Origin of the sequence: Microbacterium sp. zg-B96, from assembly GCF_030246865.1 — a bacterium.
GTDB lineage: Bacteria > Actinomycetota > Actinomycetes > Actinomycetales > Microbacteriaceae > Microbacterium.
Map to the genome: position 1 here is coordinate 3,120,539 of NZ_CP126738.1, position 56,061 is coordinate 3,176,599.

General features: G+C 72.2%; 55 protein-coding genes and 1 riboswitch (1 of these 56 running past the window's edge). Of the genes, 19 read left to right on the forward strand and 36 right to left on the reverse strand.

Annotated features, from left to right (window positions below; translation table 11 throughout):
* Positions 1–18: 18 nt before the first annotated feature.
* From QNO11_RS14790 to QNO11_RS14800, 3 genes are read right to left on the reverse strand one after another with little or no spacing between them, the layout of a single operon-like run.
* Entirely contained in the window at positions 19–846 is an 828-nt protein-coding gene (locus QNO11_RS14790; RefSeq protein WP_257507508.1) for an SDR family oxidoreductase, read from the reverse strand.
* Positions 843–1,661, reverse strand: a complete 819-nt coding sequence (locus tag QNO11_RS14795; RefSeq protein ID WP_257507507.1) for an enoyl-CoA hydratase/isomerase family protein — start codon at positions 1,659–1,661, stop codon at positions 843–845. Before QNO11_RS14795 ends, QNO11_RS14790 begins: the two co-directional genes overlap by 4 nt.
* 8 nt (positions 1,662–1,669) lie before the next feature.
* Entirely contained in the window at positions 1,670–2,431 is a 762-nt protein-coding gene (locus tag QNO11_RS14800; protein ID WP_257507728.1) for an SDR family NAD(P)-dependent oxidoreductase, read from the reverse strand.
* Positions 2,432–2,567: 136 nt separating this feature from the next.
* On the opposite strand from QNO11_RS14800, the gene QNO11_RS14805 reads away from it, so the two are divergent.
* Positions 2,568–3,044, forward strand: a complete 477-nt coding sequence (locus tag QNO11_RS14805; RefSeq protein WP_257507506.1) for a phosphotransferase — start codon at positions 2,568–2,570, stop codon at positions 3,042–3,044.
* A gap of 119 nt (positions 3,045–3,163) precedes the next feature.
* Here the strand turns inward: QNO11_RS14805 and QNO11_RS14810 are convergent, their stop codons facing one another.
* From QNO11_RS14810 to QNO11_RS14820, 3 genes are all read right to left on the reverse strand, one after another.
* Positions 3,164–3,940 carry an energy-coupling factor transporter transmembrane component T family protein gene (locus tag QNO11_RS14810; protein WP_257507505.1) on the reverse strand — a complete coding sequence of 259 codons (777 nt, stop codon included), beginning with the start codon at positions 3,938–3,940 and terminating at the stop codon, positions 3,164–3,166.
* A complete protein-coding gene (locus QNO11_RS14815) occupies positions 3,937–5,496 on the reverse strand; it encodes an ABC transporter ATP-binding protein (RefSeq protein WP_257507504.1) in 1,560 nt (519 codons plus the stop codon). Before QNO11_RS14815 ends, QNO11_RS14810 begins: the two co-directional genes overlap by 4 nt.
* A 2-nt stretch (positions 5,497–5,498) precedes the next feature.
* A complete protein-coding gene (locus tag QNO11_RS14820; RefSeq protein ID WP_257507503.1) occupies positions 5,499–6,146 on the reverse strand; it encodes an ECF transporter S component in 648 nt (215 codons plus the stop codon).
* Positions 6,140–6,249: riboswitch (TPP riboswitch) on the reverse strand. It overlaps the preceding gene by 7 nt.
* Before the next feature lie 38 nt (positions 6,250–6,287).
* On the opposite strand from QNO11_RS14820, the gene QNO11_RS14825 reads away from it, so the two are divergent.
* The gene (locus QNO11_RS14825; protein WP_257507502.1) at positions 6,288–7,934 is read left to right on the forward strand and encodes a D-alanyl-D-alanine carboxypeptidase family protein; all 1,647 of its coding nucleotides are present in this window, start codon (positions 6,288–6,290) and stop codon (positions 7,932–7,934) included.
* 15 nt (positions 7,935–7,949) lie between these two features.
* Here QNO11_RS14825 and QNO11_RS14830 read toward each other — a convergent pair whose 3' ends face one another.
* The 3 genes from QNO11_RS14830 to QNO11_RS14840 all read right to left on the reverse strand — a co-directional run bounded on the left by QNO11_RS14830 (position 7,950) and on the right by QNO11_RS14840 (position 11,732).
* Positions 7,950–9,542, reverse strand: coding sequence for an SLC13 family permease (locus QNO11_RS14830; protein WP_257507501.1), 1,593 nt, complete (start codon positions 9,540–9,542; stop codon positions 7,950–7,952).
* Positions 9,543–9,690: 148 nt separating this feature from the next.
* Positions 9,691–10,617, reverse strand: a complete 927-nt coding sequence (locus QNO11_RS14835) for a J domain-containing protein (RefSeq protein WP_257507500.1) — start codon at positions 10,615–10,617, stop codon at positions 9,691–9,693.
* Positions 10,618–10,667: 50 nt separating this feature from the next.
* Complete coding sequence (locus tag QNO11_RS14840) at positions 10,668–11,732, reverse strand: enoyl-CoA hydratase/isomerase family protein (RefSeq protein ID WP_257507499.1); 1,065 nt, start codon at positions 11,730–11,732, stop codon at positions 10,668–10,670.
* A gap of 70 nt (positions 11,733–11,802) precedes the next feature.
* Between QNO11_RS14840 and QNO11_RS14845 the strand changes: the two genes are divergently transcribed.
* Positions 11,803–12,735: an ABC transporter ATP-binding protein gene (locus QNO11_RS14845; protein WP_257507498.1), complete on the forward strand. Its 933-nt coding sequence runs from the start codon at positions 11,803–11,805 to the stop codon at positions 12,733–12,735.
* Positions 12,732–13,562 (forward strand): ABC transporter permease, encoded by an 831-nt coding sequence (locus QNO11_RS14850; protein WP_257507497.1) that lies wholly within the window; start codon positions 12,732–12,734, stop codon positions 13,560–13,562. The genes QNO11_RS14845 and QNO11_RS14850 overlap by 4 nt, the downstream gene beginning before the upstream one ends.
* Positions 13,563–13,587: 25 nt before the next feature.
* Here QNO11_RS14850 and QNO11_RS14855 read toward each other — a convergent pair whose 3' ends face one another.
* The gene (locus tag QNO11_RS14855) at positions 13,588–14,136 is read right to left on the reverse strand and encodes a hypothetical protein (RefSeq protein WP_257507496.1); all 549 of its coding nucleotides are present in this window, start codon (positions 14,134–14,136) and stop codon (positions 13,588–13,590) included.
* A gap of 96 nt (positions 14,137–14,232) precedes the next feature.
* Here QNO11_RS14855 and cofG point away from each other — a divergent pair, with 96 nt between their 5' ends.
* From cofG to cofC, 4 genes are all read left to right on the forward strand, one after another.
* On the forward strand, positions 14,233–16,725 hold the full coding sequence (cofG, locus tag QNO11_RS14860) for a 7,8-didemethyl-8-hydroxy-5-deazariboflavin synthase CofG (RefSeq protein ID WP_257507495.1): 2,493 nt from the start codon (positions 14,233–14,235) through the stop codon (positions 16,723–16,725).
* Complete coding sequence (locus QNO11_RS14865) at positions 16,722–18,209, forward strand: flavin-containing monooxygenase (RefSeq protein ID WP_257507494.1); 1,488 nt, start codon at positions 16,722–16,724, stop codon at positions 18,207–18,209. The genes cofG and QNO11_RS14865 overlap by 4 nt, the downstream gene beginning before the upstream one ends.
* Complete coding sequence (gene fgd / locus QNO11_RS14870) at positions 18,206–19,219, forward strand: glucose-6-phosphate dehydrogenase (coenzyme-F420) (RefSeq protein WP_257507493.1); 1,014 nt, start codon at positions 18,206–18,208, stop codon at positions 19,217–19,219. The genes QNO11_RS14865 and fgd overlap by 4 nt, the downstream gene beginning before the upstream one ends.
* Positions 19,220–19,353: 134 nt before the next feature.
* A complete protein-coding gene (cofC, locus tag QNO11_RS14875) occupies positions 19,354–20,439 on the forward strand; it encodes a 2-phospho-L-lactate guanylyltransferase (RefSeq protein WP_257507492.1) in 1,086 nt (361 codons plus the stop codon).
* Between the two features lie 90 nt (positions 20,440–20,529).
* On the opposite strand, the gene cofD is transcribed toward cofC, so the two are convergent.
* The 11 genes from cofD to hemE all read right to left on the reverse strand — a co-directional run bounded on the left by cofD (position 20,530) and on the right by hemE (position 30,193).
* Complete coding sequence (gene cofD / locus QNO11_RS14880; protein WP_257507491.1) at positions 20,530–21,501, reverse strand: 2-phospho-L-lactate transferase; 972 nt, start codon at positions 21,499–21,501, stop codon at positions 20,530–20,532.
* A 41-nt stretch (positions 21,502–21,542) separates the two neighbouring features.
* On the reverse strand, positions 21,543–22,865 hold the full coding sequence (hemL, locus tag QNO11_RS14885; protein ID WP_257507490.1) for a glutamate-1-semialdehyde 2,1-aminomutase: 1,323 nt from the start codon (positions 22,863–22,865) through the stop codon (positions 21,543–21,545).
* Between the two features lie 86 nt (positions 22,866–22,951).
* Positions 22,952–23,935, reverse strand: coding sequence for a porphobilinogen synthase (gene hemB / locus QNO11_RS14890; RefSeq protein WP_257507489.1), 984 nt, complete (start codon positions 23,933–23,935; stop codon positions 22,952–22,954).
* Positions 23,932–24,735, reverse strand: coding sequence for a uroporphyrinogen-III synthase (locus tag QNO11_RS14895; RefSeq protein WP_257507488.1), 804 nt, complete (start codon positions 24,733–24,735; stop codon positions 23,932–23,934). The genes hemB and QNO11_RS14895 overlap by 4 nt, the downstream gene beginning before the upstream one ends.
* Positions 24,732–25,730: a hydroxymethylbilane synthase gene (gene hemC / locus QNO11_RS14900; RefSeq protein ID WP_257507487.1), complete on the reverse strand. Its 999-nt coding sequence runs from the start codon at positions 25,728–25,730 to the stop codon at positions 24,732–24,734. Before hemC ends, QNO11_RS14895 begins: the two co-directional genes overlap by 4 nt.
* 10 nt (positions 25,731–25,740) lie before the next feature.
* A complete protein-coding gene (hemQ, locus tag QNO11_RS14905) occupies positions 25,741–26,400 on the reverse strand; it encodes a hydrogen peroxide-dependent heme synthase (protein ID WP_257507486.1) in 660 nt (219 codons plus the stop codon).
* A gap of 80 nt (positions 26,401–26,480) precedes the next feature.
* Positions 26,481–26,759 carry a hypothetical protein gene (locus QNO11_RS14910; protein WP_257507485.1) on the reverse strand — a complete coding sequence of 93 codons (279 nt, stop codon included), beginning with the start codon at positions 26,757–26,759 and terminating at the stop codon, positions 26,481–26,483.
* Positions 26,749–27,159 carry a phage holin family protein gene (locus QNO11_RS14915; protein ID WP_257507484.1) on the reverse strand — a complete coding sequence of 137 codons (411 nt, stop codon included), beginning with the start codon at positions 27,157–27,159 and terminating at the stop codon, positions 26,749–26,751. The genes QNO11_RS14910 and QNO11_RS14915 overlap by 11 nt, the downstream gene beginning before the upstream one ends.
* Position 27,160: 1 nt before the next feature.
* Complete coding sequence (locus tag QNO11_RS14920; protein ID WP_257507483.1) at positions 27,161–27,547, reverse strand: hypothetical protein; 387 nt, start codon at positions 27,545–27,547, stop codon at positions 27,161–27,163.
* A gap of 97 nt (positions 27,548–27,644) precedes the next feature.
* Entirely contained in the window at positions 27,645–29,168 is a 1,524-nt protein-coding gene (locus QNO11_RS14925) for a protoporphyrinogen/coproporphyrinogen oxidase (protein WP_257507482.1), read from the reverse strand.
* Positions 29,165–30,193, reverse strand: coding sequence for a uroporphyrinogen decarboxylase (gene hemE, locus QNO11_RS14930; RefSeq protein WP_257507481.1), 1,029 nt, complete (start codon positions 30,191–30,193; stop codon positions 29,165–29,167). Before hemE ends, QNO11_RS14925 begins: the two co-directional genes overlap by 4 nt.
* A gap of 61 nt (positions 30,194–30,254) precedes the next feature.
* On the opposite strand from hemE, the gene QNO11_RS14935 reads away from it, so the two are divergent.
* The 4 genes from QNO11_RS14935 (at position 30,255) to QNO11_RS14950 (ending at position 34,342) form a co-directional block, all read left to right on the forward strand.
* Positions 30,255–31,556 carry a glutamyl-tRNA reductase gene (locus QNO11_RS14935; protein WP_257507480.1) on the forward strand — a complete coding sequence of 434 codons (1,302 nt, stop codon included), beginning with the start codon at positions 30,255–30,257 and terminating at the stop codon, positions 31,554–31,556.
* A 115-nt stretch (positions 31,557–31,671) separates the two neighbouring features.
* The gene (locus QNO11_RS14940) at positions 31,672–32,238 is read left to right on the forward strand and encodes an HhH-GPD-type base excision DNA repair protein (RefSeq protein WP_257507479.1); all 567 of its coding nucleotides are present in this window, start codon (positions 31,672–31,674) and stop codon (positions 32,236–32,238) included.
* 67 nt (positions 32,239–32,305) lie between these two features.
* Entirely contained in the window at positions 32,306–32,809 is a 504-nt protein-coding gene (locus tag QNO11_RS14945) for an NfeD family protein (protein ID WP_257507478.1), read from the forward strand.
* 36 nt (positions 32,810–32,845) lie between these two features.
* Positions 32,846–34,342, forward strand: a complete 1,497-nt coding sequence (locus QNO11_RS14950) for an SPFH domain-containing protein (RefSeq protein ID WP_257507477.1) — start codon at positions 32,846–32,848, stop codon at positions 34,340–34,342.
* 302 nt (positions 34,343–34,644) lie between these two features.
* Here the strand turns inward: QNO11_RS14950 and QNO11_RS14955 are convergent, their stop codons facing one another.
* The 7 genes from QNO11_RS14955 to QNO11_RS14985 form a co-directional block, all read right to left on the reverse strand.
* Complete coding sequence (locus QNO11_RS14955) at positions 34,645–36,033, reverse strand: glycine--tRNA ligase (protein ID WP_257507476.1); 1,389 nt, start codon at positions 36,031–36,033, stop codon at positions 34,645–34,647.
* Positions 36,034–36,147: 114 nt separating this feature from the next.
* Entirely contained in the window at positions 36,148–36,525 is a 378-nt protein-coding gene (locus tag QNO11_RS14960) for a DUF4870 domain-containing protein (RefSeq protein WP_257507727.1), read from the reverse strand.
* 10 nt (positions 36,526–36,535) lie between these two features.
* A complete protein-coding gene (locus QNO11_RS14965) occupies positions 36,536–37,879 on the reverse strand; it encodes an alpha-hydroxy-acid oxidizing protein (RefSeq protein WP_257507475.1) in 1,344 nt (447 codons plus the stop codon).
* A gap of 44 nt (positions 37,880–37,923) precedes the next feature.
* On the reverse strand, positions 37,924–38,658 hold the full coding sequence (locus QNO11_RS14970; protein ID WP_285169448.1) for a hypothetical protein: 735 nt from the start codon (positions 38,656–38,658) through the stop codon (positions 37,924–37,926).
* Positions 38,659–38,847: 189 nt separating this feature from the next.
* Positions 38,848–39,981, reverse strand: a complete 1,134-nt coding sequence (gene menC / locus QNO11_RS14975; protein WP_257507473.1) for an o-succinylbenzoate synthase — start codon at positions 39,979–39,981, stop codon at positions 38,848–38,850.
* Between the two features lie 23 nt (positions 39,982–40,004).
* Positions 40,005–40,178, reverse strand: a complete 174-nt coding sequence (locus QNO11_RS14980) for a hypothetical protein (RefSeq protein WP_257507472.1) — start codon at positions 40,176–40,178, stop codon at positions 40,005–40,007.
* Positions 40,175–40,894, reverse strand: a complete 720-nt coding sequence (locus QNO11_RS14985) for a GNAT family N-acetyltransferase (protein WP_257507471.1) — start codon at positions 40,892–40,894, stop codon at positions 40,175–40,177. Before QNO11_RS14985 ends, QNO11_RS14980 begins: the two co-directional genes overlap by 4 nt.
* A 96-nt stretch (positions 40,895–40,990) precedes the next feature.
* Here QNO11_RS14985 and QNO11_RS14990 point away from each other — a divergent pair, with 96 nt between their 5' ends.
* Together QNO11_RS14990 and QNO11_RS14995 are read left to right on the forward strand one after the other, a co-directional pair.
* Positions 40,991–42,385, forward strand: coding sequence for an MFS transporter (locus tag QNO11_RS14990; RefSeq protein WP_257507726.1), 1,395 nt, complete (start codon positions 40,991–40,993; stop codon positions 42,383–42,385).
* Between the two features lie 16 nt (positions 42,386–42,401).
* The gene (locus tag QNO11_RS14995) at positions 42,402–43,919 is read left to right on the forward strand and encodes a peptide MFS transporter (RefSeq protein ID WP_257507470.1); all 1,518 of its coding nucleotides are present in this window, start codon (positions 42,402–42,404) and stop codon (positions 43,917–43,919) included.
* Positions 43,920–43,922: 3 nt separating this feature from the next.
* Here QNO11_RS14995 and QNO11_RS15000 read toward each other — a convergent pair whose 3' ends face one another.
* The 8 genes from QNO11_RS15000 to pcaH are packed head-to-tail and all read right to left on the reverse strand — an operon-like array spanning position 43,923 to position 50,418.
* Entirely contained in the window at positions 43,923–45,092 is a 1,170-nt protein-coding gene (locus QNO11_RS15000) for a thiolase family protein (RefSeq protein WP_257507469.1), read from the reverse strand.
* Entirely contained in the window at positions 45,089–45,742 is a 654-nt protein-coding gene (locus tag QNO11_RS15005; protein ID WP_257507468.1) for a 3-oxoacid CoA-transferase subunit B, read from the reverse strand. Before QNO11_RS15005 ends, QNO11_RS15000 begins: the two co-directional genes overlap by 4 nt.
* Entirely contained in the window at positions 45,739–46,500 is a 762-nt protein-coding gene (locus QNO11_RS15010; protein ID WP_257507467.1) for a 3-oxoacid CoA-transferase subunit A, read from the reverse strand. The genes QNO11_RS15005 and QNO11_RS15010 overlap by 4 nt, the downstream gene beginning before the upstream one ends.
* On the reverse strand, positions 46,497–46,901 hold the full coding sequence (gene pcaC, locus QNO11_RS15015; protein ID WP_257507466.1) for a 4-carboxymuconolactone decarboxylase: 405 nt from the start codon (positions 46,899–46,901) through the stop codon (positions 46,497–46,499). The genes QNO11_RS15010 and pcaC overlap by 4 nt, the downstream gene beginning before the upstream one ends.
* Complete coding sequence (locus tag QNO11_RS15020; protein ID WP_257507465.1) at positions 46,898–47,680, reverse strand: alpha/beta fold hydrolase; 783 nt, start codon at positions 47,678–47,680, stop codon at positions 46,898–46,900. Before QNO11_RS15020 ends, pcaC begins: the two co-directional genes overlap by 4 nt.
* A complete protein-coding gene (locus QNO11_RS15025; protein WP_257507464.1) occupies positions 47,677–49,056 on the reverse strand; it encodes a lyase family protein in 1,380 nt (459 codons plus the stop codon). Before QNO11_RS15025 ends, QNO11_RS15020 begins: the two co-directional genes overlap by 4 nt.
* Positions 49,046–49,606 (reverse strand): protocatechuate 3,4-dioxygenase subunit alpha, encoded by a 561-nt coding sequence (pcaG, locus tag QNO11_RS15030; RefSeq protein WP_257507463.1) that lies wholly within the window; start codon positions 49,604–49,606, stop codon positions 49,046–49,048. Before pcaG ends, QNO11_RS15025 begins: the two co-directional genes overlap by 11 nt.
* The gene (pcaH, locus tag QNO11_RS15035) at positions 49,603–50,418 is read right to left on the reverse strand and encodes a protocatechuate 3,4-dioxygenase subunit beta (RefSeq protein ID WP_257507462.1); all 816 of its coding nucleotides are present in this window, start codon (positions 50,416–50,418) and stop codon (positions 49,603–49,605) included. Before pcaH ends, pcaG begins: the two co-directional genes overlap by 4 nt.
* A 116-nt stretch (positions 50,419–50,534) precedes the next feature.
* Here pcaH and QNO11_RS15040 point away from each other — a divergent pair, with 116 nt between their 5' ends.
* The 5 genes from QNO11_RS15040 to QNO11_RS15060 form a co-directional block, all read left to right on the forward strand.
* Entirely contained in the window at positions 50,535–51,287 is a 753-nt protein-coding gene (locus tag QNO11_RS15040) for an IclR family transcriptional regulator (protein WP_257507461.1), read from the forward strand.
* Between the two features lie 88 nt (positions 51,288–51,375).
* Positions 51,376–52,557, forward strand: a complete 1,182-nt coding sequence (locus tag QNO11_RS15045) for a 4-hydroxybenzoate 3-monooxygenase (protein ID WP_257507460.1) — start codon at positions 51,376–51,378, stop codon at positions 52,555–52,557.
* Positions 52,558–52,762: 205 nt separating this feature from the next.
* On the forward strand, positions 52,763–53,956 hold the full coding sequence (locus QNO11_RS15050; RefSeq protein WP_257507459.1) for a cobalamin-independent methionine synthase II family protein: 1,194 nt from the start codon (positions 52,763–52,765) through the stop codon (positions 53,954–53,956).
* A 113-nt stretch (positions 53,957–54,069) separates the two neighbouring features.
* A complete protein-coding gene (purU, locus tag QNO11_RS15055) occupies positions 54,070–54,948 on the forward strand; it encodes a formyltetrahydrofolate deformylase (protein WP_257507458.1) in 879 nt (292 codons plus the stop codon).
* 57 nt (positions 54,949–55,005) lie between these two features.
* Positions 55,006–56,061, forward strand: partial view of an MFS transporter gene (locus tag QNO11_RS15060; protein ID WP_257507457.1) — the 5' portion only. 186 nt of this gene lie beyond the right edge of the window; only the first 1,056 of its 1,242 coding nucleotides appear in the window; it begins with the start codon at positions 55,006–55,008; the stop codon falls past the right edge of the window.

The window sequence follows — 56,061 nt, forward strand, 5'->3', positions numbered from 1 at the left end:
CCGGGGACGGGGCCCGGGTCAGAGGAAGATGTCGGGGAACAGCTCGCTGTCGGGGGTGCCGGGCACGGCGGCGTACTTCGCGAAGTCGGTCACCCCGGCATCCGCCAGCACGTCTTCGACGATGAGGCTCTGCCCGGTCCGCTCCCCGGCGGGACGGATGAGCACCTCGTAGGCGGCATCCGCGTAGATCTCCGGCGTGCGGCTGACCCTCATCATCCGGTCCCCGCCGAGGGCGTACTGCACCGCCGCGGTCGCGATCGTCGTCGCCGGCCACAGCGTGTTGGCGGCAATCCCGGCGTCTGCGAACTCCGCCGCCAGCCCCAGCGTCACCATCGTCATGCCGTACTTGGCCAGCGTGTAGCCGGTGTGCGCGCCCAGCCACTTCGGGTCGAGGTTCAGCGGCGGCGACAGCGACAGGATGTGCGGGTTGCCGGCATCCTTCAGCACGGGCAGCGCCGTGCGGCTGAGCATGAACGTGCCGCGGACGTTGACGTCCTGCATCAGGTCGTACTTCTTCGCCGCGAGCTCCAGCGACCCCGACAGATCGATCACGCTGGCGTTGTTGACGACGATGTCGATGCCGCCGAACTCGCCGACGGTCTTCAGCACCGCCTCGGTGATGTCGTCGTCGTTGCGGACGTCCCCGACCATCGGCAAAGCCTGGCCGCCGGCCGCGCGGATCTGCTCGGCGGCGCTGTGCACGGTGCCTTCGAGCTTCGGGTGCGGCGTGTCGGTCTTGGCCAGCAGCGCGATGTTCGCGCCGTCGCGCGCGGCGCGCAGCGCGATCGCGAGCCCGATACCCCGGCTCCCGCCGGACATCAGGATGGTCTTTCCGGCGAGGCTCATACGGTCTCCTTGGCGGTCGAGGGAGTGTTTTTGCGGGATGCCGCGGCGAACGCGGCCACACGGGCCTTCGCCTCGGGGGTGTCGAGGGCCGCCCCGATCGAACGCGCCTCCTCGTCGAGCTGCTCGGCGAAGGTGCGCTGTGGCCGGGAGCGGATGAGGCGCTTGGCCTGCCCGTAGGCACCGTGGGCGCCCGCGAGCCAGAACCGCGCGACCTCCTCGGCGCGTGCCCGCACCGCGGTGGCGGTCGATTCGGCATCCTCGCCTGCGACCACCTCGGCCACCAGCCCCCACTCGCGAGCCTCGTCCGCCGTCAGCATCCGATCCTGCAGCACGAGCTGCAGCGCCCGGCGCTCGCCCACCGCCTGCGCGAGCTGGGCCGACACCGACAGATCCGGAGTCAGCCCGATGTTGGCGTAGAGGCTGCCGATGCGTGAGTCCGCGCCGACGATCGCGTAGTCGCTGGTGAGAAGGATGCCCAGGCCCCCGCCGGCGGTGGTGCCGTGGGCCGCGGCGACGACCGGCACGGCCGACTCCGTCAGCGCGCGGATGCCGGTGTTGATCACCTCGGCGAGGTCGCGGATGTCCTGACCCGACCCCATCGTCTGGGCCATCGCGCGGACATCGCCGCCGGCGCAGAACGCCCGGCCGGCGGCATCCAGCAGGATCGCCCCGACATCGTCGCGCGAGGTGGCCTCGACCGTGACGCGCTCCCACTCCCGAGCGAGCGCGGCGTCGAAGGCGTTGAGACTTGCGGGTCGGTTGAGCGTGATGCGGGCGAGCCCGTCGTGGACGCTGAACAGGATGGCGTCGCTCATGATTCTCCTTATTTCGCTGCCATGCGGATGGCGCCGTCGAGGCGGATGGTCTCGCCGTTGAGGTAGCCGTTGTCGACGATGTGCTGCACGAGCGCGGCGTATTCGTCGGCGCGGCCGAGCCGTGCCGGGTACGGCACCTGCTGGCCGAGGGAGTCCTGCGCGGCCTGCGGCAGTGTGGCGAGCATGGGCGTCTCCATGATCCCGGGCGCGATCGTGACGACGCGGATGCCGTGGCGCGCGAGTTCCCGCGCGATCGGCAGCGTCATCGCGTGCACGCCGCCCTTGCTGGCCGAGTAGGCGGGCTGGCCGATCTGCCCGTCGAACGCGGCGACGCTGGCGGTGCTGACGATGACGCCGCGGTCGCCGTCGGCGGTGGGCTCGGTGCGCACGATCGCCGCGGATGCCTGCGCGATCACGTTGTACGTGCCGATGAGATTGACCCGCACGATGCGCTCGAAGTGCGCCAGCGGGGTGGGCATGCCGTCGCGGTCGAGCACCTTCGCCGGCGGTGCGATGCCCGCGCAGTTGACCACGACGCGCAAGGGTCCGACGCTGGCGGCGGTCGCCACGGCGGCGGCGACCTCACTCGGGTCGGTGACGTCGGCGGGAGCGAACGTGCCGCCGAACTCCGCGGCGCGCTCGGCGCCCGCAGAGCCGGGCAGGTCGATGATCACCACGTGCGCTCCGGCGGTTGCCAGCCGCTGCGCGGTGGCGAGGCCGAGACCGCTCGCGCCCCCCGTGACGAGCGCGGATGCGCCGACGATGTCCATCTGGTTCTCCTTCGAACTGGTGCCGCCGAACTGGTGCTGCGTCTCACGCTGGGTGCGACTGCGTGCCATGGTAGGGCCTCGCGGTTACAGGCTACCGGGCGCGCGGTGCAGCGCGGTCGACTGCCAGGATGATGCGGTGTCCTTCCCTGTTGAGCCGATCACCGTGCCGACCCGGGTACGCGCCCTCGCCGGCCTCGCCGCCCTCACGCCGGTCTGGCTCAACAACGCGGGCGGGGTGACGTTCCGCACCGACGACGGGCGGTTCATCAAGCACGGACCGCTCAACGGCGAGACCTCGCTGGCCGCCGAAGCGGCACGGCTGCGCTGGGCGGGCGCCCTCACGCCGGTGCCGCGCGTACTCGACGCGGGTGAGGATGGCGCGGATGAATGGCTCGTGACAGCAGCCGTTCCGGGGCGGTCCGCCGTCGATCCGCGCTGGGTGGCGGAGCCGGCGACCGCGGTGCGTGCGATCGGCGAGGGGCTGCGGGCGATGCACGACACGCTGCCCGTGGCATCCTGCCCCTACGACTCTCGGTGCCCTCGTATCTCGGGCCGTCGGGGTGGCTCGGGATCGACCTGGCCGACCTCGACGACACCGAGCTCGGGGAGCTGATCGACGCCTCGTTCCGGGTGACCGCGCCCGCGCGGCTCGTGCGCGAGCTCGACGCGCGATAGCCCGCGACACCCACGGCGGCTCCTGCGCTTCGCGGTGCGGGCGCGGGCGGGTAGGGGTCAGGCGCCGAGGATCGGGTTGAAAGCGCCGACCGCGATCGACACCGCGAGCGCGATGGCCGAGATCGCCGCTCCCGTCAGCAGCAGGATGCCGTCGCCCGCGGTCAGGCGCGACTCGCGCGCCCACGTTCGCGCGACGGGAGCTCCGAACGCACGCGCTTCCATCGCGGTCGCCAGCGCCGACCCGCGCCGGATCGCCAGCACGAACAGGGCGAAGGCCGTCCCCAGCGCTCGGCGCACGCGCCCCGCGTCGGCCACGCCCCGCGCGCGGCGGGCGAGCGACAGTGCCCGCCAGTCGTCGGCGAGCAGGCCCAGCATCCGCATTCCGGCGAGCGCTCCGAGCACGAACCGGGCCGGCAGCTGCACGATCTGCGCGAGACCGTCGGCGAGGTCGGTCGGGTCCACTGTCACGAACAGCACCACTGCGGGCAGGCCGATCGCGAGCACGCGCAGGAACGTCGCCGCCGCCAGCAGCAGCGACCCCTCGCTGACGCGCACGAACAGCCACTCCAGGTACACCTCGCCGCTCGCGGCGCCGTAGAGCGCGATCGTGACAGCCGATGCCGGGGCCGCGATCCACAGCGGCAGCGTCCGCAGCCAGAACTGCTTCGCGCTCAGGCCCGCCGCCATGAGCAGCGGGATCTCCAGCAGCAGCGCCACGAGCGCCGACACCGGGTCGATCGTCGCGACCAGCGGCAGCGCGATCAGCAGTGCCGCGCCGAGTTTGGCCACGGCGTTGCGACGTGCGACCGGGCCCTTCCCGGCATCCGGGCTCACCGGCGCACCTCGAACCGGCGGGCGTGCAGCGCCGCGAGAACGGCCTCGTCGTGCGTGATCGCGACGATGGCGAGCGGGCCGCGTTCGTCGACGCCGTCGCGCAGGCCCGCGATGATCGCGACGAGCTCCGCCCAGGTCGCGGCATCCTGCCCGAACGTCGGCTCGTCCAGCACGATCACCCGCGGCCGGGTGGCGAGGGTCGCGGCGACCGTCAGGCGACGCTTCTCCCCGCCGGAGAGCGTGTAGGGGTTGGCGTCGGCCAGCCGCGCGAGCCGCAGCCGCTCGAGCAGCTCGTCCACGCGCGCCGCGATGTCCGTCTCGGGCAGCCCCAGCGCGCGCGGACCGACGGCCAGCTCCTCCCGCACGGTCCGGGCGAGAAGCTGGTGCTCGGGATCCTGGAACACCGTGCCGATGCGGGTCAGCAGACTCCGCGACGACCACGCGATCGGGTCGGTGCCGGCATCCGTTCGACGCCGGCGCGGGATTGCCCCCTCGGCAAGGGACGCGGATGCCACGACGCGCCCCGCCGCCGGCGGCAGGAGCCCGGCGAGCGTGAGCCCGAGCGTGGACTTGCCGGCGCCGTTCGGCCCGACGACGCCGAGCACCTCGCCGGCCCGCACGTCGACGTCGACGGGACCGGCGACCGGGGTGCCGGGGGTGCGGGCGACGACGAGGCCACGGGCGGACAGCAGCGCCTCGCCCGGCGCGACCGCCGGCGGCGGCGGCACGCGAGGCGGGATGCCGGGCACCCACACCCCGGCGGAAGCAAGCTGCCGCGCGAGGTCGCCGGGGGCGGTGTGGGTTCGCGGCTCGGCCGCGCGCGCGGCGCGCGTCCCCCTGCCCACCCCGAGCACCGCGCGGGGCGTCCCATCCGCGAGCACGCCGCCCCCTGGTGCCAGCGCGATCACGCGGTCCACCAGCGGCAGCCACACGTCCACCCGGTGCTCGATGACGATGAGAGTCGCCCCTGTGGCATCCAGCCCCCGGCCGACGGCGCCCTGCACCTCGATCACACCGTCGGGGTCGAGGTTGGCGGTCGGTTCGTCCAGCAGCACGACACCGGGGCGCATCGCGAGCACGCCGGCCAGGGCGAGCCGCTGCTTCTGCCCGCCCGACAGCGCCGACGTCGCACGGTCCAGCGGCAGCTCAAGCCCGACGGCGGCGAGCGCCGCCGTCACCCGCGGCCAGATCTCGTCGCGGGGTACGCCGAGGTTCTCGCACCCGAACGCGACGTCATCGCCGACGCGGGCGAGGATCGTCTGGCTGTCGGGATCCTGCAGCACGAGGCCGGCATGCCCGCGCGACGCCGCCGCCGGCTCGCCGCCGACGAGCAGTGCACCCTCCTGCTCCCCCTCGTCGGCGCCGCCCAGCACGCCGGCGATGCCCTGCAGCAGCGTCGACTTGCCCGAGCCCGACGCGCCCAGCAGCAGCACGCGCTGCCCCGGTTCGATGCGCAGCGAGACCTCGCGGGTAGCCCAGGCCTGTCGCGTCGCGTAGCGCCATCCCCACCCGCGGGCCTCGACGGCGGCGGGCGGGACGGCAGTGGATGCCGGCACCGCTACACGCGCCGTGAGACCTCGCGGCCCGCCGCGAACCTGTTCAGCGCCCCGGTCGCGGCGAGCCCCCGCGCGATGAACCATCCGCCGAGGCCCGCGATGAGCGCGCCGGAGAGGGTCGTGGAGACGATGTAGACGGTCGTGAACAGGGTGTCCGCCCCGGCATACCAGAGGATGCGGTCGTTGATACCGGCCGCCAGGCCCGCCCCGGCCCCGGCGAGGATCGCCACCGGCATCCGCCAGACGCCGTAGAGGAAGATCAGGAACACCAGTTCCGCGCCGACGCCCTGCACCAGTCCCGAGACGATCGTCAGCGGACCCCACTGATTGCCCACGAGTGCGGACAGCACCGCCGCGACCGTCTCGGTGTACAGCGCCGCGCCGGGCTTTCGGATGATGAGCCCGCCCAGCACCCCGGCGATGAGCCACGGACCGGCAAACACACCCTGGATGCCGGGCAGCAACGGTTTCAGCAGCGCGCTGGGACCTTCGTAGCCGACGTTCCACAGCAGGAACACGGCGGCGCAGGCGACGGCGATGACACTGGCGACGACGATGTCGACGACCCGCCAGCGCCAGCGCTCGGACAGCGGGACGCGCCGATCGGACGAGCCCTGCGAGGCTTCGTGGGCAGACGCGGATGCGTGCATTTCGTTCTCCTCCCTGCGCCGGCATGATCCGGATCAGGTTCGACGGTCGAAGCGTGGATCGCTTCCTCTCAGCCCGGCTCACCGGACTCCCGTGGTTGTCGCGTCGAGTATACCCACGGGCGGAGGGAGTACCTTTTCCTGGTGACCACCGAGGACGCGCCCCCGCTGACGCGCCGTTCGCGCCGTTCGCGCGCGCAGGCGCCCGCCGATGCGAGGACGGCTGCCGCAGCCGGAACGGATGCCGCGTCGGCCGATTCCGCGCCTGCCGATTCCGCGCCAGCCGATTCCGCGCCAGACACCGCGGCCGGCGACTCATCGACCCCTGGCGCCGCACCCGAAGCCCCGGCAGCGGAGCCTCCGGCATCCGACGCTGAGGCATCCGTCGCCGACGCACCTGCCGACCCGGCAGCCGTCCTCCTGCAACCGACAGCCCCGACCGCGCCGTCGCGGCACGTCGCACTGGGGTGGGTAGACGAGGACTCCCTCGCCACCGCCCCCACGGCGCTGAGCCTTAATGCCGCCGCCGCGCCCTACACGGTCGTGCACCCGGATCTGCTCGCGCGGCGCCCGCACCGGTCGCCGTTTCGCGCAGGCGTACTGGTGCCGCTGCTCAGCGTGCTCGCGGTGATCGCACTGTACGTCGCGACCACCCTGCTGTGGCCGTTGCACGCCCTGCCACCGCAGGTGACCCCAAGCACCGTGGTTCCCGTCGCCGCCCCCGCTGCCGCACCCGCGTGGCCCGCCGCCGGCGCCGCGGCCGTCAGCGTAGACGGCATCGACGCGAGCGCGGCCTCCAGCGTCGACCCGATCTCGATGGCCAGCCTCACGAAGGTCGTGACGGTGCTGATGGTGCTCGACGAGATGCCGCTGGCGCCGGGCGAGCAGGGTCCGGAGTTTCAGTTCACGGGGGCCGACCAGTCCGAGTATTGGGCCTACCGCGAGCGCGGCGAGTCGGCGCTGCCGGTTCCCGCCGGCGGCACGCTGACCCAGTACCAGCTGCTGCAGGGCATCCTCATCGCGTCAGCGAACAACTACGCCGACCGCCTCGCGTCGGTGCTGTGGCCGAGCGACGATGTGTTCGCCAACGCGGCGGCATCCTGGCTGTCCCAGCACGGCCTGTCGGGCATCACCGTGGTCGATCCGAGCGGCATCGACGATGACAACACCGCCGATCCGGCGGCGCTGCTCGCCCTCGCCGACAGGGCGCTGGCCGACCCCGTCGTCGCCGAGATCGTGCGGATGCCGACGGCGGAACTGCCCGGCGCGGGCCTCATCGAGAACACCAACGCGCTACTGGCGGATCCCGGTGTGGTCGGGGTCAAGACCGGGTCGCTGTGGGAGCACTACAACCTGATCGCGGCGAAGGACCTGCTCGTCGGGGACACGACCGTGCGGGTGTACGCCTCGGTGCTCGGGCAGCCCACCAGCCAGACGCGCACTGCCGCCGCCCGGGCGCTGTTGGCACAGCTGGAGGCGGAGCTGCAGCTGCGCCCGTCGGTCACAGCCGGCACGGTGGCGGGGGTCGTCACGACCGCCTGGGGCGAGCGGGTCGACATGCTGACGTCGGACGACGCATCGGTCGTGCTGTGGAACGGCGGCGCCGCGACGGTCACGTCGGACCTCACGGTGGGCGAGGACCGCGCGGCGGACACGACCGTCGGCACGCTGACGGTGACCGGACCGCTGGACGCGGAGACCGTCGAGGTGCACCTGGCCGCCGAGATCGAGGACCCGACGCCGTGGTGGCGCCTCACGCACCCGCTGGAACTGTTCGGCCTGGCTGGCTGAGCGCCAACATCCGCGCTAGAACGGCCAGATGAGCGGCACGTACAGCACCGCCACGGCGAGGAACACCAGCGCCAGCGGCAGGCCCAGCCGCCAATAGTCGCCGAAGCGGTAGCCGCCGGGCTGCATCACCATGAGGTTCACCGGGGTGGCGATCGGGGTGAGGAAGGCGGCCGCGCCCGCAACGGTCAGCGCCATCATGAACGGCTGGATGCTGAGATCCAGCGTCGCCGCGATCGACACCGCGATCGGCGCGACGATGAGCACCGTCGCGACGTTGGAGATGAACTGGCCGAGGAGGATCGTCACGACGCACAGCACCAGCAGCGCCAGGTGCGGCGAGGTCTCCCCGGTGAAGCCGAGCACCAGATCGGCGACGACGTCGGCGGCTCCGGTCGAGACGAATGCCGACGACAGCGGCACCATCCCGGCGATGAGGATGACGGTCGTCCAGGAGATCGCTCGGTAGACCTGCGGCATGGTGACGACCCGGGTGAGGATCAGCGCGCCCGTCGCGAGCAGCCCCGCCACCGCGGGCGGCACGATGCCGGTGGCCAGCAGTACGACCATCAGCCCCAGGACCACCAGCGCCCGACGGGCGCCGCGGCCCAGCGGCACGGTGCGCCGCAGCGCGTGCGGCGGCGTCACCGCGATGACGTCGGGTGAGTGGGTGTAGCGCTCCAGCGCCGCCCACGGACCCTGCACCAGCAGGGCGTCACCGGCCTGCAGCGTCAACTGCCCGACGCCGCCGGAGCCGCGCGAGGCGTTCTGCCCCTCGGCTCGGCCGTGACGGGCGGCGAGGATGACGAGGTCCTCTTCGCGCGTGGTCATCCCGGGCCAGACCCTCCGCCCGATGAGGCTCGACCGCGGGGCCACGAGCACCTCCGCCACGCCCTCCCGCACGCTGAACAGCGACTGGGTCGACAGGTCGACGTCGTAGCTCTCCCGCCAGCTGCGGGCGGCCTCGCTGGGGTCGGGCGCGGCGCCGAGACGGTCGGGGCTGCGCTCGGGCACCAGCCGGGGACCGAGGGTCGCCACCACCAGGAGCGTCAGCGCCACGAGCGGCACCCCCACGAGGGCGAACTCGAAGAACCCGAACTCCCGGCCCCCCGCGGTCAGTGCGAATTGCGACACGACCGGGTTCACCGGCGTCCCGGTGAGGGTCAGCAACGACCCGGCGCTGGCGGCGAAGGCCAGCGGGATGAGCATCTTCGACGGCACGATGCCCGCCCGCACCGCGACGACCACGACCACCGGCAGCAGCGCCGCAACGGCGCCGTTGATGCTGATGAACCCGGTGAGCACCGCCGCCATGCTCCCCACGATCACCAGCAGCCGGCGAGGATTGGACCCCGCCCGCGTGATCACCTGCTGGCCGACCCAGGCCGTGACGCCCGTGGCATCCAACGCCTCGCTCACCACGAACAGGGAAGCGATGAACAGCACGGTCGGGTCGCCGAACCCGGAGAGGGCCTCGGGAAGGGTCTGGATGCCGGTCACCCACAACCCCAGCGGCACCCCGATCGCCACGATCGCGATCGGGATCTTGCCGCTGATGAAGGCGACCACTGCGAGCCCCAGAATGACGAAAGTCGCGATCACGGGGTCCACCCATCAACGGTACCCCGGCCCTCGGCGCCCCGCCCGGGCGCCCCCGAACCGCTGAGACCGCATCTGACGGCCGAGACAGTGGTTGTTTCCCACGGTCTCGGCCACCAGTTGCGGTCTCACGGTCTGGAAAGGGGGCGGATGCCGCGGGTCAGACGAAGCGGACGGTGCGCTGCAGGCGGGCGCGCACGTCGAACAGCTCGTTGCCGCCGATGTCGCGCGCGCCGGTCATGCCGCGGCGCAGCACCGTCGCCAGCGTGCTGCGGGAGACCACCGCGACGGGGAGCCCGCGCACCTTGCCCAGTTCCTCGACCGGCTGGAACAGGTCGTCGTCGGGGAGCACCACGACCGCGCCGCTGAAGCGCACCCCGGCGGCGCGGGCGATCGTGCGCGCCCGCGCGACGAGGTCCGCGATCGGGGCACCTTCCACGCCGTCGCCGATCAGCTCGCCGCGGCGCACCCGCACCGGCCCGCCGAAGTCCTCCGACAGCACGGCATACAGCCCGCTCGGGCCGAGCACGATGTGGTCGAGCTTCGCGTCGGGCCGGTCGCCGCGCGCCGGCGCCGAGACGTCGTGCCACACGGTGTAGCCCATGCCGAGGTCGGCGACCACCCGGGCGGTGGCCTCTTCGGCGAGCGCGTCGGCCAGCAGCCGGCGCACCTCGTGCGGGGCGGTGCGCACCAGCGCCGGGTCATAGGGGTCCGGCAGGTCCACGCCGCGCCCCGCCCACTCCCGGATGAGGCTCAGGTAGCGCTCGCGGCGCCACCCGCCGGGGTGCCCGAACGAGCGGGCCCGGGGCCGGGTGTCGGGGCGGGCCGCTGGCGCCTTCCACCCTGAGTAGTCCGGCGCCGGGGTGTCGGCGAAGCCGTGCCCGCGGTCGTACGCGGCCCGCGCCTCGGGGGTGCCCACGAGCTCCCACGCCCGCTGCACCTGCACGAACACGGCGGCATCCCCGCCGGTGTCGGGGTGCGTCTGGCGCAACCGCAGCCGGTAGGCCTTGCGCAGTGCGTCCTCGTCGGCGGACGGGTCGACCGCGAGCACGTCGTACGCCGACGCGGACAGCGGACTGTCGAACACGAGTCTCTCCCCGGAACTGGAACCTTCAGGCTAGTCGCGCGTGCCTGGCACTAGCCCCACAGCGGCACGTCGGGGACGAACGCCAGGGCCGTTGCGGCGACGCCCGGGTCGAGGTCGGCGATGACCGGGGGATGCCACCGCGGTGAGCGGTCCTTGTCCACCAGCTGCGCACGGATCCCCTCCACCAGGTCCGGCTGGGTGTGAGCGAACCACATCACCAGGCCGTACTCCTGCGCCAGCGCGGCGCGCAGGTCGGGCAGCTCCCGCGCCCGGCGGACGGCGGCGAGGGTCACCGCGAGCGCCGTCGGCGAGAGCGTTTCGAGTTCGTCTGCGGTGTCGGATGCCGCCGGCTCCGGCCGCGCGCGCAGCCGCACCACGATGTCGGCGACGGACGCGGCGGCGAAGGCGTCGTCGACCCACTCCCGCGCGGCCTCGAGCCGGCTGGGCCCGGCCGTCTCGTCGAACAGCAGGGTCAGCTCGGTAGGGGTGTGCGGATCGGCGCGGGTCTGCAGCGCGTGGTGCAGCTGCGCGAGGTGCTCCGACGGCACCAGGTGGTCGGCGAACCCGGCGTAGATGGCATCGGCGGCATCCATCGTCGTCCCGGTCAGGCCGAGGTATTCGCCCAGCCGCCCCGGCGCCTGCGCGAGCAGCCAGGTGCCCCCGACGTCGGGGGTGAAGCCGATGCGGGTCTCGGGCATGGCCAGGCGGGAGCGCTCGGTCACGATCCGCACCGCGGCGTGACCTGCCAGCCCGATGCCGCCGCCCATCGTGATGCCGTCGGCCAGCACGACCACCGGCTTGGAGTACTCCGCGATCGCGGCGTTGAGGGCGTACTCGGCGCGGAAGAACCGGCCGGCTTCGGCCGGCTGCCCCGCCGCGATCTGGTCGTACAGCCCGCGCACGTCGCCGCCGGCACACAGCCCCCGCTCTCCCGCTCCGTCCAGCAGCACGATCGCGACGTCGGGATCGTCGCGCCACGCGTCCAGCGCCGCCGACAGGTCCTCGATCATGCCGAGGTCGAGGGCGTTGATGGCACGCGGTCGATCGAGCGTCAGCTGCCCGACACTGTCACGGCGCTCCACCCGGATGCGGGATTCGGGGCTGGTCTGGCTCACAGCATCACGTTATCTGCTCGCGTTCACCGCCCATCCCCGGCAGACTGGCCGAAAACGAGAGGATGTCGGCATGCCCGACGGACAGACGCTCGAGTTCTCCGGTCTCACAAAGCGTTTCGGCAGCCTGACCGCCGTCGATCGCTTCACCGCTCGGGTGGAGCCGGGACGGGTGACCGGATTCCTCGGCCCCAACGGTGCCGGCAAGACCACGACGATGCGCATGCTGCTGGGCCTCGTGCGCGCGACCGACGGCACCGCCACCGTCGGCGGAACGCCCTACGCGCAGCTGCGCCGCCCACTGCAGAGCGTGGGCGCAGCGCTGGAGGCGTCGAGCTTCCACCCCGGCCGTACCGCCGCGGCGCACCTGACCGCACTTGCGCAGGCATCCGACGTACCCAGATCCCGTGTCGACGAGACGCTCGAGCTGGTGGGGCTGACGGATGCCGCGGGGCGCAAGGTCGGCGGCTTCTCGATGGGCATGCGCCAACGGCTGGGGCTGGCCGCGGCCCTCCTGGGCGATCCCGGTGTGCTTGTGCTGGACGAACCCACCAACGGCCTCGACCCGGAGGGGATCCGCTGGATGCGCGACCTGCTTCGGGCACTCGCCCGCGAGGGGCGCACCGTCTTCGTCTCGTCGCATCTGCTGGCCGAGGTGCAGCAGACGGTCGACTCGCTGCTGGTGATCGCCCGCGGGCGCCTGGTGTTCCAAGGGACGATCGACGACTTGGTCGACCCCAGCGAATACGCCACCGTCGTCGACGCTCCCGACCGCGACGCGCTGACTGCGGCGCTGACTGCCGCGGGCGTGGGGACCGAGCCGCTGCGTGCGGGACTGCGGGTCGCGGTGGCAGATCCTGCCGAGATCGGGCAGATCGCGGCATCCGCCGGTGTCGCCCTGTCGCTGCTGCAGCGGCAGGGGCCGTCTCTGGAGCAGGTGTTCCTCGAGCTGGCCGACGGCACGCGCACCCATCCCAGCGCCTTCGAGGAAGGGGCGGTGCGATGAACCTCGTCGGCACGATCAAGTCCGAGATCACGAAACAGTTCTCCACGTCGGCGTGGTGGATCCTGGTGCTCCTGCTGGTGCTCTATGTCGGGTTGACCGCCGCCGCGCTGGGGTACTTCTTCGGCGCCTCCGCTACCGGAGCACTGTCGGACAACGCCCCACGGCTGCGCCCCGACACGCTTCCGCCCCTGCTGTACAGCCTTGCCACCGCGATGGGGTACGTCTTTCCGCTCCTCATCGGCACCCTCATGGTGACCACCGAGATCCGGCATCAGACCCTCACCCCGACGTTCCTGGCCACCCCGCGGCGCGGTCGCGTGCTCACGGCGAAGCTCGTCGTGGGCGTGGGTCTGGGTGTGCTCTACGGCGTTGTGGGCATCGTTTCGTCGGTGGCGCCGTCTGCGGCGATGCTGGCCATGCAGGGCGTGAACACGCAGCTGGGCGAGAGCGACATCTGGGCGATGCTCGCGCGGATGATCCTCGCATTCGTGCTGTGGGTGTTCATCGGCATCGCGGTGGGGGCACTCGTGCGCAACCAGATCCTCGCCGTGGTCGGCGTGCTCGTGTTCACACAGTTCATCGAGCCGATCGCCCGCACTCTGGTGACGTTCATCGAGGGGGCAGGCGAGGTCGTGCGGTTCCTCCCCGGCGCGGCATCCGATGCGCTCGTGGGTGCGAGCCTGTTCAACGCCGCGGCCTTCACCGGTGGTAGCGCAAGCGGGAACGACGCACTGGAGTGGTGGGCCGGCGGCCTGGTGCTGCTGGCGATCGCCGCGGGGCTCCTGGCGCTGGCCTACCTGTTCAGCTGGCGACGCGACGTGGCCTGAGGATCGCCGGGTCGGGCAGGGGGCGTCAGGCCGTGGCCGGCTTCGGGTCGGCTGCCTTCTTCGTCGCGGTTGCCGGCTTCGCTGTGGACCGGGGCTTGCGTGCCGGCTTGGCGGCGGGCTCCGGCTTCGCGTGGGCCGGTTCGACGGCGGCCGGTTCCTCTGCGTCCGGCGCGGTGGGCACCGCGCCGGTGGCGAGGTCCACGACGTCGGCCGGCTGCTCACCGGCATCCACCTGGAACGCCTGCACGAGCGCCAGGCCATGACGCGTGGTCAGCACGACGCGCTGGAACTCCGGGTGGCCCTCGAGATCGATGACGACCCCGGGACGGCGCCGGCGCACGATGACGAAGTCCTCGCCGTTGACCGACTTCCACGTGCCCATCGCCACGACACCGGGCAGGCGCGTGCCGGGGCTCTGGATGCCGCGCAGCCAGGTCCACGGATCGTCGATGAGCTGTACTTTCGCGATCGTGTCCCGAGCGACGATCACATTCCCCTTACGGAATGCAAGCGCGCGTTCGGTGGCCGACAGCACGACCTCGAGCCGCGTCGAATCCAGCAGGAGGGTCACCATGTCTCCTAGTCTGCCAGCGCAACGCCCTTCATTTGCTTACGGGACGGCAACGATCTGCACGGACCCGTGGGGCCGCGACGGTGCGAGACTTGGTCGATGACCCTCCTGCAGCCCTCCCCCGAGGCGGCGACCGTCGATGACGCGCTCGCGCGCGCCGAGGCCGGCGCCCGCCTGGACGCGGATGACGCCGAGGTGCTCCTGCACGCCGGCGGCGAGGCGTTCGACCGGCTGCTGCGGGCCGCCGCACGCCTGCGGGACGAGGGGCTCGCGGCATCCGGTCGCCCGGGCGTCATCACCTACTCGCGCAAGGTGTTCGTGCCGCTGACGACACTGTGCCGCGACCGCTGCCATTACTGCGTGTTCGTCGACACCCCCGGGCAGTTGGCGCTGCTGCACAAGCCGATGTTCATGACCGAGGCACAGGTGCTCGCGGTGGTGCGGCAGGGGCAGGCGCACGGCTGCAAGGAGGCGCTGCTCACCCTCGGCGACCGCCCCGAGGACCGCTGGCCGGCCGCCCGCGCGTGGCTGGACGAGCACGGCTACGCCTCCACGCTGGATTACGTCGGCGCGATGGCGCGACTGATCACGGCCGAGACCGGGATGCTCGCGCACCTGAACCCCGGCGTGATGACGCGGGACGAGTTGGTGGCGCTGCGCCCGACGGCGCCGTCGATGGGGATGATGCTCGAGACCACCTCCGAGCGGCTGTTCACCGAACCGGGCCAGGTGCATTTCGGCTCGCCCGACAAGGACCCGGCGCTGCGGCTGCAGGTGATCGAGGATGCCGGGCGGGCGCGGGTGCCGTTCACCACCGGCATCCTGGTGGGCATCGGCGAGACGCTGCGCGACCGCGCCGAGTCGCTCGTGGCCATCCGCGACGCGCATGAGCGGCACGGGCACGTGCAGGAAGTGATCGTGCAGAACTTCCGCGCGAAGCCGCGGACGGCGGCGCAGTCGGCCCCGGATGCCGCGCTGCAGGAGTACGTTGCGGCGGTGGCGGTGGCGCGCCTGGTGATGGGGCCGCGGATGCGGGTGCAGGTGCCGCCGAACCTGTCCGACCCTGCCGAGTTCGACCTGCTGGTCCGCGCCGGAGCGGACGACTGGGGCGGGGTGTCGCCCGTCACCGCCGACCACGTCAACCCGGAGCGGCCCTGGCCCCACCTGGACGACCTGGCCGCACGCACCGCGGCGATGGGATTCGCGCTGCAGGAGCGGCTCACCGCCCACCCCGAGTACGTCCAGCGCGCCGACGAGTGGCTCGATCCCGCGATGCACGCGCCGGTCGCGGCGCTCGTGGACCCCGAGACGGGGCTCGCGGCCGCCGGGTCGGCCGCCGGGTCTGCCGCCGGGTCGGCCGCCGGGTCGGCCGCCGGGTCTGCCGTCGGGTCTGCCGTCGGCGACGTGCACAACGTCGCCGAATCGGGCGATACGGCGACTTCAGGCCCGGTGCCGGGCGATTCCGCACCGGATCAGCGACGTTATGCACGCACCACGGCCGGCACCGCGACCGCCGGCGCCGCCGGGCGGCTGGCCGAACAGGCCGCAGCCGACCCGCTGAGCCTCGGCGACGACGACTGGGAACTGCTGCTGCACGCCACCGGCGACGATCTCGAGGCCGTGGTGGCCACCGCCGACGACGTGCGCCGCTACACCGTGGGCGAGGCGGTGAGCCTGGTGGTCAACCGCAACCTCACCTCCAGCGGGTTCCGCGCCGGGGGTGCGGCTTCGCCGGACGAGTTCGGGGTCGACGACGTCACCGCGATCACGGCGGATGCCGCCGCGCTCGGGGCCACCGAACTGTGCGTCCAGGGGGTGCTGCCGGCCACCGAGGACCCGGCCGGCTACCTCGCGATCGCCCGCGCCGTGAAGGCCGCGCACCCCGGCATCCACCTGCACGCCTACCGCCCGCAGGACGTGTGGGACCTCGCCGACCGGGGCGGGCTGGGACTGGACGGCGCCCTCACCGCACTGCGGGACGCCGGCGTCGACACCGTCCCCGGCACCGGCGTGAAGGTCGCCACCGAGCGGGTGCGCGGCGCGTTGTTCCCCGCTGACCTCGAGATCGACCGCTGGATCGAGGGCATCACCGCGGCGCACCGGCACGGCTTGCGCTCCACGAGCGTGCTGTTCTACGGGCACGTCGAGACCGCCGCCGAGCGCGTCGCCCACCTGCGGCTGCTGCGCCGGCTGCAGGATGCCGCGGCGGCCGCGGGCGCCGGCGGGGGCTTCAGCGAGTTCGTGCCGATCCCGCTGCCGGGTCCCGCGGGCGGCGTGCCGCTGGTGCCCGGCCGCGCCCCGATCGACGAGCACCGCGCGATGGTCGCGGTGTCCCGCCTCGCGCTGAGCGGCTCGATCCCGCACCTGCAGGTCCCGTGGCCGCGGGTCGGTCGCGATGCCGCCGCCGTGCTGCTGCAGGCCGGCGGCGACGACCTGGGCGGCACGCTGCTGGACGGCCGGGTGCGCCCGGAGTCCGGCATCGAACACGGCCAGGAGCTGCCGGTGGCCGATGCCGCGCGCATCGCTGCGCGCCTGCTGCGCCCGTTCCGGCTGCGCACCACCGACTACGGCACGCCCCGCGTGACGCAATGACCGAACACATCGAGGTCGCGATCGTCGGAGCCGGGTTCGCCGGCCTCGGCATGGCCATCGCGCTGCGACGCGCGGGCCGGCAGTCGTTCGTGATCCTCGAGCGGGCGGCATCCGTCGGCGGCACCTGGCGCGACAACACCTACCCCGGCGTCGCCTGCGACGTGCCATCCCACCTGTACGGGTTCGCGACGCACCCGAACCCGGAGTGGTCCGGTCTCTACGCCACCGGCGCGGAGATCCACCGCTACCTCGAGCGCGTCGCCGACACCGAGGACCTCGGCGACCGGCTGCGGCTGCGCACCGCGCTGCTGGCGGCGCGGTGGGATGCCGCCGCCTCGCGGTGGCACCTCGACACCGGGTCCGGCGCGCTCACCGCCGACGCCCTCGTGCTGGCCTGCGGCCGGCTCACCGAACCGTCGATCCCGGAGATCCCCGGACTCGAGGGTTTCACAGGGCCCATCTTCCACTCGGCGCGGTGGGACCACTCCGCCGACATCGCCGGCTCCCGCGTCGCGGTCATCGGCACCGGCGCGAGCGCCGTGCAGCTGCTCCCCCGGCTGGCCGAGACCGCCGCACACGTGACGCTGTTCCAGCGCACCCCCGCCTGGATCGTGCCGCGCGGCGAGCGCGGGTACGACGCCGCCGAGCGCGAGCGCTTCGCCGCACATCCCGAGGAGCTCGCCGCGCTCCGCGCCGCCCTGTACGTCGAGGGCGAGGCGCGGTACGCGTCACGGTCCGGCGACGCCGCGGCATCCGCCGGCGCACGGGAGGTCGCGCTCGCGCACCTGGCGCGCCAGGTGTCCGACCCGGCGCTGCGCGCCGCGCTGAGCCCCGACTACGTCTTCGGGTGCAAGCGGGTGCTGCTGTCGGACGACTTCTACCCGGCCGTCGCCTCGCCCGCCGTCACCCTCGAGCCCTCCGCGCTCGTCGCCGTCGACGGGGATCGGCTCGTCGCGGCATCCGGAACCCGGCACACCGCCGATGCGCTCGTGCTGGCGACCGGGTTCGTCTCGCAGCGGCAGCCCTACGCCGAACTCGTCACCGGTGAGCGGGGGCAGACCCTCGCAGAGCACTGGTCCGGCGGCATGACGTCGTTCGCGTCGACCGTGGTGTCGGACTTCCCCAACATGTTCGTGCTCGACGGGCCCAACGCCTCGCTCGGGCACAATTCCTCGGTGCTCATGCTCGAGGAGCAGGCCGCGTACACGGTGCGGGCGCTTGCGCAGCGCGCGGCGACGCCGGGCGGTGTGCTGCGGGTGCACCCGGATGCCGAGGCCGATTACACCGCCGAGATCGCCCGGGCCGCGCGCACGACGCCGTGGCTGACCGGCGGATGCCGCAACTGGTACGTCGACCGCGGCCGGCTGACGCTGCTGTGGCCCGGCACCGTCGATGCGTTCCGCGCGCGGCTCGCGCGCGCCGACGGGTCGGAATTCACGACCACCCCCGCCCGCACCGGCGGGGAGGACAGGAGATCCGCATGACCTTTCCGCTCCGCCTCGGGTACAAGGCATCCGCCGAGCAGTTCAGCCCCGACCAACTGGCGGACTTCGCCGTGCTGGCCGAAGACGTCGGGTTCGACTCGGTGTTCATCTCCGACCACTTCCAGCCCTGGATGCACGAGGGCGGGCACGCGCCCGCCGCGCTGCCGTGGCTCGGCGCCGTCGGCGCGCGCACCTCGCGGGTGATCCTGGGAACCTCCGTGCTGACCCCGGCGTTCCGCTACCACCCGGCCGTCATCGCCCAGGCGTTCGCGACGCTGGGCGTGATGTTCCCGGATCGGGTGATCCTGGGGGTCGGCACCGGCGAGTCGCTCAACGAGGTCACACTCGGCCTCGACTGGCCCGACCCGCCGGAGCGCTTCCAGCGCATGAAGGAGGCGATCACCCTCATCCGCGAGCTGTGGCAGGGCGAGCGCGTCACCTTCGAGGGCAACTTCTGGAAGGTGACGGATGCCACCGTCTACGACCGCCCCGACCGCCCGGTGCCGATCTACATCGGCGCCTCCGGACCGGCCGCGACCCGCCTGGCGGGCCGCATGGCCGACGGCTGGATCACCACCAGCGGCAAGGACCCGGCGCTGTACACCGACAAGCTGCTGCCGGCGCTGGACGAGGGGCTGCAGAAGGCAGACCGGTCGGCCGGGGATGTGGACACGCTCATCGAGGTGAAGGTCTCGCTCGCGCCGACCCGCCAGGAGGCGCTGGACAAGACCCGGTTCTGGGCGCCGCTCGCACTGTCTCCGGAGGAGAAGACCGGCATCCACGACCCCATCGAGATGCAGCGGCGGGCCGACGAGTTGCCGATCGAGCGCGCCGCGTCCCGGTTCATCGTCTCCACCGATCCCGACGAGCACGTGGAGCAGATCGCGCGGTACGTCGACCTGGGGTTCCGGCACCTGGTGTTCCACGACCCCGGACACGACCAGGAGACGTTCCTGCGCACGTACGGCACCGAGATTCTGCCGCGGCTCCGGGCCCGGTTCGGTCAGTGACGGGCGGTTCGGGGGCCGGGGGCGTCGGAATTCAGGCTGAGAGCACCGAAACCGGGGAATCCGGGGCGGTAAGTGCGCCACAGCCTGAATTCCGACGGGGTCCGGCCGACGCCGGCTGGGTCGTCGTCGTCCCGGTGAAGCCGGCCGCCACCGGAAAGTCGCGGCTCGCGGCGGCGGGAGTCGACCGCACCGCGCTGGCCCGCGCGATCGCCCGCGACACCATCGACGCCGCGGCGCGGACCCCCGGCGTCGCCCGGGTGATCGTCGTGAGCGACGACGCCGACGCGGCGGCGACCATCCCGTCCGGGCCGGGGGCGACCGTCACGGTGCTCCCCGATCCCGGCGGCGGGCTCAACGCCGCGATCGCCGCGGGGTTGGCCGGGCACTCCGGTCCTCGTGCCGCGCTGCTGGGCGACCTGCCGGCGCTGCGGCCGAGCGAGCTCGCGACGGCCCTGCGGCGGGCATCGACCGTCGAGCGGGCGGTGGTGCCGGATGCCGAAGGCACCGGCTCTACGCTCGTCACCGCCGCGGCGGGCGTGCCGTGGGACTCGGCCTTCGGCGCCGACTCGTTCGCCCGCCACGAGCGGCTGGGCGCCGTGCCGGTGCGGTTGCCCCCGGCATCCGGCCTGCGGCGCGACATCGACACGGCCGCCCAGCTGCGGCAGCTGGACGACCTCGGCGCCGGGCCCCGCACGACCGCGCTGCTGCGCGCCGCCCGGGCAGGCAGCAGTGCCCCGCCGGCGACGGCGCGGCTGCGGCTGCGCGAGCTGCGCGAGGACGACCTCGACGACATGGCCGCGCTGCTGGGCGATCCCGGGGTCATGCGCTTCTACGCCGCGCCGCGCACCCGCGCCCAGGCGGCGGAGTGGATCGCGCGCAGCCGCCTGCGGTACCGCGCCGACGGGTTCGGGCTGTGGTGCATCGAGGATGCCGACGGCCGATTCGTCGGAGACTGCGGGCTCACCTGGCAGCCGCTGGGCGAGCGCCTGGTGCTGGAGGTCGGCTACCACGTGACCCCGTCACTGCAGGGGCGTGGGTTCGCCGCCGAAGCGGCATCCGCCTCCCGGGACCTCGCCCGCACGCTCGGGTTCACCGAGCTGCGCGCGCTCGTGCACCCCGGCAACGCCGCGTCTGTCCGGGTCGCCGGGAAGGTCGGCATGCACCGCGACGCCGCCGATTCCGCCGCCACCGGCATCACCGTGATGCGGATGGCTCTCTAACCCCCCACCCCGCTGCCCTGTCACAGATCGTCGGGGGCACGCCCCATTCGTGACAGGCGAGCACTCGGGGAGGCGGAGCCGCAGCCCGTGTCAGTGACCGGCGGCGGCGAGGGCAGCGTCGACGATGTCGGCGGATGCCAGGGCGTCTCGCATCCACAACGGCGCGACCACCGCGCGCACGCCCCCGGCATCGACCGACGCCGCGAGTGCCGCGTCCTCCTCGGCGAGCAGCCACGCGTCCAGCACGCCACCGTCACGGCGCGCGCCGTAGTGCGCGGCGACGGCCGCGGCGGAGGTCTCCACACCGATCGCCGTGAGGCACACATCGGCCATGCCGCGCACGACCGCGCCGCCGATGATAGGCGAGACGCCCACGACCTGCGCGGACGTCGCGGCGAGCGCCTCACGCATCCCGGGGACGGCGAGGATCGGCCCGATCGACACGACGGGGTTCGAGGGCGCGACGAGCACGACGTCGGCGTCGGCGATCGCCTCGGCCACGCCGGGCGCCGGACGGGCATGCCGCATGCCGGGGTTGGTGAACTCCAGCGGCGTCAGCTGCGCGCGGTGCCGCGTCCACCACTCCTGGAAGTGCAGCACCGCCCCGCCGTCCACCCGCACATACGTGTCGGCTTCCGCGTCGGTCATCGGGAGCATCCGCACGCCCAGCGGCCACCGGCGCGACAGCCGCTCCAGCACGAGGGTCGGCGTCAGCCCCTCGCGCAGCCACCCGGTGCGGGCGAGATGCGTGCCGAGGTCCAGGTCGCCGAGCGTGAACCAGGGCCACCCGGCGCCCCACTGCTGCAGCTCGTGGTTCACCCGCTCGGTGTCGCCGGCACGACCCCAGCCCCGCTCGGTGTCGCCTACCCCCGCGAGGGCATAGAGGATCGAGTCCAGGTCGGGCTGCAGGCGCACCCCCGACAGCCACAGGTCGTCGCCGGTGTTGACGACGACCGTCGCCTCCGGCGCCCCGCGCCGCGCGAGGGCCTCCCGCACTCCCAGAGTGAACTTCGAGCCGCCGACGCCCCCGGCAAGGACGACGACGCGAGGGGAGGATGCCACGACATCCACCCTACGGCGGCAACGCCCCGGCGGGGCGGCGGCTACGCCGCGGCGCCGGCGGCGGCGCGGGCGGCCACCGGGAGCGCTTCGAGCACCCGCGCGAGGGCGGCCTCGTCGTGCGCGGCGGTGAGGAACCACGCCTCGTAGACGCTGGGCGGCAGGGATACCCCGGCGTCGAGCATCGCGTGGAAGAACGGCGTGTACCGCGCCGCCTGCTGCTGCTGCGCCTCGGCGTATGACCGCGGCGCCTCGGGAAGCATCACGACACCGAACAGCGACCCGGCGCGCGGCACCGCGTGCACCACGCCCTCTGCGGTCAGCGCCGCGTCCAGCGCGTCGGCGACGGTGGATGCCGCGGCATCCACCCGTGCGTACACCTCAGGGGTCGCCAGCTGCAGCGTCGCGATGCCCGCGGCCACCGACAGCGGATTGCCCGACAGCGTGCCGGCCTGGTACACCGGGCCGACGGGGGCGAGCATGTCCATCACGTCGGCGCGGCCGCCGAGCGCGGCCAGCGGCATGCCGCCGCCGACGACCTTGCCGAAGGTGAACAGGTCCGGCGTGTACTGCTCGCCGGCGTCCTGCTGGAGCCCCCAGAACCCGGCAGGGTGCACCCGGAATCCGGTGAGCACCTCGTCGAGGATCAGCAGCGCGCCGTGGGCGTGCGCCAGATCGGTGAGCGCGGCGTTGAAGCCGGGCAGCGGCGGCACGACGCCCATGTTCGCCGCGGCGGCCTCGACGATCACGGCGGCGATGCGGTCGCCGTGCACCGCGAAGGCCTCTTCCACCGCGCCCAGGTCGTTGTACGGCAGCACGAGGGTCTGCGCCGCGATCGCGGCAGGCACTCCCGCCGAGCCGGGCAGCGCGAGGGTGGCAACGCCCGATCCGGCGGCGGCCAGCAGCCCGTCGGAGTGACCGTGGTAGTGACCGGCGAACTTGATCAGCAAGTCCCGGCCGGTGTAGCCGCGGGCCAGGCGGATCGCCGTCATCGTCGCCTCGGTGCCGGTGGACACCAGCCGCACGCGTTCGACGGGCCGACGGTCGCCGCTGGCGACGCGCGCCGCGATGAGATCAGCCAGCTCCACCTCGGCGCCGGTGGGGGCGCCGAACGACAGGCCACGGGATGCCGCGTCCTGCACGGCCGCGACGACCTCGGGGTGCGCGTGGCCGAGGAGGGCCGGACCCCACGAGGCGACGAGGTCGACGTACTCGCGCCCGTCGGCGTCCGTGATGTACGGCCCGCGCGCGGACGTGACGAACCGGGGCGTGCCGCCGACGGAGCCATAGGCGCGCACCGGCGAGTTCACCCCTCCCGGGATCACCTCTCGGGCGTGGGCGAACAGCTGCTCGTTACGGTCGGTCATGAGTCACTTTCTCTCGGCGGATGCCGCTGCGGCGGCGCGCAGGAACGGGCGGGCCGGTGCAGCGCACCCCCCGGCAACGGCGAAGGTCACAGCCCTTCGCGCAGCCACCCGGCGGCCTCGACGGCCCAGTAGCTGAGCACGGCGTCGGCCCCGGCGCGGCGGATCGCGATCAGCGATTCGGTGATGGCGCCGCGTCGGTCGATCCACCCCTGGGCGGCGGCGGCCTCGACCATCGCGTACTCGCCGGACACCTGGTAGGCCCACACCGGTACGTCCACGGCGTCGCGCACGGCGGCGAGCACGTCGAGGTAGGGCAGGGCCGGCTTGACCATGACGATGTCGGCGCCCTCGTCGACGTCGGTCACCGCTTCGCGCACACCCTCACGGGCGTTGGGCGGATCGAGCTGGTAGGTGCGGCGGTCGCCCTGCAGCTGCGAGTCCACCGCTTCGCGGAACGGGCCGTAGAAGGCACCGGCGTACTTCGCGGCGTAGGCGAGGATCAGCGTGTCGGTGAACCCCTCGGCCTCCAGCGCGGCGCGGATGTAGGCGACCTGGCCGTCCATCATGCCCGACAGCCCCAGCAGCGTGGAGCCGGCGCGGGCCTGCGCGAGCGCCATCGCGGCGTAGCGCTCCAGCGTGGCGTCGTTGTCCACGACGCCGTCCGGCCGCAGCACGCCGCAGTGGCCGTGGTCGGTGAATTCGTCCAGGCACAGGTCGGTCTGCACCACCAGCGCGTCGCCGACTTCGGCGACGACCGCCTCGGTGGCCACATTCAGGATGCCGCGCGGGTCGTCCGCGCCGGAGCCGATCGCGTCGCGCACGGTCGGCACGCCGAAGAGCATGAGCCCGCCGATGCCGGCGTCCGCGGCATCGGCCGCGGCACGCCGCAGCGAATCGACGGAGTGCTGCACGACACCGGGCATCGAGCCGATGGGCGCGGGCTCGGTCAGTCCTTCCCGCACGAACGCGGGCAGCACGAGCTGCGAGGGGACCAGGTGTGTCTCACGCACGAGTCGGCGCACGGCCGGCGACTGGCGCAGCCGCCGGGGGCGGTGGGCGGGAAAACTCACGGCACGGTCTCATCCGTCGAATGGGGCAGGGCGAGTTCGGAGACCGCCCGGATGAGCGCGGCGACGGTCTGCTCGGAGGCGACGACGTTCACGGGCAGGCCGAGGCGGCGGGCATCCTCGGCGGTGCGGGGGCCGATCGCGGCCAGCACCGTGGTCGCGGGGATGTCGGGGAACTGCTCCCGCACCTGCTCGGCGACCGAGCCGCTGGTGACGAGGATCGCGTTGATGCGGCCGCTGCGCACGTCTTCGGCGATCTTCTCGGTGACCGGTACGCCGACGGTGCGGTACGCCACGACGCTGCGCACCCGGTGCCCGGCGGCGCTGAGCCGCTCGGTGAGCACCGGCTTGGCGATTTCGCTCCGCAGCGTTAGCACGTCGCGCGGCTCGGTCTCCAGTGCGATCAGCTGGTCGGCCATGCCGGCGGCGGAGTTGTCGTCGTCGGGCACGAGGTCGACCTTGTAGCCGACGGCCGTAAGGGCGGCGGAGGTGGTCTCGCCGACGGCGGCGACCTTCGTCTCGGCGGGGATCTGGGCACGGTACGCGTAGAGCACGTCGACGGTGGTCGCACTGGTCACGGTGAGCCAGTCGAAGACGCCCGCGGCGAGGTCGGCCAGGGCCTGCTCGAGCGTTGCCTCGTCGGTGGACGGCGCGAAGTTGATGAGCGGCGCGATGACCGGGGTGGCGCCCTGCGCACGCAGGGTCGCCGCGACACCGTCGCCCCAGGGCCCGCCGCGGGGCACGAGCACACGCCAGCCGGCCAGCGGTTTGGCCGGCTGCGATTGCCAGGAGGCTGTATTCATGGGGTCGACTCTCGTGGTACCAGTTCGGCTGCTCCACGTTCGAGCAGTCGACGGGCGACTTCCGACCCGGCGCGTACGGCGTACGCGATCGGGCTCGCGTCATCGGCAGCATCCGCACCATCGCCACTGCCCTCGGATCCACCATACTCCTGCGGCACCGGCACGGATCGGTCCAGGCCGATCCGGCTGCTGCCGTCCAGCGCGTACACGACCGCGTCGATGCGCAGGTCGCCGCCGGTCAGTTCCGCATGCGCGCCCACCGGAGCGTGGCAGCCGGCTTCGAGGGTGGCCAGCACCGCGCGTTCGGCGGTGACGGCGATGCGGGTGTCGGTGTGGTCGATGAGGGCCAGCGCCGCGCGCAGCTCCTCGGGCGCGTCGGCGGTCGTCTCGATGGCCAGCGCTCCCTGACCCGGTGCGGTCGGCCAGGCCGCCAGGCCCAGCGCCTCCAGTCCCAGGTCGGTCAGGTCCAGACCGATGCGCGCCAGGCCGGCAGCGGCGAGGACGACGGCATCCAGCTGCCCATCGCGCACCCGCTGCAACCGGGAATCGACGTTTCCGCGCAGGTCCTGCACATCCACCCGCGGGTTGCGGCGGTGCACCTGGGCGCGGCGCCGGGGCGAGCCGGTACCCACGCGCGCACCGGGCGGGAGCTGATGCAGCGGGGTGCCGTCGCGGGTGACCACGACATCGCGGGCGTCCTCGCGGGCGGGGATCGCGGCGATCACGAGCCCCGGCGGCTGCGCGGTCGGCAGGTCCTTGAGGGAGTGCACCAGCAGGTCGCATTCCCCGGCGAGCAGGGCCTCGCGCAGCCGCGTGGCGAACACCCCGGTGCCGCCCATCTGCGACAGCGAGGCACGCGAGACGTCACCCTCCGACACGATCGGCACGAGTTCGACGGGGCGGCCCGACGCGGCCGCCAGCATGTCGGCGACCTGCTGCGACTGCGCGGTCGCCAGGGCGCTGCGGCGGGTGCCGAGGCGGAACGGCCGCGTCATCGCGGCATCCTCATCGCAGCACCTCGACCAGTTCGGCGGGGGCCACCAGCCGGCCGGTGAAGAACGGCACCTCTTCGCGCACGTGGCGGCGCGCCTCGGTGTAGCGAAGCTCCCGCATCATGTCGACGAGGTCGGTGAGCTCATCGGCTTCCATGGGCAGGATCCACTCCCAGTCCCCGAGAGCGAAGGATGCCACGGTGTTCGCGGTCACGCCGGTGAACGCGGCGCCCTTGCGGCCGTGATCGGCGAGCATGGCGCGCCGCTCCTCATCGGGCAGCAGGTACCACTCGAAGCTGCGGACGAACGGGTACACCGTCAGCCACTGCTTGGCCGCGATGCCGCGGAGGAACCCCGGCACGTGGGCCCGGTTGAACTCGGCGTCACGGTGCACGCCCATCGCGCTCCAGGTGGGCAGCAGCGGCTGCAGCAGCGGGGTGCGGCGCAGGCGCCGCAGGTCCCGCTGCAGGCCGTCGGCGGTCGGGCCGTGCAGCCAGATCATGACGTCGGCGTCGGCGCGCAGGCCGCTGACGTCGTAGAAGCCCCGCACGGTCGTGCCACCCTCGGCGAGGTCGGCGACCAGGTGTTCCAGCTCGGTCGCCTCCTGGGCCGTGACCGGGTTGGCGGGGTCGCGGCGCAGCACGGACCAGAGCGTGAAAGAGGTGTCGGACATTTCTCCAGTCTCTCTCGCGCTTCGCGGCGCGGCAAACCGCCGCTGCCGGGCGACGCTCACGGCGCTGCCGGTGTTCGTGCTCAGCGCGCGATCAGACGCACGGCCCCCCACACGGCCAGACCGATCGTCACGGCGACGCCGACGGTCGCCGCGATCGCTCCGGTCGGGTTGCGCCGGGCGAACAGCCGGGCCTCGGCCACGCCGCGGTCGGTGGCCTGACCGACGCGCTTGGGCACGTTCGCCTTCTCCTCGATCGCGAAGAGCGCAGCCTTCAGCTCGGCGCGGGCCTTCTCGACCGGGTCGGCGATTCCCAGCGGCACGGCGGTGCGCGGCACGGGGAGCGGGCGGTCAGAACTCATTCGCGGCATCCTTCACGATCTGGGCGTCGGTGGACAGTGCCTTCACGGGCGTGTCCCGCGAGGAGAGGCGCTTGAAACGGCGGATGCCGAGGAACGCCAGCACGACGGCGATGAGAAGCATCACGACGAAGACGGTCAGCGCGGCAAGCCAGGCCGGCCACCATGAGGCCAGGCCGATGATCGCGAATGCCCCCAGGGCCGGGATCGCCCAGAACAGCACGAACAGGGCGGCCAGGAACCACAGCCCACCCATGCCGGCGTCCTTACCGGTCTTCTTCGCCCACTTCTTGGCGGAGTCGACTTCGGCCATGACCAGGTTGCGCACGAGCTCGGGCACCTCGCCGAGCAACGTCATCAGGCTGTCGTCGGTGCGATCGCGGAAACCGCGGGGGGTGGTCATCTCAGCTGTCCGCGGCCTTCTTGATGTCGTCGATCGCGTCGTGGGCGGCCTTGTGGACCTCGGTCACGGTCGTCTCGGCGCCTTCGGCGACCTCGTCGACGGATTCCTTGCCCGCGATGATGGCGGCGTCGAGCTTCTGGCCGGGCGTGGTGCCGCGCTTGGTCGCAGCCTTGGTCACCTTGACCGCGCTGTCCCAAACGGCGGTCGGCAGCGCCATGGCGGCTGACTTGCCGAGCTCCGTGGCCTTGCCGACCTGCTTCTGCACGGGCTCGAGTTCCCAGACCTTCATGGCCTGTGCCTTGATCTGCTCGTAACGCTCACGACCGGCGCGCGTGCCCAGGACGTAGCCCGCGGCCAGTCCGACGACGAGTCCAATTTTGCCCCTCATGGGGTCTCCTCACGCTCGATGGAGGTGCTTCAGTGGTCCCAGGGTAGCGCCGTATGCCTTCTCAGGTATCCGGGGTTGCGCGCGGCGGCGTCGTGGGTTAGTCGAGGATCGCCGCGTCGCCCCAGAGGGCCTCGCGGCGCACCCGCTCGGCCTCGGCGATCGCGTCGGGGATCACCTGTGCCAGCCCGGTGCCCGCCAGCCACGCGCCGACGGCCGCGAGACCCGGGGTGGCATGCACGGCGGCACGCGCCGCCGCCGTCACCGCGGTGCGACCGATCGCCGCGGCGGGCTGCGACTGCACGTACCGCTCGCGGTGCGCCGCCCGCAGTTGCGAGGGGTCCAGCGCAGTGCCCAGCAGCTTCGCCGCCTCGGCGAGCGCGAGCGCTGCCGCTGCGTCGTCGTCGAGCGCCTCGGTCGCCGGGGCCTCACCCTGCGCGCCGAAGGAGACCCGCACGATGTGGTGGTCCGTCGCCTTCCGCAGCCATTCCCACTTGGCCGTCGAGTGTGTGAGGGCCTTGGCGGTGTGGGAGCCCGGCACGGTGAGCACTCCGGTGCCGCGCGGGTGGGCGTCCAGCGCGGGGGCGTCCACGACGAGCGTGACGATCTCGACGACGGGCGCGGTGATGCCGCCGGGGTCGAGGTCCGGCACGACCGGTGCCAGCAGGTGCCGGGCCTGCGCTTCGCTGGTCGCCACGATGACCGCCTCGGCGGGCAGCCGGGTCGCCTCGGGCGCCGGCGCGGCCGGTTCAGTCGGATCGGCCGGTGCGCTCGGGTCCGTCGCGGGGTCGCCCGATTCCGGGGCGGCGGCGATCTCGACGGCCCAGCCGTCGCCGTCGGCGACGATCGCCTGCGCGGGGGTGTTCACGCGCACGTCCACGCCCAGTTCGACCAGCCGGTCCCGGAGCGCGTCGACGAGCCGGGTCATTCCGCCGGCCAGTCCCCGCACCGCGGAGCCCGGTGCGGTGGTCGCCGCGCCGCGCAGCTGCGCCACGCCACCGGAGAGCGAACCCGTGCGGGTGAGCGCGTTGTTCAGCCCGGGGGCGGCGAGGTCCACGTCGATGTCGTCGGGACGTGCGGAGTACACCCCCGAGGTCACCGGCGCCACCAGCCGGTCCAGCACCGCGGCGCCCATGCGGCGGCGCACGAGAGCGCCCAGGCTCTTCTCGTGGCCGATCGTCATCGGGGGACGCAGGCGGTCCAGGTACGCCCGCCAGGCGCCGGGCCAGCCGATGACGCGGCGCACGTCGTCGGCGAACGGGTTGGCGGGGATGCCGAGCATCCCCCCGACGGGCATCGGGGCTGCGCCGCCGCCGGGCAGACCCGCGACCCACGCGCCCGCCGGGTTCGGCGACACGACGGCATCCGACAGTCCGAGTTCGGCCACCAGGGCGGCGACCGTGCCGCCGCGGACGGCAAAGCTCTCCGCGCCGACGTCGACGGTCACCCCGTCCAGTTCGACCGAGCGCACCACGCCGCCGAGGCGGTCGGATGCCTCCAGCAGCGTCACCGGCATCCCGACCTTCGCGCACTCCAGCGCCGCGACCAGACCGGCGATGCCGCCGCCGATCACGACGACCCGGGTCTCGTGGGCGTGGGTGACGAGGTCGCCGACCTCGCTCACACGTCCTCCCCGTGGGCGAGGGCGACGATGCGGGTGAGCACCGTCGGGTCCGTTTCGGGCGGCACGCCGTGGCCGAGGTTGAGGATGTGCGCGCGGGCGGCGCCCCCGCGGGCGATGACATCGCGCACGTGGGCGGACAGCACCGGCCAGGGGGCGGTCAGCAGCGCGGGGTCGATGTTGCCCTGCAGGGTCACATCGGGGCCGAGGATCGCGGCGGCCTCGTCCAGCGGGGTGCGCCAATCAACGCCGACGGCGTCGGCGAGGCCGTTCAGCCGCATGTCGGGCAGCAGGTGCGCGGTGCCGACGCCGAAGTGGATGCGCGGCACGGTGATGCCCTCCAGCGCGGTGTGCGAATGCGGAGCGACGAACGCGCGGTAGTCGGCCACCGACAGCGACCCCGCCCACGAGTCGAACAGCTGCACGGCGGCGGCACCGGCATCCGTCTGCACCTTCAGGAACGCGTGGGACACCTCGGCGAGCCAGCCGGCGAGGCGGTGCCACGCGCTCGGGTCGGCGTGCATCATGCCGCGGGCGCGGAGGTGTTCCTTGGACGGGCCGCCCTCGACGAGGTAGGCCGCCAGCGTGAAGGGGGCGCCGGCGAAGCCGACCAGCGGAGTGTCGCCGAGTTCGCGGGTGATGATGGCGATCGCCTCGGCGATGGGACCGGATGCCGCGACAACCGCCGCCGGCTCGATCGCGGTGACGCGGGCGACATCGGCGGTGGTGCGCACCGGCTCGGCGAACACCGGGCCACGCCCGGGCTGGATCTCCACATCGATGCCGGCCAGCAGCAGCGGCACGACGATGTCGCTGAAGAAGACGGCGGCATCCACGCCGTGGCGGCGCACCGGCTGCAGCGTGATCTCGGCGGCCAGCGCCGGATCGAGGCAGGCATCGAGCATGCGGGTACCCACCCGCAGGTCGCGGTATTCGGGCAGGGAGCGGCCGGCTTGTCTCATGAACCAGACGGGGAGGCGATCGGGTCGGACGCCGTGAAGCGCGCTCAGCAGGGGGGCGGTGGCCATGCCTCCATCCTCCCACTTCGGGATTCCGCACCTCCCAGGTGTGGCCAGGTACCCTTGACGAGTGCTGCTGTGTGTCACCGCGAGTCATAAGACCGCCCCTTTCGAGCTCCTCGAGCGACTCAGCGTGCACACCGACCGGGTCGCCGCGACCATCGCGGGGCACGACGAATGCGTGCAGGGGGCCGTGGTCGTTGCCACCTGCAACCGCTTCGAGGCGTACGTCGAGATGGACGAACCGGTCACTGCGGCGGGTGCCGTCGGGGTCGAGGCAGCCCTCATGGCCATCGAATCCGCCACCGGGGTGACTCCCGCTGAGCTCGAGGGCTCCTACGAGGTCGTCGCCGGCGATGACGTCGCCCATCACCTGTTCTCGGTGGCATCCGGTCTGGAATCCGTCGTCATCGGCGAGGGCGAGATCGCCGGTCAGGTGCGCCGCGCGCTGACCGAGGCCCGCGAGAACGGCACCACCTCCCCCGAACTCGAGCGGCTGTTCCAGCGCGCCAGCGAGACCCAGCGGGGCATCAAGAACGCCACCGCGCTCGGGCGCGCCGGCCGCTCCCTCGTGCGCCTGTCGCTGGAACTGGCCGACAGCCGGGTGACCGACTGGTCGCAGCTGCGCGTAGTGATGGTCGGCACCGGGTCGTACGCGGCCGCCACCGTCGCGGCCCTGCGCGACCGGGGCGCCGCCGACATCTCAGTGGCCTCTCCCTCCGGCCGCGCGGCGCTGTTCGCCGCCCGGCACTCCCTGCAGCCGGTATCAGCGGCGGCTTTCGCCGGCGCCGTCGCCACGGCGGATCTCGTCATCACCTGCACCAGCGCCGAGCACCCGGTGCTGTCGGCCGCGACGTTCACCGAGGGGCTGGCGGTCACGGATGCCGCGACTCACCCGGCCCGGCGCATGGTGATCGACCTCGGCCTGCCGCGCAACGTCGACCACGACGTCGCGGCCGTCCCCGACACCGACCTGCTGGATCTGGAGACCATCCGGCTGCACGCCCCGCTGGAGGAGCTGCAGGCCACCGACGACGCCCGCCGGCTCGTCGCCGATGCTGCCGCGCGCTTCGTCGTCGCCGGTGAGCGCCGCAGCGTGACGCCCGCCGTCGTGGCGATGCGCGCGCACGTCGCGACGGTGCTCGACACCGAGATCGCCCGGGCCCGCAGCCGCGGCGACGACGGCACGACCGAGCAGGCGCTGCGGCACCTCGCCGGTGTGCTCATGCATACCCCCACCGTCCGCGCGCACCAGCTGGCCGAGCAGGGTCGCGCCGACGACGTGTTCACCGCCGTGTCGGCGCTGTTCGGACTCGAGATCGTCGAGCCGGAAGAGATCGCGATCATCGACGACGTGGCATCCGCCGGCTGACCCCGCCCGTCCCGCGCCCCCACCCCGGGGGTCTCTTCTGGCCCCTCCCCTGTCGCAGATCGTCGCCGCGGGGCGATTCGCGACAGGCGAGCGACCCGGTGGGACGATGGAAGGCATGAGCCTGCACATCACGGATGACCCCGCGGCCGACGAGCTGCTCACGCGCGACCCGCTCGCGCTGCTGATCGGCATGCTGCTGGACCAGCAGGTGCCGATGGAGACCGCGTTCGCCGGCCCCCTCAAGATCAGCGAGCGCCTGGGGAGCCTGGATGCCGCGGCGATCGCCGGAGCCGACCCCGAGCAGTTCGCCGCCCTGTTCGCGCAGACCCCGGCCGTGCACCGCTTCCCGGGCTCCATGGCCGGCCGCGTGCAGGGCCTGTGCGCCGCGGTGGTGCAAGAGTGGGGCGGGGATGCCGCGGCGATCTGGACGCAGGGCGACCCCGACGGGCCCACCGTGCTCAAGCGGCTGAAGGCGCTGCCCGGCTTCGGGGAGCAGAAGGCGAAGATCTTCCTCGCACTGCTGGGCAAGCAGTACGGCTACACCGGGGACCGGTGGCGGGAGGCATCCGCCCCTTACGGCGAGGAAGGCTCGCACCGCAGCGTCGCCGACATCGTCTCCCCCGACTCGCTGCAGAAGGTGCGGGAGTTCAAGAAGGCCGCGAAGGCCGCCGCGAAGGGTTGAATCGGCGGTCGCGCCGACGCGGCAGGAAGATTTTCTGCGGGACTCGTAGGTTTCTCATAGGGTGGGAGTGACCCGATCCTCGATGCCCGCGGAGGCCTCCTTGCTCACGCCGTTCATCATCATCGGAAGCGTCGGCCTGCTGTTGCTCATCGTCTCGCTCGTGCTGGGCGATGTGTTCGACAACCTCGATTTCGGCGACGGCGCCATTTCGGGCACGGCTCTGGGTGTCGCGGCGATCGTGTTCGGCGCGAGCGGCGTCTTCACGGTCCCATCCGGCCTCGGCGGAGTCTGGGTGTACGTGCTCGCCGCGGTGTTCGCTCTCATCGCGTACGCCCTCGCGGTGCTGTCCATCCGCAAGCTCTCCCGCAGCTCCGACGGCACGCCGGTGAACACGGTGGGCCTGACCGGGGTCAGCCGCTCCCCCATCTCCCCCGCCGGCGGGGAGGTGTCCCTCGATGGCCCGCACGAGATCGAGCGGCGCCTGGCCTACGCCGACGGCGACATCCCCGAAGGCGTGCGCATCCGCGTCATCGAACACGGCGGCACCCGCATCAAAGTCGTCGCCGAATAAACCCCGCGGCGACAGCCGCACCAGGAAAGGTTCCCCATGCCGGTCGACATCATCCAGATCGCCGCGGTCCTCGCGCTCATCGTCGCGGCGGTGGGCCTGCTCGCGTTCATCGCCCGCCGCATCCGCCGGGTGCCTCCCAACGAGGCGCTCATCATCGTCGGCCGTGGCGCCGGCAAGCAGGCGCCGGGTGAGAGCGTGGGGCAGCGCGTCGTGATCGGCGGTCGCACGTTCGTGTGGCCGATCCTGCAGCAGGGCTTCCCGATCTCGCTGGAGCAGCGTCAGATCGGCATCACCGTCGAGGGCGTCGACAAGAACCGCATCAAGATCGCCATCAAGGCATCCATCAACTTCAAGGTCTCGGGCACCGAGGAAGGCGTCCGCCGTGCCGGGCAGCGCTTCCTGTCGCAGCAGGAGACCCTCACCGACATCATCCGCGAGTCGCTCGAGGGGTCGCTGCGCTCCATCATCGGCGACATGACGATCGAGCAGATCATCTCCGACCGCAAGGGCCTGTCGGACCGCGTCGTCGCAGAGACCAAGGCCGACCTCGTCGAGCAGGGCCTGCAGGTGGACCTGCTCAACATCAGCGACATCTCCACGCCCGGCAGCGACTACCTCGCCAACCTGGGTCGCGCCGAAGCCGCCCGCGCCCGTCAGGTCGCCGAGGTCAGCGAGGCCGAGGCCGCGCGGGCGAGCGAGTTCGCCCGCATCGAGGCCGCCGAGCAGATCGCCGAGCGTCAGAAGGCGCTGAGCCTGCGCCAGGCGACGATCAAGGCCGAGACCGACCGGGCCAACGCCGAAGCAGACGCGGCCGGTACGTTCACGAAGGCCGAGCAGGATCGCCTCGTCGCCCAGCAGGAGCGCGAGGCGCTCATCGAGCAGGCCCTCGTGACCCAGGAGCGCCTGGACATCGAGATCCGCAAGCCCGCCGAGGCCGAGGCGTACGCCGAGGTGCAGCGGGCCACCGCCCTCCGTGACGCGGCCAACGCCGCCACCGAGGCCGACGCGTACAAGCGCACGAAGATCGCCGAGGCCAACAAGGTCGCCGCGGTCCAGGACGCCGAGGCATCCGCCACCGCCGTGCGCTTCGCCGGTGAGGCCGAGCGCGACAGGCAGGTGGCGCTGGCCGCCGGCATCCGGGCCGATGGTGAGGCGCGCGCCGCCGCCACCCAGGCCGTCGGTGTCGCCGAGGCCGCGGCGACCGACGCAAAGGCCGAGGCGCTGCAGAAGTACGGTGAGGCCGCCCTCGCGCAGGAGATCATCTCGCGCCTACCCGAGATCGTCCGCGCCGCCGCGGAGCCGATCAGCAACATCGACCAGCTCACGGTGATCTCCACCGACGGCGCATCGGCGGTCACCAAGACCGTCGGCACCGTCCTCGGTGAGGGCACCGAGATCGTGAAGTCGCTGACCGGGCTCGACCTCGGCACGCTGCTGGCTGGCTTCGCCGGAGCACGCGCTGCGGATGCCGCCGGCGCCGCGTCCGCGGCCGTCTCCGGAAACGGTTCCGCCGCCCCGGTGAAGGGCGCCTGACTCGCGGGGCGCCCCGTTCGCGGCGGGCCCCGCACCACGACTTCGGAGAACGCCGCGATTTCGGAGCTTTCCTCGCCTTGGACTCCGAAAAACCGGCGTTCTCCGGAGAACCCGCGCCGCGCGGCATCCGCCATCCGGCCGCCCCCCGGTTCGCGGAACGTGCCCCGGCGTCCACCGGCACCACGAAAAACCACTTCTCGGTCGAAACACCACGCATCGCATGGTTTCTCAACCGAGAAGTGGTTTCTCAGCGGGCAGGATGCCGCGGGCAGGATGCCGCGGCGGCACCGGCCCGCGAGCGGTCAGGCGCCGCGCAGGCGCTCGGCCAGGTACGCCGTGAGCGCGTCCAGCGGCACGCGCTCCTGCGCCATCGTGTCGCGGTCACGCACCGTGACGGCGTTGTCGTCGAGGGAGTCGAAGTCGACCGTGACGCACAGCGGCGTGCCGACCTCGTCCTGGCGACGGTAGCGGCGGCCGATCGCGCCGGCGTCGTCGAAGTCGACGTTCCAGCCGTTGCTGCGCAGGCTGTCGGCAACTTCGCGCGCCAGCGGCGACAGCCGCTCGTTGCGCGACAGCGGCAGCACGGCCACCTTCACCGGCGCCAGGCGCGGGTCCAGGCGCAGCACGGTGCGGGTGTCGACCCCGCCCTTGGCGTTGGGGACCTGCTCCTCGTCGTACGCGTCGACGAGGAACGCCATCATGGCGCGCGTCAGCCCGAACGACGGCTCGATGACGTAGGGGGTGTACTTCTCGCCGGTGGCCTGGTCGAAGTAGGTCAGTGACTGGCCGGATGCCTCGGTGTGGCTGCTCAGGTCGTAGTCGGTGCGGTTGGCGACGCCCATGAGCTCGCCCCACTCCTTGCCGGTGAAGCCGAAGCGGTACTCCACGTCGATCGTGCCGGCGGAGTAGTGCGCGCGGTCCTCTTCCGGAACGTCGAACCGGCGCATGTTGTCGGGGTTGACGCCGAGGTCCACGAACCAGTTCCAGCAGGCCTCGACCCAGTGGTCGAACCATTCGCCGGCCTCTGCGGGCGGCGTGAAGAACTCGATCTCCATCTGCTCGAACTCGCGCGTGCGGAAGATGAAGTTGCCGGGCGTGATCTCATTGCGGAACGCCTTGCCGACCTGGCCGATGCCGAACGGCGGCTTCTTGCGCGACGCGGTGAGCACGTTGGTGAAGTTCACGAAGATGCCCTGCGCGGTCTCGGGCCGCAGGAAGTGCAGTCCCGACTCGTCGTCGACGACACCGAGGTAGGTCTTCACGAGACCCGAGAACGCCTTCGGCTCGGTGTACTTGCCCTTCGTGCCGCAGTTGGGGCACGGCACGTCGGCCAGCCCGTTCTCGGCGGGACGGCCCTTGCGGGCCTCGAAGTCCTCGATGAGGTTGTCGGCGCGGAAGCGCTTGTGGCACTGCAGGCACTCCACGAGCGGGTCGGTGAACGTGGCGACGTGGCCGGATGCCTCCCACACGCGCTTGGGCAGGATGATCGACGAATCCAGGCCCACCATGTCGCCGCGGCCGCGGACGAACGTCTGCCACCACTGGCGGCGGATGTTCTCCTTCAGCTCGGTGCCGAGCGGGCCGTAGTCCCACGCCGAACGGGATCCGCCGTAGATCTCACCGGCCTGGAAGACGAACCCGCGGTGGCGGGCCAGGGCGATGACTTTGTCGAGGCGGGACTGCTCGGCCACAGGTGGCTCCAAATGGTCGTGGTGCGCGGGGCGCGGAGATCGCGGATGCCGCGAGGCGGCGGCATCCGTCGATTCTAGTCGCCGCCTGCGTGACGCCCGCCGCGTGCCGTGGGGTCAGCGCACGAACTGGATCGTCATGGGGTAGCGGTACCACTGCCCCTGGCCCGCTTTCACGCCGGCGATGATCGAGTACACGACATCGAGGACGGCGACGACGATCAGCACGAGCACGCCGATGAGCAGGAACACCAGGATGCCGCCGGCGACCAATCCGATCAGCACGGTCAGCTGGAAGTTGAGCGCCTGCGCGGTGTGCGCGCGGACGAACGGGCCGCGGTCGCGCAGGATGAGGTACCCGATGAGGGCGGGCAGGAAGCCGAAGAACACCCCGCCGATGTGCACGAGCGTTGCCCACATCTTCTCGTCCGCCGGGCTCATCGGCATCGGCCCGTAGGGCGCGCCATACGGAGGCTGCGGGGGCGGGGGCGCCATGCTCACGGGGTCAGCCTAGAGCGGGGAGGTGCCGCAGCGCATCCGGTCCAAGGTCGGCGACGGCGGTGTGTCCCGACAGGCCGAGGGTGATGTCGAGCTCGGCGAGCACATTGCGCACCACCTCACCCACGCCGTCCTCGCCTGCGACCGCGAGGCCGTACGCATACGGACGGCCCAGCGCGACCGCGGTCGCTCCCAGCGCCAGGGCGATGAAGACGTCGGCGCCGGTGCGGATGCCGGAATCGAACACGATCGGCACACGGCCGGCCACCCGCTGCGCGATCGCCGGCAGCACGGCCAGCGTCGGCACCGACCGGTCGATCTGGCGGCCGCCGTGGTTGGAGATCCAGACGCCGTCGACGCCGGCATCCAGCGCGCGCGCCGCGTCATCCGGATGCACGATGCCCTTCAGGACGATCGGCAGCGACGTCCATTCCCGCACCAGGGCGAGCCGTTCCCACGTGAGCGTCGGGGTGGAGAAGACGTCGAGGAACGTCTCGACGGCGGCGCGCGGCAGCGGCGAGCGGAGGTTGTCGCGCACGCTGGTGGTGCCGGTGAGCCCGGCGCCCTTGCGCGCGATGCTCACTCCGGCCAGCACGGTCTTCGGCGTCATCCGCACCTTCGCGGCAGGGTGCGCCGCGGCATCCGCCGTCCCGGCGCGCTCCTGCACCAGCCGGCGGAACACCGGGTCGCTGGTGTACTGCGCGATGCCGAGGCCCCGCGTGAACGGCAGGTAGGCCAGATCCAGGTCGCGGGTGCGCCAGCCGAGCAGGTGCGTGTCGAGCGTGATGACGACCGCTTCGCACCCCGACGCCTCGGCGCGCGCGAGCAGCGACGCGTTGAGGTCGTCCGAGGCGGACCAGTACAGCTGGAACAGCCGGGAACCGGCCGGCGCGGCATCCCGCACCTGCTCCATCGACTGCGATGCCTGGTTGCTCAACGTGTAAGGAACGCCGGCGGATGCCGCAGCGCGCGCGACCGCGACGTCGGCGTCGGCGTGGGCCAGTTCCATGACGCCCAGCGGCGCCAGCAGCAGCGGGGTGGGCCGGCGCGTGCCGAACAGGTCGATCGACAGGTCGCGATCCGAGACGTCGCGCAGCGGCCTGGGCCACACCTGCCAGTCATCGAAGGCGGCCGCGTTCGCCGCCACCGTGTGCTCGGCACCGGCCCCGCCGGCGATGTACGCGAACGCCTCGGCGCTCAGCGCGCGGCGCGCGGCCTGCTCCAGCCGCACCGGATCCACCGGCACGCGCGGGGTCGTGCCGCTGATGCCGGCCCGGTACACGTCGGACTGGGTGCGCCGGGAGATGCCGCGGGCGAACGCGGCGGGGTCCTCGGGAGCGACGGTGCTCATGACCCCACCCTATTCGGCGGCGCCGCTGCCCTCGTGCGCAGCGCTCAGCCGTACCGGCACCACGCGGCGACCCAGCTGAGGATCTTCCCCCGCTGCTCCGGGCTGGCGGGGACTTCGATCGTGCCAGACACGGACTCGGTTTCGATCGCGACGGTGAACACGGTGCCGCGCTTGTCCTCCTGCACGGCGTGCGGGTCGCAGCGCGACGGGACCAGGGGCACGTCGACGGGTGCCGGCTGCGCGCGGCCGTCGACCTCCAGCCCCAGCGGCAGCGGCGCCGTCACGTCGGCGAACCGCAGGAGGTTGGTGGGGAGCACCTCGACGATCCGCAGCGACCCGTCGCCGCCGGCCGGTGCGATGTCGAGTTGCAGGGTGGCCGGTTCTCCGGCCGCCGACGGGGTGAACGCGCCCCACGACAGGCTCGCAACCGCTGCGGCGTCGTGGGCGAGGCACTCCCGCTCGTGCAGGCGCCCGGTGAAGCCGAGCGAATCCTCCGTCGGCACGCGGTACTCGGTGCCGCCGCGCATCGTGAACACCAGCACGCTCTCGCGAGCGTCGGCATCCGGTTCCCCCTCACATGCCGACGGCGGCAGGTCGATGCGCAGGTCCACCGTGCGCCCCGGGGTGATCGTGCTGTCGCGGTCTCGCACCGCGGGGCCGTCGAACCAGTCGTCGTGCAGCTCGAGGCGGGTGATGAGCAGCTCGGTGTCGGAGCCGTTGGCCACCCGCACCTGAGCCGTGCGGTCGGCGACGTCCGACCGCAGCTGCTGCAGCGTCACTCGCACGCCCTCGGGGAGGGTCGGGGCGGGGTCCGGCGCGCAGCCGGCCAGTGCCGCCGCCGCCGCGACGGCGAGGGTCGCAAGCGCGGCGCGTGCACACCGTCGCCTTTGTCGCGTGGCGCCGGCCGATTCGCCCGGTTTCCCGCACCCGTGCGCCCGGAACAGCGACGTTGTGCGCACGGCGCCCGCCTACCGCCGCAGGGTCTCGCGCGCGACGGTGAAGTCCTCCAGCGCCACCGGGTCGATGTCGATCCCGATGCCGGCACCGGTGGGCACCCGCACGTGGCCGTCGTCGAGCACGATCGGCTCGGTGACGATGTCGCGCGGATAGAAGCGGTCGGAGGCCGACACGTCGCCGGGCAGCGTGAACCCGGGGAGGGCGGCGAGCGCCGCGTTGGCGGCACGGCCGATGCCGGTTTCGAGCATCCCGCCGCACCACACCGGGATGTCCGCCGCCCGGCAGAGGTCGTGGATCGCGACGGCCTCGACGTAGCCGCCGACACGGCCCGCCTTGATGTTGATGACGGATGCCGCGCCCAGCGCCCGCGCGTCCTGCGCCGCCTTCAGCGAGACGATCGACTCGTCCAGGCACAGCGGGGTGCGCAGGCGCCCGGCGAGCACCGCGTGGTCGACGAGGTCGTCCTCCTGCAGGGGCTGCTCGATCAGCAGCAGGTCGAACCGGTCCAGCTCCATCAGGGTGTCGATGTCGGCGAGGGTGTAGGCCGAGTTCGCGTCCACCTGCAGCGGGATCGTGCCGAACGCGTCGCGCACAGCCGCGGTGTCGGCGATGTCACGACCGGGTTTGATCTTGATCTTGATGCGCACGTACCCGGCATCGAGGTATTCGGAGACGGCATCGACGAGCGCCGCGGGGTCGCGTTGGATCCCCACCGAGACGCCGCTGGGCACCCGGTCGCGCTCGGCGCCGAGGTAGGCACCGAGCGGGCGGCCCTCGGCGCGCAGCGCGGCGTCGAGAACCGCCAGCTCCAGCCCGGCCTTGGCCATGCGGTGCCCCTTGAACGGCTCGAGGATGCCGGCGACCTGCTCGGGCGCGAGGGTGCCGGCATCCAGCAGCGCCGGACCCAGCCACCGCAGCGCGACGTCCCACGCGCCCTGGGTGTACTCACTGGAGTACAGCGGCGACGCCTGCGTCACGATCTCGCCCCAGCCGTCGCCGTCGGCGGTCAGGGCACGCACGACGATCACCTCGCGCTCGGACTCCGTGCCGAACGAGGTGGTGAAGGGCGAAGTGAGCGGCATCCGCAGCACCCGCAGTTCGAGGCCTTCCAGGGCGACGGCTGCCGCGGGCGTGACGATGGGCATGCGCTCAGGCTAGCGGCGGCGGCTCAGCCGGTGAAGGCGAGCTTGCCGGCGTCCGCGGGTTGCGGCATCCGCTGCACCACAGTTTCGGAGAAATCCGGTTCTTCGGAGCGCACAGCCCGAAACTCGCCGAATTCGTGCAGTTCTCCGAGAACGTGGCGCGGCGCGGGCGCGGGCGCGGTGGCGCGCGCCGGGCTCACGCCGGGACGAACAGGTACCCGCGGGCGTCGTCGAATCCGCCGACGACGAGGCCGGATGCCGCGTGTGCGGCGAACTGCTCCCGCACCCGGCGGCGCCACAGCATCGCCTCGTCCGGCGACTCCTGACGCATCGTCTCGATGTCGGGCGGCACCGCGACCGTTGCGACCACGTCACCCGGATCGGTCGTGGCGGCGGGGCCGGCCAGTGCCCAGGACACCATGAGCCGGTCGCTCTCGTCGCCGCGGTTGATGACGTCGTCCATCGGGCCGTACTGGTTGGGCAGGTACTCGGTCACCCGTGCGCCCAGCACCACGAGGTTGAAGTGGGCGTTGCGTGCGATCAGCGGATCGAACGTCCAGGTGATGTGCCCGACGTCGCGCGCGAAGGCCCACTGGCGCTGATGCTGCTTGAGCAGCCTGCCGAGCCGGTGGCCGCGGTACTCCGCGAGCACCCCGGTGACGTGGGAATGCATCGACCGCTCGGCGGGGGCGGCGAAGAACGCCACCGACGCCCCGATGATGCGATCTGCGTCGTACAGCCCCACCGCGTAATTGCCGGAATGGGCGAGCGCCCGCAACAGTCCCGCGGGCATCCCGCTGTAGTCGCCGCCCCACACCTCGGCGAGCACATCCGACGCAGCGAACACCTCGTCGACGGTCTCCAGCGGGCGGATTTCGATGCCGGGAGGAGCGCTGAGGTCGTCGAGGTCGGCCATGCCCTCACCCTACGACTCGAGCCGCCTCTGCGCCCGCGACGCTAGCCTGGACCGATGGCCACCCGGGAAGAGAACGCACGCAGGCGCCTCACTCGGATGCCGCGCCAGGGCTTGATCGTCGCTGTGCTGGCGCTGGCCGGGCTGGCCTCGTCCTTCATGTTCACCCTCGTCGTGCCGATCCAGGCGAAGCTTCCCGAGCTGCTGGGTGCGAGCCGCGACGACACCGCGTGGGTGGTCACGGCGACGCTGCTGGCCGCGGCGGTGGTCACCCCCATCGCCGGGCGACTGGGCGACATGTACGGCAAGCGCCGCATCGTGCTCGTGCTGCTGGGGGTGCTCGTGCTCGGCTCGGTCATCGCCGCACTGTCCACCGGCATCGTCGGCGTCATCATCGGCCGCGCGCTGCAGGGGGCGGTCACCGGTGTCGTCCCGCTGGCGATCTCGATCCTGCGCGACGTGCTGCACGAAGACCGGGTGGATGCCGCGATCGCGCTGATCAGCGCAACGATGGGCGTGGGTGGCGCGCTCGGCATGCCGCTGAGCGCGCTGGTCACGCAGTACAGCGACTGGCACGCGCTGTTCTGGATGGCCGCAGGCATGGGCGTCGTGGTGTTCGGTCTCGTGCTGTGGATCATCCCGGTGAGCGTGCTGCGCACCGCCGGCAAGTTCGACTACGTGGGCGCGGCGGGGCTCGCGGTGGGCCTGACCGGCGTGCTGCTGGCGGTGTCCCGCGGCAACGAGTGGGGTTGGACGTCTGCTGCCGTGCTGATCTGCGGGCTGGGAGGGCTTGCGGTGCTGCTGGCGTGGGGCTGGTTCGAGCTGCGCATCGCCGAGCCGCTGCTGGACCTGTGCGTCGCCGCCCGCCGCCCCGTGCTGCTGACCAACATCGCCTCGCTCGCGATGGGGTTCTCGCTGTTCGCGTCGAACGTGTCCTACCCGCAACTGCTGGAGCTGCCCGCCCCCGCCGGGTTCGGGCTGTCACTGCTGGCGGCGAGCCTGGTGATCGCCCCGGCGGGCCTGGTGATGATGGTGCTCTCGCCGTACTCCGGGCGGCTGGCCCGCACGGTGGGACCACGGCTGCTGCTGGTGGCCGGCGCGATCGCCCTCATCCTCGCGTACGGCTTCACCCTGCTGTTCTCCTCCGAGGTCTGGCACCTGCTGGTGGCGAACCTGCTGGTGGGTGTGGGCATCGGGTTCGGGTACGCCGCCATGCCCATGCTCATCATGCGCAGCGTCCCGCAGAGCGAGACGGGCGCCTCCAACGGGCTCAACGCGCTGTTCCGGTCGCTGGGCACCAGCACGGCGGCCGCCGTGATCGGCGCCGTCCTCGCGAGCATGTCCGTCACCCAGGACGGTGTGCAGGTTCCGACGGCGGCCGCGTTCGACCTGGCATTCGTGCTCGGCGGCGGCGCGGCGGTCGTCGCGCTCGTGCTGGCCGTCTTCATCCCGCAACGGCCGGCAAACGAACCCCATCCCTCTCTGCCCCGGTGAGGGTTAGCCTTGGGCAATGAGCACCAACGAGCCGGCCCAGGTACCCGTGGGACCTCCCACGCCACCGGCCGATGCCGTCTCGACAGGTTCCCGAGGCGATAACGACACCCGATTCTTCGGCCAGCCGTGGGCTCTGGCCCACGTGTTCGGCGTGGAGATGTGGGAGCGTTTCAGCTTCTACGGCATGCAGGGCATCCTGCTGCTGTACCTGTACTACTCCGTCGCCGACGGTGGGCTCGGGATGGACCAGACCGTCGCCGCCGGGATCGTGGGCGCGTACGGCGGCAGCGTCTATCTCTCCACGATCCTCGGCGCATGGATCGCCGACCGCGTTCTCGGCTCCGAACGGGTGCTGTTCTACAGTGCGATGATCATCGTGGCCGGGCACATCGCCCTGGCGCTGCTGCCCGGCTTCGCCGGCGTCACGGTGGGCCTCATGCTGGTCGCCCTCGGCTCGGGCGGCCTGAAGGCCAACGCGACCAGCGTCGTGGGAACCCTCTATCGTCAGGATGACCCCCGACGGGATGCCGGGTTCTCGCTGTTCTACCTCGGCATCAACCTCGGCGCGCTGCTGGGTCCGCTGCTGACCGGGCTGCTCCAGTCGACCCTCGGCTTCCACTGGGGCTTCGGGCTGGCAGCCATCGGCATGGCGCTGGGGCTGCTGCAGTACTCGTTCGGCCGCAAGTCGCTGCCCGACGAATCCCGCCACGTGCCCAACCCGCTCCCCCGCAGCCGCTACCCGATGTTCATCGGGATCGCGGTGGCCGCGGTCGCGCTGATCCTCGTGCTGGTGCTCACCGGCGTGATCCGCGCCGACAACCTGTCGAGCATCGTCATCTACGTCACGATCGCCGCGACCCTCGCCTACTTCGTCGTCATCCTCTCCAGCCGCCACATCACCGGCACTGAACGCAGCCGGGTGTGGGCGTTCGTGCCGCTGTTCATCACCTCGGTGGCGTTCTGGTCGCTGTACCAGCAGCAGTTCACGGTGGTCACCATCTACGCCGACACGAAGCTCGACCGCGACATCTTCGGGTTCGAGATGCCGGTGCCCTGGGTGCAGTCGATCAACCCGATCTTCATCATCATCCTCTCCGGCGTCTTCGCGTGGCTGTGGACCAAGCTCGGCGCCCGCCAGCCGTCGACGCCGGTCAAGTTCGGCCTGGGCGTCATGATCATGGGAGCGGCGTTCCTGCTGTTCCTGCCGTTCGCCAACGGCGGGGATGGTTCGACTCCGCTCATCGCGATGATCGGCATCCTGCTGGTGTTCACCGTCGCCGAGCTGCTGCTGTCGCCGGTCGGACTGTCGGTGACGACCAAGCTCGCCCCGGAGCGCTTCCACACCCAGATGGTGGCGCTGTTCTTCCTGTCCGTGGCGCTCGGCACGGCGATCTCGGGCCAGCTGGCGCAGTACTACAACCCCGAAAACGAGGTGCCGTACTTCTCGATCCTCGGGCTCATCGCCATCGGGGTCGGCGTGGTGCTGCTGCTGCTCGTCAAGCCGGTGCTGCGGCTGATGCAGGGGGTGCGCTGACCCTCAGCGCTCCAGCACCACGGCAAGCCCCTGCCCGACGCCGATGCAGATCGCCGCGACCGCCACGCCCCCGCCGCGCCGGCGCAGTTCGTGCGCGGCGTGGCCGATGATGCGGCCTCCGGAGGCGCCCAGCGGGTGACCGATCGCCAGCGCGCCGCCGTGGATGTTGAGCTTTTCCGGGTCGAGGTCCGGCCAGCCGGCGAGGCACGCGAGCGACTGCGACGCGAATGCCTCGTTGAGCTCGACGAAATCGACGTCGGCCCAGGTCTTCCCGGCCTTCACGAGCGCCTTGTTCGCCGCCTCGATGGGGGCGATGGGAAAGTCGTCCGGGTCCACACCGTGCGCGGCGCGCGAGACGATCCGGGCCAGCGGCTCGGCATCCACCGCCCCCTCCGCCCCCAGCAGCACCGCGGAAGCGCCGTCATTGACGGGTGACGCGTTGCCCGCCGTGACGGTGCCGTCGGCGGCGAACAGCGGCTTCAACCCGGCGAGCTTCGCCACGGACGAGTCGGGGCGGATCCCCTCGTCGCGGGCGAGCTCGGCACCGGGGACCTGCACGATCTCCGGGTCGTAGACGCCGGCGGCCCACGCCTGGGCGGCCAGGCGGTGCGAGCGCACCGCGAAGGCATCCTGCGCCTCCCGGGAGATCCCCCACTCCCGGGCGATCTTCTCCGCCGACTCGCCGTTGCTGATGGTCCAGTGCGTCGGCAGGGCACGGTTGACCATGCGCCACCCGATCGCGGTGTTCCACATCGTCTGGTTGCCCACCGCCGGCCACGGCTTGGCCGACTTCTCCACGACGAACGGCGCCCGGCTCATCGACTCGACGCCGCCGGCCAGCACGATGTCGGCGTCGCCTGATTCGATCGCCCGCGCCCCCTGGATGACCGCTTCGACCGAGGAGGCGCACAGCCGATTGACGGTGACACCGGTCACCGACGTGGGAAAGCCCGCCAGCAGCGCGCCGAACCGGGCGACGTTGCGGTTGTCCTCGCCGGCTTGATTGGCGTCGCCGAAGATGACGTCGGCGATGCGGGCCGGGTCGATCCCGGTGCGCTCGACGGTCGCCTTCATGACGAGGGCGGCCAGGTCGTCCGGTCGCACCCCGGCCAGCGCACCGCCGGCGCGGCCGAACGGGGTGCGTACGGCGTCGTAGATGAACGAGGCGGTCATGGTCGTCCTTCCGTGGCGTCCATCATGGTCAAGCGGGTGAGCTCTTCGAGTCGGGTGATCGTGACATCGCCGAACAGCTCCCGCACCGCGAACCCGTCGGCGGTGACGTCGAAGACGGCGTGGTCGGTGTACACCCGGGTGACGCAGCCGACGCCGGTGAGCGGATACGTGCAGGATGCCACGAGCTTGGATTCACCCTGTTTGGTGAGCAGATCCGTCATGACGTAGACGCTCTTCGCGCCGATCGCGAGGTCCATCGCGCCACCGACGGCCGGGATCGCGCCCGGGGCGCCGGTGGACCAGTTGGCCAGGTCGCCCGACTGCGAGACCTGGAACGCACCCAGGACGCAGACGTCCAGGTGGCCGCCGCGCATCATCGCGAACGAGTCGGCGTGGTGGAAGTATGCCGCCCCCGGCAGCGCGGTGACCGGCTGCTTGCCGGCGTTGATGAGGTCGGGGTCGATCAGGTGGGGCTCCGGCGCCTCGCCCATGCCCAGCAGCCCGTTCTCGGTGTGCAGGATGATCTCCTGGTCGCGGGGCAGGTAGTTGGCCACCAGGGTGGGAGCCCCGATGCCGAGGTTGACGTACGAACCCTCGGGGATGTCGGCGGCGATCCGCGCCGCGAGCTCGTCCCGTGTGATCCCGGTCATCGCGCCTTCTCCTGTGATGCCGTGGCCGGTGCGCCCAGCGGGCGCCCCTCGATGTCGACGCCGCCGACGAAGATCCCGTCCTGCAGCCAGGCCCGGGGGCCGACGGCGACGACGCGGTCGACGAAGATCCCGGGGGTGACGACCCGCTCCGGGTCCAGCGCCCCCCGGGGCACGATCCGGTCCACCTGCGCGATCGTCGTCGTCGCGGCGGTGGCCATGATGGGCCCGAAGTTGCGCGCCGTCTCGCGGTACACGAGGTTCCCCCAGCGGTCGCCCTGCAGCGCGGAGATGAGCGCGAAATCGGCCTTGATCGGGTACTCCAGCACATAGCGCCGGCCGTCGATCTCGCGCTGCTCCTTGCCTTCGGCCAGCTGCGTGCCCACCCCGGTCGGCGAGAAGAACGCGCCCACCCCGGCGCCGGCGGCGCGAATGCGTTCGGCGAGGTTGCCCTGCGGCACGATGTCCAGTTCGATCTCGCCGGCCCGGTACAGCTCGTCGAACACCCACGAGTCGTGCTGCCGCGGGAACGAGCACACGATCTTGCGCACCCGCCTCGCCGCGAGCAGGGCCGCCAGTCCGGTGTCGCCGTTGCCGGCGTTGTTGTTGACGATCGTCAGATCGGTGGCGCCCTGCGCGATGAGCGCGTCGATGAGTTCCACCGGCTGGCCGGCGCGGCCGAATCCGCCGATCATGACCGTCGCACCGTCGTGGATGCCGGCGACGGCCGCCGCGGCATCGGGGACGGTCTTGTCGATCACGACTGGTCCTCAGCAAAGACCTCGGACGCGATGCGGAACGCCGTGTTGGCGGCGGGGACGCCGGAGTACACCGCCGACTGCAGGATCACCTCACGGATCTCGTCAACGGTGAGGCCGTTGCGCAGCGCCGCGCGCAGGTGCATCGCGAGTTCCTCGTGGTGCCCGTGTGCGATGAGCGACGACAGCACCGCGACCGACCGGGATCGGCGGTCCAGGCCCGGCCGCGACCAGACATCCCCCCAGGCGACGCGGGTGATGAAGTCCTGCCAGTCGGCGGTCAGCTCGGTCGTCGCGGCGTTCGCGCGGTCGACGTGGGCGTCCGAGAGCACCGCCCGACGCACGGCCATGCCGTTGTCGTAGCGCTCCTGGTCGCTCAGTCCTTCGCCCTGTGGTCTGGTCATCGCGTCCCCTTGCTGTCGAAGAATTCCACCAGCACGCGTGCCACGTCTTCCGGCTGCTCCGCGGGCGGCAGATGCGCGGCATCCGCGATGCGCGCGATGCGGCCGCCCGGCACCCCGTCGGCGATCTCGCGGGCCTTGGCCTCGGGTGCGACGGCGTCGTGTTCGCCCCACACCGCCAGCACCGGGGTGGTGATCGCATCGAGCCGGTCGCGGACGTCGTAGTCGGCCAACGCCTCGCAGCAGCGGGCGTAGGAGTCGTCGTCGGTGTTCTGCAGCGCGTGCAGCAGCCGCCCCGACAGCTCCGGCTCGCGGGCGACCGAATCCGGCGCGAACCAGCGCTGCGCTGACGGGATGATGATGCTCGACGTGCTCTCGGCGCGCACCTTCGCGGCGCGCTCGTGCCAGCCGGCCGGGTCGCCCAGCTGTGCACCCGACGCGATGATGGCAGCCGCGCGCACGGCATCCGGATGCCGCAGCAGCAGTTCCAGCCCGACCGCACCGCCCAGGGAGACCCCGGCGTACCAGAACGGGCCGGCGGAGACCTCGCGTGCCGCGTCCACGACGGCATCGGCGAGGTCGGCGACGGTGAAGGGGGCGGATGCCGGTGCCGACCGGCCGTGGCCCGGCAGGTCCCACGTGACGACCCGGTAGCGGCCGGTGAGGGCGGGCAGCACCTTCTCCCAGAGGATCCCGGTGGTGCCCAGCGACGGACCCAGCACCAGCAGCGCCGCGTCGTCGGGTCCGACGGGGGCGGTGAGGGCGACGGCGGGACGGGTCACGGATGCTCCTCGCGATGCGTGCGGGCGATGGCGTCGTCGACGAGGGCGCCGGCAAGACCGACGTAGCCGGCGGGGTCGAGCAGGTGGGTCACGTCGAGGTCGCTGCCCGCGGTGGCTGCCGTCACGAGGTCGGTGAGCGCCTCGCCGGCCACGGCGCGGGTGAGCAGCTCGGCGGCGGCAGCCTTCCCGATCACCGGGGTGAGCACCAGGGCCACCCGCTCGGCGACGATGAGACCATCGGTGACCGCGAGGTTGCGCGCGACGGCGGCGGAGTCGACCCGCAAGCCCCCGACGAGGTCGACGGCGGTCGCGGCGGCGCCGCGGGCGAGCCGCAGCATCTCCCGCAGGGTCGGCCATTCGGCATGCCACGCACCGTCCGGGCGCTCGTCGACGGCGAGCGCGGCGGCGGTGTGGAGCGTGGCGGACAGGTGCGGCGCCCGCAGTGCCGCGGAGCGCACCAGCACGGCGGCGGCGGGGTTGCGCTTCTGCGGCATCGCACTGGATCCGCCGCCTGATCCCTCGGCGAGTTCGCCGATCTCGGTGCGGCTGCCGGTCACGACGTCGGCGGCGATGACGCCCAGTGCGTCGGTGACCTGTGTCAGCGCGTCGCCGAGCTCGGTGACCGGCCACCGGGTGGTGTGCCACGGCGCGTCGGGTGCCGCCAGGCCCAGCTCGGTGGCGAACGCCGCGGGCAGTCCTGCCGCGGCATCCGCACCGCCGATCTGGAGGAACGAGGCGAGGGTGCCACCGGCGCCGCCCAGCTGCGCCGGCAGCTCGGCCAGGACGCCCGTCAGCCGCGACCGGGCACGCGCGATGCCGCGCAGCCAGTTCGCCGCACGCAGCCCGACCGTCGTCGGCACCGCATGCTGGCCGAGGGTGCGCGCGGCGGCGACCTCGTCGCGATGGGTGGCGGCGAAGGATGCCAGCAGGATCTCGAGCGCGGCGAGGTCGGCGAGGATCAGCGCGCCGGCGCGACGCGCGGTGAGCATGAGCGCGGAGTCGAGGATGTCCTGGCTCGTCGCTCCCCGGTGCACCCAGTCGCGCCCGTCGGCCGGGGCGCGGTCCTTCAGCGCGCCGACGAGGGGGATCACCGGGTTGCCGCCGGCACGGGCGGCGGCGGCCAGTTCCGTGGCGGACAGCCACGACACGTCCGGCAGGTCGCCGGCGGCATCCCGGTCGCGCCCGCCGAGCGCGGCGGCGACGGCATCGGCGGTCTCCTCCGATGCGACGCCCACCTGCGCCCAGGCGCGGGTCAGGGCGATCTCGGCGGCGACGAGCGCGGCGAGCACCGCGGCATCCGTCGTGTCCTGGTCGTACCGTGCAGTCACCGGCGAGAGCAGCCCGACATCGACGGGGAGGCGTGCATCAGAAGACAAGGAAGACGGTCTCCTTCTCCCCCTGCAGCCGGATGTCGTGGCGAAGGTTGCCGTCGGGGGTGCGCGACGCGATGAGCGTAGCGCGCTCGTCCTGATCGAGCGAGGACAGCAGCGGGTCGGCATCCAGCGCCGCCTGGTCGTCGGGGAGGTAGATGCGGGTGTGCAGCTTGTCGGGCAGGCCCCGCGCGTAGACGATCGCGGCGATGAACGGCGCCTTGCCCGCTGCGGCCCCGGGATTGCGCGTCCAGAACTCGTAGTGGCCCTCGTCGTTCGTGAAGGCGCGCCCGAACCCGGTGAAGGTGTGGTCGTCGCGGCGGAACGCACCTCGGGCGTCCGGGAGCGTGCCGTCCTGGTCGGCGCCCCAGATCTCCACGAACGCGTCGGGGATCGGGTTGCCCTCCCCGTCGGAGACGGTGCCGCTGAGCAGGATCGCCCCGGGCGAATGCGGGAACGCGACCTCGTGCATCTTGGCGTACTCGACGCCGTAGGCGAAGAACGGGCCGACGGTCTGACCGGGGCTGGGGACGTGGGTGCGCTCGGGGACGGTCATGCGTCGTGCTCCTCAGGCTCGAACCAGGTGGCATCCGAACCGTCGACGACGATGTCGAAGCGGTAGCCGGTGGACCACTCCGGCGAGGTGAGGTCGTGGTCGTAGACGCCGACGAGGCGGTCGCGGTCGCTCTGTCGCCAGATCGTGTTGTAGATCGGATCGAGGGCGAACAGCGGGTCACCGGGGAAGTACATCTGCGTCACGAGCCGGTGCGTGAACGACGACCCGAAGATCGAGAAGTGGATGTGGGCGGGCCGCCACGCGTTGACGTGGTTCTTCCACGGATAGGGCCCGGGCTTGATCGTGGTGAACAGGTACTCGCCGGCGTCATTCGTGATCGTGCGTCCCGCGCCGGTGAAGTTCGGATCCAGGGGCGCGGGGTGCTGGTCGCGCTGGTGGATGTACCGGCCGGCGGAGTTGGCCTGCCAGATCTCGATCAACTGGTTGCGGATCGGGCGCCCCCACGAGTCGCGCAGCGTGCCACGCACCGTCATCCGCTCTCCCAGCGGCTCACCCGCGTGCTGCAGCGTCAGGTCGGACTCGATCGCGGCGACGTCACGCTGGCCGAATGCGGGCGAGACCAGTTCGATCGTCTCGGGGTCGACGAGCTTCGGGTTCTTCGTCGGATGCCGCAGGATGCTGGAACGGTAGGGCGGGAAGTCGTGCATCGTGGCGGGCAGGCGCTCGCCTGACGCCTCGCGCGCGGCGTACTCTGCGTGCCGGTCCCTGATCTCCTGCGTGATCTCGGCCTGCGACAACTGATCGGGCGAGGCGAGCAGCGTCTCGGGCGCGGCGGCTGTGGTGTCGGTCATGGGTCTCCTTCGACGCCTTGGGTCAGCTCGTCCTATCGTCGCGCGAGTAAGCGTGCCTGGGGAGTGGTGTCCCACTGAATGAAAATCGCCCTTGCCGGGTGTGCCACACTCTGGCCATGGCGAACTCCCCGTCCGGCGAATCCGGCATCGACCGGCTGGTCCGCGTCCTCGAGACCTTCACGCCCACGCGCACCGTGCAGACGACAGCGGAGATCGGGCGGCGGGCGGGGCTGCCGAGCTCGACAGCACATCGACTCGTGGGCGAACTGGCCGACGCCGGGCTGCTCGAGCGCGACGAGAATCGGCGCGTGCGCATCGGGATGCGCCTGTGGGAGCTGGCCACCCGTTCTTCGTCGGCGCTGCGGCTGCGCCAGGCGGCGCTGCCCTTCATGGAGCGGGTGCAGTCGCGGGTGCGCGAGCACACGCAGCTGGCGATCCTCGAGCAGGACGAGGCGCTGTTCCTCGAGCGCCTCAGCGGCCCCGATTCCGGCGCCAACATCACACGCGTCGCAGGTCGGCTGCCGCTTCACGCATCCAGCTCGGGCCTCGTCCTGCTGGCGTTCGGCGGGCCCGCGCTGCAGGAACGGGTGCTCGGCGGTGCGTTGCGGCCCCTGACATCGGCGACGCTGTCGGATCCGGCCGCCGTGCGCCGCAAGCTCGCGGAGGTGCGCACGCTGGGGCACGCGATCGCGCCCGGATACATCGAGGAGGTCTCCACCGGCATCGCCGTGCCGATTCTGGATGAGACCGGCAACGTCGTCGCTGCCCTCTCGGTCGTCGTGCCGCGGGGAGCGGAGTCGGAGTTCGCGGTCGTGGAACTGCAACGCGCGGCACGGGACATCGAGCGCTCACTCGGCTACCGCCGATAGGGAAACGACTCCCGTTGAACGGGAGTTCGTGCGGCGTTCGCGCGGCGCGGGGCGACGATGGGGCCTGTCAGCCGTCGAAGGAGCCGCCATGACCACCATCACGCGTACGCGTGTCGCCATCGTCGGGGCCGGTCCCGCCGGCCTCGTGCTGTCCCAGCTGCTCGCCGACGCGGGGATCGACTCCGTCGTCATCGACCAGCGTTCCCGCGAAGAGATCGAGACGACGGTGCGCGCCGGCATCCTGGAGCAGGGGACGGTGGAGCTGCTGCGGCGCATCGACCCTGGCACCCGCGTGGACACGGTGGGCCGGCGGCACGACGGGATCGAGCTGCGGTTCCAGGGTGAGGGGCACCGCATCGACTTCGCGGCCCTCGTGGGGCGCGGTGTCTGGCTGTACCCGCAGCACGAGGCGCTGAAGGACCTGCTGGCGCTGCGCCTGGCCGCGGGGCAGGATCTGCGGTTCGGGGTGACCGCGACGCGCGTCGACGACGTCGACACCGACCGGCCGCGGGTGATCGCGACGGATGCCGAAGGCGGCGGGATCGAGATCGACGCGGACTTCGTGGTGGGCGCCGACGGCTCGCGCAGCGTCGTGCGCGCCGCCGTGACGGGGTCGGCGACCGGCGGGTACTTCCGCGAATACCCGTTCGCGTGGTTCGGCATCCTGTGCGAAGCGCCGCCGAGTGCCGAGGAGCTGATCTACTCCAACTCCGACCACGGTTTCGCGCTGATCAGCCAACGCAGCCCCACGGTGCAGCGCATGTACTTCCAGTGCGACCCGGAGGCCGATCCCGAGGCGCTCACGCAGGAGCAGATCTGGCAGACCCTGCAGGATCGGGTGCCGGGCACGACGCTCGTCGAGGGCCCGATCTTCCAGCGGGATGTGCTGAGGTTCCGCAGCTTCGTCGCGCACGAGGTGCGCCACGGCCGGGCCGCGCTCGTGGGCGACGCCGCGCACACCGTGCCGCCCACCGGAGCGAAGGGGATGAACCTCGCCGTTGCCGACGTCGTGCTGCTCGCCGATGCGCTGCGCGCCCTGCTGGTCGACCGCGACGCGGGGCTGATCGACTCGTTCGCCGAGCGGGCGCTGCGGCGCATCTGGAAGGCGCAGCACTTCTCGTGGTGGATGACGAACATGCTGCACGTCGCGCCGGATGCCACCGACTTCGACCGGCTGCGGCAGGTCGGCGAGCTGCGGTCGGTGGTCGAATCCGAGGCGGGTCGCACGTATCTCGCGGAGGCGTACACCGGGTGGCCGCTGGAGCGGTGAGGTCGGGGCGGCGCGCGGCGCCGGCCCACTCGGCTCCCCTGTCCTGCGATGTCGCTTCGGCACCCGCGAAGCCACGCTTCGCGGCAGGCGAGCGGCGCCGCGGGTGGGCTGCGCCGCTGCGTGACGGTACATGACGGCCGCTTCGGGCCGCCGCCGGAGCCGCCGATAAGCTCGCGGCGCCCCCCGAACGAAAGCGCAGCAGTTCATGACCGAGATCCAGACCACCACCGCCGGCAGCCTGCCCCGCACGCAGGCTCTCATCGACGCGAACGGTGCCCGCACCTTCGCCGACGACGGCTTCACGCTGCAGTCGACGCCGGAGTTCGAGCAGCTCACGGCGCAGGCGGTGGCCGACGTCGTCGAGCGTCAGCGCGACGCCGGCATCACGCTGGTCGGCGACGGTGAGTTCGGCAAGGCGATGTCGAACGCCGTCGATTACGGGGCGTGGTGGTCGTACTCGTTCCAGCGCGCCGCCGGGCTGTCGCTGACCGAGGTCAACGCGTTCAACGAGCCGCCGGTGCGCTCCGAGCCCGGCGACATCAAGCTCACCTCGTTCCTGGACCGCCGTGACCGGCAGCTGTTCCCTGCGGTGTACGCCGAGGTCGTCGAGGTGGGGCGCAACGCCACCGGGTTCCCGACCACGACGGGGCCGATCACGTACCGCGGCCAGGCGGCCGTGGCATCCGACATCCGGCACCTCAAGGCGTCGCTGCGCGAGGGCGAGCAGGGCTTCCTCACCGCGATCGCGCCGGGGTCGGCCGCCCGCGTGCGCAACGACTACTACGCCACCGAGGAGGAGCACATCTGGGCGTGGGCGGACGCGCTGCGCGAGGAGTACCGCGCGATCGTGGATGCCGGGCTCATCGTGCAGCTGGACGACCCGTCACTGGCGGAGAACTTCGACCAGATCAGCCCGGAGCCGTCGATCGCCGACTACCAGGCGTTCACGAAGATCCGGGTCGACGCGATCAACCACGCCATCGCGGGGCTCCCCAAGGAGCAGGTGCGCCTGCACCTGTGCTGGGGCTCGTGGCACGGGCCTCACACGACCGACGTCGAGCTGCGGCACATCCTGCCGGTCGTGCTGGGGGCCAACGTCGGGTCGATCTCGTTCGAGGCCGGCAACGTCCGCCACGAGCACGAGTACACGGTGTGGGGCGAGCAGGCGCTGCCCGACGACCTGGTGCTCGTGCCCGGTGTCGTGAGCCACGCGACGAACGTCGTGGAGCACCCCGACCTCGTCGCGCAGCGGATCGCCCGGTTCGCCGGCATCGTGGGTGCCGACCGCGTGATCGCCTCGACCGACTGCGGCCTGGGCGGCCGGGTACACGCGGACATCGCGTGGGCCAAGCTCGCGTCCCTCGGCGAGGGCGCCCGCCGCGCCGCCGCGCGGGTCTGACCCGCGGCATCCACGCGCTCCCCTGTCGCGTATGGGCCGGCGGCGGCCACCTGCGACAGGGGAGCGGATGCCGGGTGTCGGCGGCATCCACCGCGGCACGGCAGAATCGAAGGATGGCCGTGCACACACCGCACCTTCTCCCCGCCCACGCGTGCCTCATCGTGCACGGTAAGGACCAGCCCGGCATCGTCGCGGCGGTCTCGGCGATGATCACCCGCATCGGTGGCAACATCGTCGCGTTCGACCAGTACTCCGACGACCCGATCGGTGGCGCGTACTTCCAGCGGGTTGTGTTCCACCGCCCCGACTTCGCGGCCGACCGCCCGCAGATCGAGGCGGAGATCGCCGGCGTGCTCGACGAGTTCGAATTGCAGTGGTCGCTCACCGATCAGTCGGTGCCCAAGCGCATGGCGATCCTCGCGTCCAAGCAGGACCACTGCCTGCTCGACCTGCTGTGGCGCCACCGCCGGGGCGACCTCCCGGTGACGGTGCCGATGGTCATCTCCAACCACACCACCGCCGCGGAGGACGTCCGCTCCTTCGGGGTGCCGTTCTTCCACGTACCGTCGAACCCGGGGCCGGACAAGTCCGAATCCGAAGCGAAGATGCTCGAGCTGCTGGTCGGCAACGTCGACTTCGTCGTGCTGGCGCGCTACATGCAGATCCTCTCGTCGGACTTCCTCGACAAGCTCGGGGTGCCGGTGATCAACATCCACCACTCATTCCTGCCCGCCTTCATCGGCGCGGAGCCCTATAAGAAGGCCAAGCAGCGCGGGGTCAAGCTGATCGGTGCGACGAGCCACTACGTCACAACCGACCTCGACGAGGGTCCGATCATCGAGCAGGACACCGTGCGCGTGACCCACGCCGATTCCGCGGCCGAACTCGCCCGACGCGGCGCCGATGTCGAGCGTCAGGTGCTGTCCCGCGCCGTGCTGTGGCACGCGCAGGACCGCGTCATCCGCCACGGCAACCACACGATCGTGTTCTGACGCGAGTCGGTCGGATGCCGGCACGCAAACCACACCGGCGGGTATAGTCCCGTACTGATGACCCCCGATGCCGTGGCCACGCGACGCACCGCGTCCGTCGCGCTCATCGTGGCGGTGTGCCTGGTCGCGGCGAACATGCGGCCCACGATCACCGCAGTCGGCCCGCTGCTGGAGCAGATCGGCGAGGGCACCGGCATGGCGCCGGGCGCGCTGGGCCTCATCGCCTCGGTGCCGCTGGTCGCCTGGGCGATCTTCTCCCCGCTCGCGCACGACCTCACCCGCAGGTTCGGGATGTCCCGCGTCATGCTGTGGTCGCTCCTGCTCCTGGCCGTCGGCACCGTCGTCCGCTCCGTACCCGGACCGGTGGCGAGCCTGTGGATCGGCGCCGCGCTGATCGGTATCGCACTGGCGATCGTCAACGTGCTGATGCCGGCTGTCGTCAAGCGCGACTTCCCCGGCAACGTCGCGTCGATGACGGCGGTGTACTCCGCGCTGCTCGGCGGATTCGGGGCCGTCGCTTCCGGGCTCGCCGTGCCGATCTCCGAGGCTCCCTGGCCACAGGATCCGGCCGGCTGGCAGTTCTCGCTGCTCGTGACCGGCGGCGCCCTGCTGCCGTTCGCGATCGTCGCGTGGGCGTGGGCGACGCGCGGGCCCGCCGACGTGCCGGTGCCGGACCAAGGTCGTGGCCCGGCGCCCGGCCGGGGACGCCGGCGCGTGCCGACCGGCATCTGGCGCGACCGGACGGCCTGGCTCGTCGCCCTCTACATGGGCCTGCAGGCATCCGTGTTCTACATGATCGTGACGTGGCTTGCGCCGCTGTCCGTCTCGATCGGCCGCTCCGCGATCGTCGCGGGCCTGGACGTCATGCTCTACCAGCTCTTCTCGATCGCAGGTTCACTGATCCTGCCGCTGTTGCTGCGCGGGCGCGCGCGCACCCGCATCCCGGCCCTCGTCCCCTCGCTGGCGGTCGTCGGGGTGGTGGGCCTCATGGTCGCACCTGACCTCGTGCTGCTGTGGGCACCCATGCTCGGGCTGTCCTCTGGCGCATCCCTCGGTATGACGCTGACCTTGATGGCGCAGCGCGCCCGCGACCATGACACCGCGGCGGCACTG

Bases quoted from the DNA above. Each gene is read 5' to 3' on its own strand.
- QNO11_RS14790 (WP_257507508.1), bottom strand. From the start codon at position 846: ATGAGCCTCGCCGGAAAGACCATCCTGATGTCCGGCGGGAGCCGGGGT.
- QNO11_RS14795 (WP_257507507.1), bottom strand. From the start codon at position 1,661: ATGAGCGACGCCATCCTGTTCAGCGTCCACGACGGGCTCGCCCGCATC.
- QNO11_RS14800 (WP_257507728.1), bottom strand. From the start codon at position 2,431: ATGGACATCGTCGGCGCATCCGCGCTCGTCACGGGGGGCGCGAGCGGT.
- QNO11_RS14820 (WP_257507503.1), bottom strand. From the start codon at position 6,146: ATGCACGCATCCGCGTCTGCCCACGAAGCCTCGCAGGGCTCGTCCGAT.
- QNO11_RS14845 (WP_257507498.1), top strand. From the start codon at position 11,803: ATGCCCGACGGACAGACGCTCGAGTTCTCCGGTCTCACAAAGCGTTTC.
- QNO11_RS14850 (WP_257507497.1), top strand. From the start codon at position 12,732: ATGAACCTCGTCGGCACGATCAAGTCCGAGATCACGAAACAGTTCTCC.
- QNO11_RS14855 (WP_257507496.1), bottom strand. From the start codon at position 14,136: ATGGTGACCCTCCTGCTGGATTCGACGCGGCTCGAGGTCGTGCTGTCG.
- cofG (WP_257507495.1), top strand. From the start codon at position 14,233: ATGACCCTCCTGCAGCCCTCCCCCGAGGCGGCGACCGTCGATGACGCG.
- QNO11_RS14865 (WP_257507494.1), top strand. From the start codon at position 16,722: ATGACCGAACACATCGAGGTCGCGATCGTCGGAGCCGGGTTCGCCGGC.
- fgd (WP_257507493.1), top strand. From the start codon at position 18,206: ATGACCTTTCCGCTCCGCCTCGGGTACAAGGCATCCGCCGAGCAGTTC.
- hemL (WP_257507490.1), bottom strand. From the start codon at position 22,865: ATGACCGACCGTAACGAGCAGCTGTTCGCCCACGCCCGAGAGGTGATC.
- QNO11_RS14895 (WP_257507488.1), bottom strand. From the start codon at position 24,735: ATGAATACAGCCTCCTGGCAATCGCAGCCGGCCAAACCGCTGGCCGGC.
- hemC (WP_257507487.1), bottom strand. From the start codon at position 25,730: ATGACGCGGCCGTTCCGCCTCGGCACCCGCCGCAGCGCCCTGGCGACC.
- hemQ (WP_257507486.1), bottom strand. From the start codon at position 26,400: ATGTCCGACACCTCTTTCACGCTCTGGTCCGTGCTGCGCCGCGACCCC.
- QNO11_RS14910 (WP_257507485.1), bottom strand. From the start codon at position 26,759: ATGAGTTCTGACCGCCCGCTCCCCGTGCCGCGCACCGCCGTGCCGCTG.
- QNO11_RS14915 (WP_257507484.1), bottom strand. From the start codon at position 27,159: ATGACCACCCCCCGCGGTTTCCGCGATCGCACCGACGACAGCCTGATG.
- QNO11_RS14920 (WP_257507483.1), bottom strand. From the start codon at position 27,547: ATGAGGGGCAAAATTGGACTCGTCGTCGGACTGGCCGCGGGCTACGTC.
- hemE (WP_257507481.1), bottom strand. From the start codon at position 30,193: ATGGCCACCGCCCCCCTGCTGAGCGCGCTTCACGGCGTCCGACCCGAT.
- QNO11_RS14940 (WP_257507479.1), top strand. From the start codon at position 31,672: ATGAGCCTGCACATCACGGATGACCCCGCGGCCGACGAGCTGCTCACG.
- QNO11_RS14950 (WP_257507477.1), top strand. From the start codon at position 32,846: ATGCCGGTCGACATCATCCAGATCGCCGCGGTCCTCGCGCTCATCGTC.
- QNO11_RS14960 (WP_257507727.1), bottom strand. From the start codon at position 36,525: ATGGCGCCCCCGCCCCCGCAGCCTCCGTATGGCGCGCCCTACGGGCCG.
- QNO11_RS14965 (WP_257507475.1), bottom strand. From the start codon at position 37,879: ATGAGCACCGTCGCTCCCGAGGACCCCGCCGCGTTCGCCCGCGGCATC.
- menC (WP_257507473.1), bottom strand. From the start codon at position 39,981: ATGCCCATCGTCACGCCCGCGGCAGCCGTCGCCCTGGAAGGCCTCGAA.
- QNO11_RS14985 (WP_257507471.1), bottom strand. From the start codon at position 40,894: ATGGCCGACCTCGACGACCTCAGCGCTCCTCCCGGCATCGAAATCCGC.
- QNO11_RS14990 (WP_257507726.1), top strand. From the start codon at position 40,991: ATGCCGCGCCAGGGCTTGATCGTCGCTGTGCTGGCGCTGGCCGGGCTG.
- QNO11_RS14995 (WP_257507470.1), top strand. From the start codon at position 42,402: ATGAGCACCAACGAGCCGGCCCAGGTACCCGTGGGACCTCCCACGCCA.
- QNO11_RS15000 (WP_257507469.1), bottom strand. From the start codon at position 45,092: ATGACCGCCTCGTTCATCTACGACGCCGTACGCACCCCGTTCGGCCGC.
- QNO11_RS15005 (WP_257507468.1), bottom strand. From the start codon at position 45,742: ATGACCGGGATCACACGGGACGAGCTCGCGGCGCGGATCGCCGCCGAC.
- pcaC (WP_257507466.1), bottom strand. From the start codon at position 46,901: ATGACCAGACCACAGGGCGAAGGACTGAGCGACCAGGAGCGCTACGAC.
- pcaG (WP_257507463.1), bottom strand. From the start codon at position 49,606: ATGACCGTCCCCGAGCGCACCCACGTCCCCAGCCCCGGTCAGACCGTC.
- pcaH (WP_257507462.1), bottom strand. From the start codon at position 50,418: ATGACCGACACCACAGCCGCCGCGCCCGAGACGCTGCTCGCCTCGCCC.
- QNO11_RS15040 (WP_257507461.1), top strand. From the start codon at position 50,535: ATGGCGAACTCCCCGTCCGGCGAATCCGGCATCGACCGGCTGGTCCGC.
- QNO11_RS15045 (WP_257507460.1), top strand. From the start codon at position 51,376: ATGACCACCATCACGCGTACGCGTGTCGCCATCGTCGGGGCCGGTCCC.
- QNO11_RS15050 (WP_257507459.1), top strand. From the start codon at position 52,763: ATGACCGAGATCCAGACCACCACCGCCGGCAGCCTGCCCCGCACGCAG.
- purU (WP_257507458.1), top strand. From the start codon at position 54,070: ATGGCCGTGCACACACCGCACCTTCTCCCCGCCCACGCGTGCCTCATC.